This window comes from Streptomyces sp. NPDC046727 (assembly GCF_040645635.1).
Lineage (GTDB): Bacteria > Actinomycetota > Actinomycetes > Streptomycetales > Streptomycetaceae > Streptomyces.
The window spans coordinates 55,092-108,375 of sequence record NZ_JBEYYR010000032.1 but is presented as its reverse complement, the minus strand read 5'-3'; the positions used below and the strand labels follow the sequence as shown (position 1 = coordinate 108,375).

General features: G+C 70.7%; 62 protein-coding genes and 4 pseudogenes (1 of these 66 running past the window's edge). 27 read left to right on the top strand and 39 right to left on the bottom strand.

Features of this window, described 5'->3' with window-relative positions; genetic code table 11:
- Together ABZ937_RS31750 and ABZ937_RS31745 are read right to left on the bottom strand one after the other, a co-directional pair.
- Positions 1-248, bottom strand: a pseudogene (locus ABZ937_RS31750) (DUF899 family protein) (its annotated part extends 374 nt beyond the left edge of the window); the annotation flags it as partial.
- Positions 249-544: 296 nt separating this feature from the next.
- Positions 545-1,288, bottom strand: a complete 744-nt coding sequence (locus ABZ937_RS31745; RefSeq protein ID WP_361696796.1) for a TioE family transcriptional regulator — start codon at positions 1,286-1,288, stop codon at positions 545-547.
- A 59-nt stretch (positions 1,289-1,347) separates the two neighbouring features.
- On the opposite strand from ABZ937_RS31745, the gene ABZ937_RS31740 reads away from it, so the two are divergent.
- A complete protein-coding gene (locus ABZ937_RS31740) occupies positions 1,348-2,550 on the top strand; it encodes an erythromycin esterase family protein (RefSeq protein ID WP_361696795.1) in 1,203 nt (400 codons plus the stop codon).
- Between the two features lie 36 nt (positions 2,551-2,586).
- On the opposite strand, the gene ABZ937_RS31735 is transcribed toward ABZ937_RS31740, so the two are convergent.
- Genes ABZ937_RS31735 through ABZ937_RS31725 form a run of 3 tightly spaced genes read right to left on the bottom strand, consistent with a single transcriptional unit; the run spans position 2,587 to position 5,173 of the window.
- A complete protein-coding gene (locus ABZ937_RS31735; RefSeq protein WP_361696794.1) occupies positions 2,587-3,246 on the bottom strand; it encodes a methyltransferase domain-containing protein in 660 nt (219 codons plus the stop codon).
- A complete protein-coding gene (locus tag ABZ937_RS31730) occupies positions 3,243-3,746 on the bottom strand; it encodes a hypothetical protein (RefSeq protein WP_361696799.1) in 504 nt (167 codons plus the stop codon). Before ABZ937_RS31730 ends, ABZ937_RS31735 begins: the two co-directional genes overlap by 4 nt.
- Before the next feature lie 2 nt (positions 3,747-3,748).
- Complete coding sequence (locus ABZ937_RS31725) at positions 3,749-5,173, bottom strand: molybdopterin-dependent oxidoreductase (RefSeq protein ID WP_361696793.1); 1,425 nt, start codon at positions 5,171-5,173, stop codon at positions 3,749-3,751.
- Positions 5,174-5,385: 212 nt separating this feature from the next.
- On the opposite strand from ABZ937_RS31725, the gene ABZ937_RS31720 reads away from it, so the two are divergent.
- Positions 5,386-5,832 (top strand): GtrA family protein, encoded by a 447-nt coding sequence (locus ABZ937_RS31720; RefSeq protein ID WP_361696792.1) that lies wholly within the window; start codon positions 5,386-5,388, stop codon positions 5,830-5,832.
- 43 nt (positions 5,833-5,875) lie between these two features.
- Here the strand turns inward: ABZ937_RS31720 and ABZ937_RS31715 are convergent, their stop codons facing one another.
- Positions 5,876-6,613: a flavodoxin family protein gene (locus ABZ937_RS31715; protein WP_361696791.1), complete on the bottom strand. Its 738-nt coding sequence runs from the start codon at positions 6,611-6,613 to the stop codon at positions 5,876-5,878.
- A 218-nt stretch (positions 6,614-6,831) separates the two neighbouring features.
- Here ABZ937_RS31715 and ABZ937_RS31710 point away from each other — a divergent pair, with 218 nt between their 5' ends.
- Positions 6,832-7,998, top strand: a complete 1,167-nt coding sequence (locus ABZ937_RS31710) for an esterase-like activity of phytase family protein (RefSeq protein ID WP_361696790.1) — start codon at positions 6,832-6,834, stop codon at positions 7,996-7,998.
- A gap of 58 nt (positions 7,999-8,056) precedes the next feature.
- Here the strand turns inward: ABZ937_RS31710 and ABZ937_RS31705 are convergent, their stop codons facing one another.
- The 5 genes from ABZ937_RS31705 to ABZ937_RS31685 all read right to left on the bottom strand — a co-directional run bounded on the left by ABZ937_RS31705 (position 8,057) and on the right by ABZ937_RS31685 (position 11,728).
- On the bottom strand, positions 8,057-8,485 hold the full coding sequence (locus ABZ937_RS31705) for a VOC family protein (RefSeq protein WP_361696789.1): 429 nt from the start codon (positions 8,483-8,485) through the stop codon (positions 8,057-8,059).
- A gap of 192 nt (positions 8,486-8,677) precedes the next feature.
- On the bottom strand, positions 8,678-9,607 hold the full coding sequence (locus ABZ937_RS31700; protein WP_361696788.1) for a hypothetical protein: 930 nt from the start codon (positions 9,605-9,607) through the stop codon (positions 8,678-8,680).
- A complete protein-coding gene (locus ABZ937_RS31695; protein ID WP_361696787.1) occupies positions 9,604-10,353 on the bottom strand; it encodes a MerR family transcriptional regulator in 750 nt (249 codons plus the stop codon). The genes ABZ937_RS31700 and ABZ937_RS31695 overlap by 4 nt, the downstream gene beginning before the upstream one ends.
- A gap of 64 nt (positions 10,354-10,417) precedes the next feature.
- Positions 10,418-11,368: an RNA-binding protein gene (locus ABZ937_RS31690; protein WP_361696786.1), complete on the bottom strand. Its 951-nt coding sequence runs from the start codon at positions 11,366-11,368 to the stop codon at positions 10,418-10,420.
- Positions 11,369-11,584: 216 nt separating this feature from the next.
- Positions 11,585-11,728 carry a hypothetical protein gene (locus ABZ937_RS31685; RefSeq protein WP_361696785.1) on the bottom strand — a complete coding sequence of 48 codons (144 nt, stop codon included), beginning with the start codon at positions 11,726-11,728 and terminating at the stop codon, positions 11,585-11,587.
- A gap of 218 nt (positions 11,729-11,946) precedes the next feature.
- Between ABZ937_RS31685 and ABZ937_RS31680 the strand changes: the two genes are divergently transcribed.
- On the top strand, positions 11,947-12,720 hold the full coding sequence (locus ABZ937_RS31680) for a methyltransferase domain-containing protein (protein WP_361696784.1): 774 nt from the start codon (positions 11,947-11,949) through the stop codon (positions 12,718-12,720).
- Positions 12,721-12,914: 194 nt separating this feature from the next.
- Positions 12,915-13,451, top strand: a complete 537-nt coding sequence (locus ABZ937_RS31675) for a hypothetical protein (RefSeq protein ID WP_361696783.1) — start codon at positions 12,915-12,917, stop codon at positions 13,449-13,451.
- Positions 13,452-13,576: 125 nt separating this feature from the next.
- Here the strand turns inward: ABZ937_RS31675 and ABZ937_RS31670 are convergent, their stop codons facing one another.
- On the bottom strand, positions 13,577-13,777 hold the full coding sequence (locus ABZ937_RS31670) for a hypothetical protein (protein WP_361696782.1): 201 nt from the start codon (positions 13,775-13,777) through the stop codon (positions 13,577-13,579).
- A gap of 117 nt (positions 13,778-13,894) precedes the next feature.
- Positions 13,895-14,719: an isocitrate lyase/phosphoenolpyruvate mutase family protein gene (locus ABZ937_RS31665; RefSeq protein WP_361696781.1), complete on the bottom strand. Its 825-nt coding sequence runs from the start codon at positions 14,717-14,719 to the stop codon at positions 13,895-13,897.
- A gap of 182 nt (positions 14,720-14,901) precedes the next feature.
- On the opposite strand from ABZ937_RS31665, the gene ABZ937_RS31660 reads away from it, so the two are divergent.
- The 4 genes from ABZ937_RS31660 to ABZ937_RS31645 all read left to right on the top strand — a co-directional run bounded on the left by ABZ937_RS31660 (position 14,902) and on the right by ABZ937_RS31645 (position 17,312).
- Positions 14,902-15,297, top strand: coding sequence for a GNAT family N-acetyltransferase (locus ABZ937_RS31660; protein WP_361696780.1), 396 nt, complete (start codon positions 14,902-14,904; stop codon positions 15,295-15,297).
- A gap of 88 nt (positions 15,298-15,385) precedes the next feature.
- Positions 15,386-15,691: a hypothetical protein gene (locus tag ABZ937_RS31655; protein WP_361696779.1), complete on the top strand. Its 306-nt coding sequence runs from the start codon at positions 15,386-15,388 to the stop codon at positions 15,689-15,691.
- Between the two features lie 284 nt (positions 15,692-15,975).
- Positions 15,976-16,245, top strand: a complete 270-nt coding sequence (locus ABZ937_RS31650) for a hypothetical protein (RefSeq protein ID WP_361696778.1) — start codon at positions 15,976-15,978, stop codon at positions 16,243-16,245.
- Positions 16,246-16,391: 146 nt separating this feature from the next.
- Positions 16,392-17,312 carry a hypothetical protein gene (locus ABZ937_RS31645; RefSeq protein ID WP_361696777.1) on the top strand — a complete coding sequence of 307 codons (921 nt, stop codon included), beginning with the start codon at positions 16,392-16,394 and terminating at the stop codon, positions 17,310-17,312.
- A gap of 100 nt (positions 17,313-17,412) precedes the next feature.
- On the opposite strand, the gene ABZ937_RS31640 is transcribed toward ABZ937_RS31645, so the two are convergent.
- The 5 genes from ABZ937_RS31640 to ABZ937_RS31620 form a co-directional block, all read right to left on the bottom strand.
- On the bottom strand, positions 17,413-18,066 hold the full coding sequence (locus ABZ937_RS31640; protein ID WP_361696775.1) for a Fic family protein: 654 nt from the start codon (positions 18,064-18,066) through the stop codon (positions 17,413-17,415).
- Positions 18,053-18,847, bottom strand: coding sequence for a hypothetical protein (locus ABZ937_RS31635; protein ID WP_361696774.1), 795 nt, complete (start codon positions 18,845-18,847; stop codon positions 18,053-18,055). Before ABZ937_RS31635 ends, ABZ937_RS31640 begins: the two co-directional genes overlap by 14 nt.
- A 122-nt stretch (positions 18,848-18,969) precedes the next feature.
- Entirely contained in the window at positions 18,970-19,320 is a 351-nt protein-coding gene (locus ABZ937_RS31630) for a transcriptional regulator (RefSeq protein ID WP_361696773.1), read from the bottom strand.
- Positions 19,317-19,820: a hypothetical protein gene (locus ABZ937_RS31625; RefSeq protein ID WP_361696772.1), complete on the bottom strand. Its 504-nt coding sequence runs from the start codon at positions 19,818-19,820 to the stop codon at positions 19,317-19,319. Before ABZ937_RS31625 ends, ABZ937_RS31630 begins: the two co-directional genes overlap by 4 nt.
- Before the next feature lie 102 nt (positions 19,821-19,922).
- Positions 19,923-21,200: a M64 family metallopeptidase gene (locus ABZ937_RS31620; RefSeq protein WP_361696770.1), complete on the bottom strand. Its 1,278-nt coding sequence runs from the start codon at positions 21,198-21,200 to the stop codon at positions 19,923-19,925.
- Between the two features lie 469 nt (positions 21,201-21,669).
- Here ABZ937_RS31620 and ABZ937_RS31615 point away from each other — a divergent pair, with 469 nt between their 5' ends.
- A complete protein-coding gene (locus tag ABZ937_RS31615; RefSeq protein ID WP_361696768.1) occupies positions 21,670-21,888 on the top strand; it encodes a hypothetical protein in 219 nt (72 codons plus the stop codon).
- Between the two features lie 47 nt (positions 21,889-21,935).
- Here ABZ937_RS31615 and phoU read toward each other — a convergent pair whose 3' ends face one another.
- Positions 21,936-22,610 (bottom strand): phosphate signaling complex protein PhoU, encoded by a 675-nt coding sequence (gene phoU, locus ABZ937_RS31610; RefSeq protein ID WP_361696767.1) that lies wholly within the window; start codon positions 22,608-22,610, stop codon positions 21,936-21,938.
- Positions 22,611-22,788: 178 nt separating this feature from the next.
- Here phoU and ABZ937_RS31605 point away from each other — a divergent pair, with 178 nt between their 5' ends.
- Together ABZ937_RS31605 and ABZ937_RS31600 are read left to right on the top strand one after the other, a co-directional pair.
- Entirely contained in the window at positions 22,789-23,130 is a 342-nt protein-coding gene (locus ABZ937_RS31605) for a hypothetical protein (protein WP_361696766.1), read from the top strand.
- A 187-nt stretch (positions 23,131-23,317) separates the two neighbouring features.
- The gene (locus tag ABZ937_RS31600) at positions 23,318-24,115 is read left to right on the top strand and encodes an MBL fold metallo-hydrolase (protein ID WP_361696765.1); all 798 of its coding nucleotides are present in this window, start codon (positions 23,318-23,320) and stop codon (positions 24,113-24,115) included.
- An 80-nt stretch (positions 24,116-24,195) separates the two neighbouring features.
- Here ABZ937_RS31600 and ABZ937_RS31595 read toward each other — a convergent pair.
- Positions 24,196-24,462, bottom strand: a pseudogene (locus tag ABZ937_RS31595) (winged helix-turn-helix domain-containing protein); the annotation flags it as partial.
- 65 nt (positions 24,463-24,527) lie between these two features.
- Here ABZ937_RS31595 and ABZ937_RS31590 point away from each other — a divergent pair.
- Together ABZ937_RS31590 and ABZ937_RS31585 are read left to right on the top strand one after the other, a co-directional pair.
- Positions 24,528-25,157 (top strand): flavin reductase family protein, encoded by a 630-nt coding sequence (locus tag ABZ937_RS31590; RefSeq protein ID WP_361696764.1) that lies wholly within the window; start codon positions 24,528-24,530, stop codon positions 25,155-25,157.
- A gap of 117 nt (positions 25,158-25,274) precedes the next feature.
- On the top strand, positions 25,275-25,820 hold the full coding sequence (locus tag ABZ937_RS31585) for a hypothetical protein (RefSeq protein WP_361696763.1): 546 nt from the start codon (positions 25,275-25,277) through the stop codon (positions 25,818-25,820).
- Between the two features lie 86 nt (positions 25,821-25,906).
- Here ABZ937_RS31585 and ABZ937_RS31580 read toward each other — a convergent pair whose 3' ends face one another.
- Both ABZ937_RS31580 and ABZ937_RS31575 read right to left on the bottom strand, forming a co-directional pair.
- Positions 25,907-26,695 (bottom strand): hypothetical protein, encoded by a 789-nt coding sequence (locus ABZ937_RS31580; RefSeq protein WP_361696762.1) that lies wholly within the window; start codon positions 26,693-26,695, stop codon positions 25,907-25,909.
- A gap of 90 nt (positions 26,696-26,785) precedes the next feature.
- Positions 26,786-27,490, bottom strand: a complete 705-nt coding sequence (locus ABZ937_RS31575) for a TetR/AcrR family transcriptional regulator (protein WP_361696761.1) — start codon at positions 27,488-27,490, stop codon at positions 26,786-26,788.
- Positions 27,491-27,614: 124 nt separating this feature from the next.
- Here ABZ937_RS31575 and ABZ937_RS31570 point away from each other — a divergent pair, with 124 nt between their 5' ends.
- Positions 27,615-28,838 carry a saccharopine dehydrogenase C-terminal domain-containing protein gene (locus tag ABZ937_RS31570; protein WP_361696760.1) on the top strand — a complete coding sequence of 408 codons (1,224 nt, stop codon included), beginning with the start codon at positions 27,615-27,617 and terminating at the stop codon, positions 28,836-28,838.
- 63 nt (positions 28,839-28,901) lie between these two features.
- Here ABZ937_RS31570 and ABZ937_RS31565 read toward each other — a convergent pair whose 3' ends face one another.
- On the bottom strand, positions 28,902-29,402 hold the full coding sequence (locus tag ABZ937_RS31565) for a MarR family transcriptional regulator (RefSeq protein WP_361696759.1): 501 nt from the start codon (positions 29,400-29,402) through the stop codon (positions 28,902-28,904).
- An 84-nt stretch (positions 29,403-29,486) separates the two neighbouring features.
- Between ABZ937_RS31565 and ABZ937_RS31560 the strand changes: the two genes are divergently transcribed.
- The gene (locus ABZ937_RS31560; protein WP_361696758.1) at positions 29,487-30,341 is read left to right on the top strand and encodes an SDR family NAD(P)-dependent oxidoreductase; all 855 of its coding nucleotides are present in this window, start codon (positions 29,487-29,489) and stop codon (positions 30,339-30,341) included.
- Between the two features lie 47 nt (positions 30,342-30,388).
- On the opposite strand, the gene ABZ937_RS31555 is transcribed toward ABZ937_RS31560, so the two are convergent.
- The 3 genes from ABZ937_RS31555 to ABZ937_RS31545 form a co-directional block, all read right to left on the bottom strand.
- Complete coding sequence (locus tag ABZ937_RS31555) at positions 30,389-30,814, bottom strand: DUF3592 domain-containing protein (RefSeq protein ID WP_361696757.1); 426 nt, start codon at positions 30,812-30,814, stop codon at positions 30,389-30,391.
- A 68-nt stretch (positions 30,815-30,882) separates the two neighbouring features.
- Positions 30,883-31,752 (bottom strand): class II glutamine amidotransferase, encoded by an 870-nt coding sequence (locus ABZ937_RS31550; RefSeq protein WP_361696756.1) that lies wholly within the window; start codon positions 31,750-31,752, stop codon positions 30,883-30,885.
- A 96-nt stretch (positions 31,753-31,848) separates the two neighbouring features.
- The gene (locus ABZ937_RS31545; RefSeq protein ID WP_361696755.1) at positions 31,849-32,295 is read right to left on the bottom strand and encodes an ASCH domain-containing protein; all 447 of its coding nucleotides are present in this window, start codon (positions 32,293-32,295) and stop codon (positions 31,849-31,851) included.
- A gap of 196 nt (positions 32,296-32,491) precedes the next feature.
- On the opposite strand from ABZ937_RS31545, the gene ABZ937_RS31540 reads away from it, so the two are divergent.
- Together ABZ937_RS31540 and ABZ937_RS31535 are read left to right on the top strand one after the other, a co-directional pair.
- Positions 32,492-33,622 (top strand): NAD(P)/FAD-dependent oxidoreductase, encoded by a 1,131-nt coding sequence (locus ABZ937_RS31540; RefSeq protein ID WP_361696754.1) that lies wholly within the window; start codon positions 32,492-32,494, stop codon positions 33,620-33,622.
- Positions 33,623-34,198: 576 nt separating this feature from the next.
- On the top strand, positions 34,199-34,360 hold the full coding sequence (locus ABZ937_RS31535) for a hypothetical protein (RefSeq protein WP_361696753.1): 162 nt from the start codon (positions 34,199-34,201) through the stop codon (positions 34,358-34,360).
- 240 nt (positions 34,361-34,600) lie between these two features.
- On the opposite strand, the gene ABZ937_RS31530 is transcribed toward ABZ937_RS31535, so the two are convergent.
- Positions 34,601-35,590: a pirin family protein gene (locus ABZ937_RS31530; RefSeq protein WP_361696752.1), complete on the bottom strand. Its 990-nt coding sequence runs from the start codon at positions 35,588-35,590 to the stop codon at positions 34,601-34,603.
- A 176-nt stretch (positions 35,591-35,766) separates the two neighbouring features.
- On the opposite strand from ABZ937_RS31530, the pseudogene ABZ937_RS31525 reads away from it, so the two are divergent.
- A pseudogene (locus ABZ937_RS31525) lies at positions 35,767-35,961 on the top strand (ferritin-like domain-containing protein); the annotation flags it as partial.
- Positions 35,962-35,988: 27 nt separating this feature from the next.
- Here ABZ937_RS31525 and ABZ937_RS31520 read toward each other — a convergent pair.
- From ABZ937_RS31520 to ABZ937_RS31510, 3 genes are all read right to left on the bottom strand, one after another.
- Positions 35,989-36,246 (bottom strand): hypothetical protein, encoded by a 258-nt coding sequence (locus ABZ937_RS31520; protein WP_361696751.1) that lies wholly within the window; start codon positions 36,244-36,246, stop codon positions 35,989-35,991.
- 88 nt (positions 36,247-36,334) lie between these two features.
- Positions 36,335-36,592, bottom strand: a complete 258-nt coding sequence (locus ABZ937_RS31515; protein WP_361696750.1) for a hypothetical protein — start codon at positions 36,590-36,592, stop codon at positions 36,335-36,337.
- A complete protein-coding gene (locus ABZ937_RS31510) occupies positions 36,579-36,836 on the bottom strand; it encodes a DUF6400 family protein (protein ID WP_361696749.1) in 258 nt (85 codons plus the stop codon). Before ABZ937_RS31510 ends, ABZ937_RS31515 begins: the two co-directional genes overlap by 14 nt.
- 348 nt (positions 36,837-37,184) lie before the next feature.
- On the opposite strand from ABZ937_RS31510, the pseudogene ABZ937_RS31505 reads away from it, so the two are divergent.
- Positions 37,185-37,370 (top strand): annotated as a pseudogene (locus tag ABZ937_RS31505) (AraC family transcriptional regulator); the annotation flags it as partial.
- Between the two features lie 537 nt (positions 37,371-37,907).
- Here the strand turns inward: ABZ937_RS31505 and ABZ937_RS31500 are convergent.
- The 5 genes from ABZ937_RS31500 to ABZ937_RS31480 form a co-directional block, all read right to left on the bottom strand.
- Positions 37,908-38,777 carry an MBL fold metallo-hydrolase gene (locus ABZ937_RS31500; RefSeq protein ID WP_361696748.1) on the bottom strand — a complete coding sequence of 290 codons (870 nt, stop codon included), beginning with the start codon at positions 38,775-38,777 and terminating at the stop codon, positions 37,908-37,910.
- A 213-nt stretch (positions 38,778-38,990) separates the two neighbouring features.
- Positions 38,991-40,391, bottom strand: a complete 1,401-nt coding sequence (locus ABZ937_RS31495) for an MFS transporter (protein ID WP_361696747.1) — start codon at positions 40,389-40,391, stop codon at positions 38,991-38,993.
- Positions 40,392-40,540: 149 nt separating this feature from the next.
- Positions 40,541-41,263 (bottom strand): FAD binding domain-containing protein, encoded by a 723-nt coding sequence (locus ABZ937_RS31490; protein WP_361696746.1) that lies wholly within the window; start codon positions 41,261-41,263, stop codon positions 40,541-40,543.
- 136 nt (positions 41,264-41,399) lie between these two features.
- Entirely contained in the window at positions 41,400-42,218 is an 819-nt protein-coding gene (locus ABZ937_RS31485) for an SGNH/GDSL hydrolase family protein (RefSeq protein WP_361696745.1), read from the bottom strand.
- Positions 42,219-42,287: 69 nt separating this feature from the next.
- Complete coding sequence (locus ABZ937_RS31480) at positions 42,288-42,881, bottom strand: PadR family transcriptional regulator (RefSeq protein ID WP_361696744.1); 594 nt, start codon at positions 42,879-42,881, stop codon at positions 42,288-42,290.
- A 55-nt stretch (positions 42,882-42,936) separates the two neighbouring features.
- Here ABZ937_RS31480 and ABZ937_RS31475 point away from each other — a divergent pair, with 55 nt between their 5' ends.
- The gene (locus ABZ937_RS31475) at positions 42,937-43,329 is read left to right on the top strand and encodes a nuclear transport factor 2 family protein (RefSeq protein WP_361696743.1); all 393 of its coding nucleotides are present in this window, start codon (positions 42,937-42,939) and stop codon (positions 43,327-43,329) included.
- Between the two features lie 135 nt (positions 43,330-43,464).
- Here the strand turns inward: ABZ937_RS31475 and ABZ937_RS31470 are convergent, their stop codons facing one another.
- Positions 43,465-44,157 (bottom strand): type 1 glutamine amidotransferase domain-containing protein, encoded by a 693-nt coding sequence (locus tag ABZ937_RS31470; RefSeq protein ID WP_361696742.1) that lies wholly within the window; start codon positions 44,155-44,157, stop codon positions 43,465-43,467.
- A 199-nt stretch (positions 44,158-44,356) separates the two neighbouring features.
- Here ABZ937_RS31470 and ABZ937_RS31465 point away from each other — a divergent pair, with 199 nt between their 5' ends.
- Both ABZ937_RS31465 and ABZ937_RS31460 read left to right on the top strand, forming a co-directional pair.
- Entirely contained in the window at positions 44,357-45,958 is a 1,602-nt protein-coding gene (locus ABZ937_RS31465) for an alpha/beta hydrolase domain-containing protein (protein WP_361696741.1), read from the top strand.
- A 46-nt stretch (positions 45,959-46,004) separates the two neighbouring features.
- Positions 46,005-46,955: a LysR family transcriptional regulator gene (locus ABZ937_RS31460; protein WP_361696740.1), complete on the top strand. Its 951-nt coding sequence runs from the start codon at positions 46,005-46,007 to the stop codon at positions 46,953-46,955.
- Between the two features lie 48 nt (positions 46,956-47,003).
- On the opposite strand, the gene ABZ937_RS31455 is transcribed toward ABZ937_RS31460, so the two are convergent.
- Positions 47,004-47,792, bottom strand: coding sequence for a hypothetical protein (locus ABZ937_RS31455; protein WP_361696739.1), 789 nt, complete (start codon positions 47,790-47,792; stop codon positions 47,004-47,006).
- A gap of 63 nt (positions 47,793-47,855) precedes the next feature.
- Positions 47,856-49,049 carry a serine hydrolase domain-containing protein gene (locus ABZ937_RS31450; protein ID WP_361696738.1) on the bottom strand — a complete coding sequence of 398 codons (1,194 nt, stop codon included), beginning with the start codon at positions 49,047-49,049 and terminating at the stop codon, positions 47,856-47,858.
- A 201-nt stretch (positions 49,050-49,250) separates the two neighbouring features.
- Here ABZ937_RS31450 and ABZ937_RS31445 point away from each other — a divergent pair, with 201 nt between their 5' ends.
- The 3 genes from ABZ937_RS31445 (at position 49,251) to ABZ937_RS31435 (ending at position 51,552) form a co-directional block, all read left to right on the top strand.
- Positions 49,251-49,703, top strand: coding sequence for a Rid family hydrolase (locus ABZ937_RS31445; protein WP_361696737.1), 453 nt, complete (start codon positions 49,251-49,253; stop codon positions 49,701-49,703).
- A gap of 37 nt (positions 49,704-49,740) precedes the next feature.
- Positions 49,741-50,139 (top strand): ACT domain-containing protein, encoded by a 399-nt coding sequence (locus tag ABZ937_RS31440; protein ID WP_361696736.1) that lies wholly within the window; start codon positions 49,741-49,743, stop codon positions 50,137-50,139.
- 234 nt (positions 50,140-50,373) lie between these two features.
- Positions 50,374-51,552 carry a GDSL-type esterase/lipase family protein gene (locus ABZ937_RS31435; RefSeq protein WP_361696734.1) on the top strand — a complete coding sequence of 393 codons (1,179 nt, stop codon included), beginning with the start codon at positions 50,374-50,376 and terminating at the stop codon, positions 51,550-51,552.
- Positions 51,553-51,617: 65 nt separating this feature from the next.
- On the opposite strand, the gene ABZ937_RS31430 is transcribed toward ABZ937_RS31435, so the two are convergent.
- Positions 51,618-52,193 (bottom strand): helix-turn-helix domain-containing protein, encoded by a 576-nt coding sequence (locus ABZ937_RS31430; protein ID WP_361696733.1) that lies wholly within the window; start codon positions 52,191-52,193, stop codon positions 51,618-51,620.
- An 86-nt stretch (positions 52,194-52,279) separates the two neighbouring features.
- Here ABZ937_RS31430 and ABZ937_RS31425 point away from each other — a divergent pair, with 86 nt between their 5' ends.
- Complete coding sequence (locus ABZ937_RS31425) at positions 52,280-53,203, top strand: SDR family oxidoreductase (RefSeq protein WP_361696732.1); 924 nt, start codon at positions 52,280-52,282, stop codon at positions 53,201-53,203.
- Positions 53,204-53,284 lie beyond the last annotated feature (81 nt).

The window sequence follows — 53,284 nt, the reverse complement described above, 5'->3', positions numbered from 1 at the left end:
ACGTAGGAGGCCACCTCGTCCCAGCGGCCGGTGGTCAGGATGGCGAACGAGACGCCGCGGGCGTTGAGGTAGACGGCGTCCTTCAGGTGCCAGGCCGTGGTGGTGCAGCCCTCGCACTGCCCTTGGTGCGGCGCGCCGTCGTACCACATGTGCTTGTAGACCACGAGTTCGTCGCGGCCCTGGAACAGGTCCAGGAAGGGGACCGGGCCGCCGGGTCCGACGACCTCGACCGTCCCGTCGAACTCGACTGGCTCGCCTCCGCCGGCTGCTCCCGGTGAGGCCGTCGGGGACCTTGCCGGGGCCGAGGGCGCCCTTCTTGGCGTCGACGGTGTCCACGTCGAGGTGGATCGCGAGGCGTCGTGGCGACCACGGTCGCCGAGTTCTTCCCCCGCGACGTCCTCCACGTCCAGCAAGTCCTCACCGGTCTGCCCCTCGTCGGCGGCTGAGCACACCGCGCGGCTCGTCATGCCGGCCGGTGCCCGTTCCGGGCCCCGATGCGCCCGGTGCCGTGCGGCCCTTGAGGAATCCGGCTGCGGGCGACGTCTCATCCGCGCTCGCGGAGGTACGTCTCCAGCTCTGCGGCGCCGGTCAGCATCGCCCGCCCGCGGGCGGACAGGCGGCCGTGCCAGTCGCGCAGCGCGGCCTCCAGCGGCTCCAGCCCGCCGGCCGCCCGCACCTGGGCGATCAGCGGGGCGATCTGCTCCAGCAGGTAGCCGCCCCGCCTGAGTTGGTGGGCCAGCCGGGCGTCCCGGACGTCGGCCTCGTCGTAGCGGCGGTACCCGGTCCGCGGGTCACGGCGCGGGCGTACCAGCCCGGCGCGCTCCCATTTACGCAGCGTCGCGGGCCGGATCCCGAGCTTCCCTGCCAGCGGCCCGATGAACGTGCCTCCGGGGCCGGACACCGCGGCAGGCTCGGACTCCGCGCCGGGCGCCGGGGTGGGCTCCAGGTCGCGGAGGGCGCTCTCCACGGCCTGGAGGGTCCGCCGGTCGTCGAGGAGCTGGGCATGGCTCTCGTCGATGAGGCGGAACGCTTCATCGACCTCGCCCTGGTTCACGGCCCGCATGATCGACGTCGCCGTCCGGTGGCCGTGGCCGGGCACCAGGGCGAGAAACGCGCGCAGGGCCCCCGCGTGCAGCGAGGTGTAGGTGCGGTAGCCGTGGGGTGTGCGGTCGGCGGCCGGGAGGATGCCGGCCTCCTCGTAGTTCCTGACCGCCTGCGTGGACAGACCGTGCCCGCGCGCCAGGTCGATCGGCCTGAGCCGCCCGCTGCTTTGAAGGTTTCGCCCCATGCAAGCGACGATATCGCGGCAGAAGTTTCCATCGAAGGTTCAACGATAGCGTTGAAGGCATGGCTACCGACATCAAGGACACCGCCCATGCCGTCGACGCCGCCGCCGTCATGAGGCTGCTGCCGACCCGGCCCCGGCTGCTCGCCCTGGGCGAGCCCACCCACGGCGAGGACACCCTGCTCGACCTGCGCAACGAACTGTTCCGGCAGCTCGTGGAGCAGGAGGGCTACCGGACGATCGCGATCGAGAGCGACTGCATGACGGGCCTGGTCGTGGACGACTACGTCACCTCGGGCACGGGCACGCTCGACGAGGTCATGGCGCACGGAATCAGCCACGGACGGGGCGCCTCCGCTGCCAACCGCGACCTCGTGCGCTGGATGCGCGCCTACAACGACGGCCGGCCCGCGTCCGACCGGCTCCGCTTCGCCGGTTTCGACGGCCCGCTGGAGATCACCGGCGCCGCGAGCCCCCGGCAGGCCCTCACCGCACTCCACGGCTACCTCGCGGCCCGGATGGACGCGGACCTGCTCCCCTGCACCGGGGACACGCTCGACCACCTGCTCGGCGACGACGACCGGTGGACCGATCCCGCCGCGATGACGGACCCGGCCCGGTCCGTGGGGCGGTCGGCCGAGGCCGGTCAACTGCGGCTGCTCGCCGACGATCTGGTGGCGCTGCTCGACGAGCAGACTCCCCACCTGATCGCGACGTCCTCGCGGGACGACTGGGACCGGGCGCGCCTGTACGGGCGTACCGCGACCGGCCTGCTGCGCTACCACCACTGGATGGCCGACGCCTCACCGGCCCGTCTGACCCGGCTGGTGAGCGTGCGGGACCAAATGATGGCCCACAACCTCCTCGCCCTCGCAGAACGGGGCCCGGCACTGGTCCACGCCCACAACTCCCATCTCCAGCGGGAGAAGAGCTCGATGCGGATGGGCGGGAAGCCGCTGGAGTGGTGGGGCGCCGGTGCGCTGGTGAGCGTCCAGCTCGGTGAGGGGTACGCCTTCGTGGCCACGGCTCTCGGCACGATCCGGCACCAGGGGGTGGACACGCCGCCGCCGGACACCGTCGAAGGACTCCTGTACGCGCTCCCGGAGGACCGTTGCGTCATCGACGCGCCACGTCTGGCCACCGCCCTCGGCGACACGCGGCCCGCGCCCCGCGTGTCCCCCTGGTTCGGCTACGCCCCGTTCGACCCGGCCCACCTGGCGGACAGCGACGGCATCGTGTTCGTCAGGGACGTCCCGCAGAGCTAGTTGCCGCGTAAGGGCGGCATGGGCGCGATGTGATGTTCAAGCCCGGTGCGCCAAGGCGGAGAAGCACCGGTGCCCGCTCGTCCACTGGTCCGTGACGCTGAGGGACAGTTCCTCGGCGACCCCGCGGAGCGCTCGTCGTCCCAGTCGCGCCCAGGGGAAGGGTGGCCCGCTGTGGCCCTGGTGGTCCTCGAACCGGGCGGTGCAGAGTTCTTCGACATCGTGCGGGTCGACCTCGACGACGAGGCGCCCCGTCGGGACGATGAGCCCGCGACAGCGGTGCAGCAGGCCGCGCGGGTCCCCTCCGATGCCGATGTTGCCGTCGATGAGCAGAACCGTCTGCCAGCCCTTCTCGGCCGGCAGCCGGTCGAAGACGGATCGGCACAGTGCGAGCCCGCCCAGTGCGGTGGTCAGCGCGACCGCGCGCGGTGCGATGTCGACCCCGAGGGCGAAGACTCCCCGGCTCAGCAGCTCCCTGCACAACCGGCCCGGGCCGCAGCCGACATCGAGGACGGGGCCGACGCAGCGTTCCAGCACGGTCTCGTCGGCCGGCGTGGGCCGCTCGTGCCAGCGGTGCACCGGCATCCGGATGCGGCGCCCGTCGACCAGCCGCAGATACACCGGTCCGCTGCCGGGTCGCAGGGCCAGCGCATAGGGATCCTCGCCGGCGCCGTACCGTTCGTCCTCGTCCGTCGTCACGGTGTGGCGCCATGGCCTGGGGCGGGGCGGCTCGTGTCGCCGTGTCCGGGCCGCCGGGCGCGGCGCAGTCTGAGCGCGAAGGCTCCTGCGGAGGCGGCGAAGAGCACACCGGTGATCGCGAGCCATCGGCCGAGGTAGACGCCGTCGGACAGCCCGGTGTCCCCGCGGTAGGGGGCGACGAGACGGAGGACGAGGGGGAACCAGACCAGCAGGAGCAGCCCGGACAGGAAGGCGGGTACGCGGAGGTAGTTGATCCACACCACCGTCGGCCCGGCAGTGGCGCGATGCCGCAGCACCGAGAGGGCCGACAGGTCCGCCAGCGCGTACAGGGGCAGCAGGATCAGGTCGTGCAGGACGGCCGCGCCGACCAGCCAGATCGCCACCTGGAGCGGCTGGACGGCGAACAGCCGCACGCAGGCGTAGCCGGTCAGGGCGAACGAGGCGATCAGGACCAGAAGATGCAGGGGGCCGGAGCCGTACCAGCGGACGAATCGTGCCATGGTCACGCCCTGAAGGTGAGCCGGTGCACCCACTTGGTGTTGTTCACGCCGGGGTTGGCCGGGACGATGATGCGGGCCGGATAGCCGTGGTCGAGCGAGAGGTCCGCGCCGTTGACACGGAGCGCGAGCAGTGCCCGGGGGTCGCGGATCTGATTGCCCCGCAGCACCACCTTGGTGAACGGGCCCGGCGGCTGGACGGATTCGACCAGGACGCTTTCGGCGTCGGACATGCCCGCCAGGGCGGCGAGGCCGGCCAGCCGGAGGCCGCTCCAGCGCTGGTCCTCGGTGGACCATCCCTCCACGCAGGCGATCGGCAGCGCGGCGGCGTGCTGGGGCATCGCCAGGAGCTGCTCGCGGGTGAGTACCTGTGGCGCTCCGCGTCCGTGTACCTCCAGCCGCCAGTCGGGCCCGGTGAGCGCGGGGGTGACGCCGACGGCCGCCGCCGTCTTGTTGATCTGGAAACTGTTGGGGCCGCCGCCCGGATCCCGGTTGTGCGGTGCGAGCAGCGCGGTTCCGCGCAGCCGGCCGCCGATGCTCTGTCCGGCGGTCACGACGAGCAGGAGCAGTGATCCCGCCCCCACCATGCCCACCGCGCCGCGACGGGTCATCGTCGGCGGGTCGGGGGCAGCGGCCACCAGACCGTCCGGGTCGGGGGGCTCGGGCACGGTGTGGGCGAGGTCGGTCCGCAGTTCGGCACTCAGGCTGCGCGAGCGCAGGGCCCTGGTCAGCCGGCCGAGCCGGAGACAGACATGGACGACGAAGGCGGCGACGAACACCCAGGCGCCGTAGAAGTGCAGGCGGTAGAACGAGCCCGGGAAGACGTAGTAGAGCTGGATGTTGAAGAGGCCGGTGCCGAACTCGAAGACGGCCCCGCCGACCAGCATCAGCAACGACAGCCGCTCCAGCCCGTGGGCGACGGAGCGTACGGGCAGCCACGCGAACAGCTTCGGGATGACCGACCACAGCTTGGCCAGCAGCACGGGCACCAGCACCACGCCCAGCGTCACATGCACACCCTGGAGCAGCCGGTACAGCCAGGAGGGGTGTGTGGGCCAGTCGAAGAGGTAGAAGCCCAGTACGCCCTTGTCGGGGGTCTCGTCGTTGAGGGGGCTCAGCCCGGGGTTGTAGGAGGCGTAGGAGAGCAGTCCCGTGACGAACAACAGGGGAATGCCGACGAGGAGGACCAGTCCGAACACCGAGGTCAGCCACGGTCCGCGGATCGGGCTGCGCCAGAACCCGGGACGGAACGGCCCCGGAGGCGGCGGCACCTGACCCAGGCGCCGCGCCCGGTCCCGCGTACCTGCGGCGGCAGTCGCCAGGGCAGCCGCCGCACGCTCACGCCACGCCCGCGCCCTCTCCCTGTACGGTCTCCGATGCTTCGGCCCGTTGGAGGGAGCCGGCCCCGACGGCCGTCCGCCACGTTCCATCGGCCGTCTCCTCCAGTCGCCGAGCAGCCCCTTGCGCCGCGGCGGCCCTCTGCGGGGACCCGTGCCCGGCACACAGGACACTCATACGCTGACACAGGCCAGGCCGGCTGTCCGTGCCTGCGGTGCAAGTGGGTGCCGGTCGCCAGCCGAACGGTCGAACAGCTGCCCGCAGCGGTCCCCCGGGTCCCCATGCGCAGGCTCATGATGGGAGGGTGCGACGCCCCAGCGCACGGCACAGCGCCTCCGCCCGGTCCGGCCGCGCGACGCTGACCCGGCAGGCCGGCTGGTTCGCCGTGATCGGCGTCGCCTCCACCGCGGGGCAGGCCCTGCTGTACTGGGTGCTGCGCCACTGGTCGCCTCCCCTCATGGCCAATCTCGCCTCCCTCGGCTTCGTCACCGTCCTCAACACCGAGGCGAACCGGCGGCTGACCTTCCGCGGCGCTGCGGTCCGTGCCGTCCGGGCTCACCTGGCGGCAGGCGTCCTGTTCGTACTGGCGTATCTGGTGACCTCGGGGGCGGTCCTGCTCCTGCGTCACTACCGGCCCGATGCCTCGCCCGCGCGCGAGACCCTGGTGCTGGTACCGAGCTTCGCCCTGGTGACCGTGGTGCGCTTCACCCTGCTGCGGCTGGTCGTCTTCGCAGGCCGCCGCCCTCACTGAATTCCCGCACACGGACGCGCCGGCGATCCGGCAGGGGACGTCCCTAGCGGTGCTCGGGGTTCGCGTAGTCGCGGCGGCAGCCGGCGTCCCAGGCGGTGCGCTGGTTGCCGTAGGCGGGGATACCACCGAGGTCTTTCAGCGCCCGGGCCAGATGCAGCAGGTTCCAGGTCATGAAGGCGGTGTTGCGGTTGGTGAAGTCGTTCTCCGGGCCGCCCGAGCCGGGATCGAGGTACGAGGGGCCGGGGCCCGCCTCGCCGATCCATCCGGCGTCCGCCTGGGGCGGGATGGTGTAGCCCAGGTGCTGCAGGCTGTAGAGCACGTTCATGGCACAGTGCTTGACGCCGTCCTCGTTGCCGGTGATCAGACAGCCCCCGACGCGGCCGTAGTAGGCGTACTGGCCGGCGTCGTTGAGCAGGCTGGAGCAGGAGTAGAGACGCTCGATCACCTGCTTCATCACGGAGCTGTTGTCGCCCAGCCAGATGGGACCGGCCAGCACGAGGATGTCGGCCGCCAGGACCTGCCGGTACAGGTCCGGCCAGGCGTCCGTCTCCCAGCCGTGCTCGGTCATGTCGGGCCACACACCGGTGGCGATGTCGTGGTCCACGGCCCGTACGACATCGACGTGCACGCCCTGTGCGTCCATGATGGCGGTGCTGCGGTCGACCAGACCCTGGGTGTTGCTCGTCTCCGGGGAGCGTTTGAGGGTGCAGTTGATCACCAGGGCGCGCAGGTCGTCGTACCGGGCCGGCGGCGCGTCGGTAGCGGGCGACGAAGTAGTCACACGGTCCTCCAAGAACCCTGCCGCCGCACGAGACGCGGCGGCGCGTCAGCCTTCGGATCCAGCGTGCGTGCCGACCACGGTGGGCGCCACTCGCCATGATCCCTCAGAACCTGTGCTGCGAGCCTGCCTCGAACCAGCCCGGGTGGACTCCCGGCGACAGCAGCAATACACGGTTGGGTGACTGCGCCGCGAGGGCGAACAGGGCCAAGATCATCGGCATGAGTGCTTCCTTGATGCGCCGTGCGTGTGCCGCGGCCCTGCTCCTGACGTCGGCACTGGCCCCCGCGGTTGCCGCAGCTGCCCAACCTGGTGACTCCCACCGGCCGTTGGAGCGCGCGGCACACGCTCGTCTGCTCGGCGAAAAGATCGTTCCGTACAAGCTCGATTTCCAGGGCACCACAGTCGGCGGCTTCTCCGGTGTCGACCGCAACCCGTGCACGGGCGAGTACGTGTTCATCAGCGACGACCGCTCGTACCTGCAGCCCGCCCGCTTCTACACCGCCGAGCTGGACGTGGACGCCGGCGGCGTGCGCTCCGTCGACTTCACCGGCACCCACCCGTTCCGCCGGCCGGACGGCTCCGTCTACCCGTCGCCGTCGGCCGCGGACGGCAAGGCCGTCGATCCGGAGGAGATCCGGGTCGACCCGCGCAGCTGCCACTACTGGTGGGCGCAGGAGGGCGACCGGCCCAAGACGGCCGACGCACCGGTGATCCAGCCGTCCGTCCAGTTCGCCTCCCCCGCCGGCGACTACCTCGGTCAGCTGCGGCTGCCGCCGAACTACGAGATCACCATGCAGGAGCGCGGACCGCGCCGGAACCAGGCGATCGAGGCGATCACCTTCGGTTCCGGCGGCCGAGTGGTGACCAGCGCGATCGAGGGTCCGCTGCTCCAGGACGGCCCGGTACCCGACCTGCGGCACGGCGCGCTCGTCCGGGTCACGCAGCAGAACCGCGGCGGCCGAGTGCTCGGGCAGTTCGCGTACCCCATCGAGAAGATCTTCGCCGAGTCGGACCCGGACAGCCCGTGGGGCCCGGACACCGGAGTGCCGTCCCTCCTCGCCTTCCCCGACGACCCCGACCGCTACCTCGTACTCGAACGCACCTGGGTCGCCGGCGCGGGATACAAGATCCGCCTGTACGACGCCACCACGCGTGGCGCGACCGATGTGCAGTCGATGGACTCCCTGGCCGGACAGTCCGTCGTACCGATGCGCAAGCAGCTCGTCGCGGACTTCGACACCCTGGGCCTGTCGACCGTCGACAACACCGAAGGCATGACGTGGGGCCCTGTCCTGCCCTCTGGCGAGCGGTCACTGATCCTGGTCAGCGACGACAACTTCGACAAGGACGCGGTCACCCAGATCGTCGCCCTCGCCATCCGCTGAACGCGGGGTGGTACGAGCCTGACGCGGCAGCTCCCCACCTCGCCGGCTCGGAGGATGCTCAGTCGAGGCAGAACTCGTTGCCCTCGATGTCCTGCATCACGATGCACGAATCGTTGCCGTCGTACAGGAGTCGCACCCGTACCGCCCCGAGCGGTATCAGCCGTGCGCACTCGGCTTCGAGGGCGGCCAGGCGCTCTTCACCCACGAGCCCGGTGCCGACCCGCACGCAAAGATGCACCCGATTCTTGACGACCTTGCCTTCGGGAACGCGCTGAAAGAACAGTCGCGGGCCCACACCTGAGGGATCACTGCATGCGAACCATGAACCCTGGTCCTCGGGAGGCCGAGAGCGGTCGAAATCGTCCCACGTGGCGAACCCCGCCGGTGGTGGCGATACGACGTACCCCAACACCTCGCACCAAAAGCGAGCCACGCGCTCAGGTTCAGCGCAGTCAAAGGTGACTTGGAACTGCTTGATCGATGACATCGGCGCACCATAACAGGGACGTCGGTGCCTCCGATGGGTTGCCCGCCGTGCTTGTCGGCGGGCCGTCGGAAGATGAGTTGCCTGCGGGCCGCGACCTCGATCACCATCGCCCGCATGGATCTGTAACGGTCGCGGACGGGCGAATCCACCTGCCGCTGGCCCCGGACGCCAAGACTCATCGGGCCTTCGAACTCACCATTGACCGGCCCGATTCCGCCGGCCCCGTTCCCCGCCCCGCGTCAGGCTGACGCGGGGCGGACCCGGGACGGGCGAGGGTGTGGTTCGTGCTCGGGTGAGGGCGTCGTGGAGGGCCTTCGGGTCGTCCGCGTGCAGCCTGATCAGCCGTACGGGGCGGGGTGCGCCGAGCAGCCGAGGCGCGTCGACCGGCTGCGTCAGTTCGAGGGTGACGGAGGTCTGCGAGCCGACGTCCAGGTTCAGCTCGCCGTCCGCCTCCTCGTGGGTGAACAGCGTCTCGCGTCGGACGGCGGCGATCCGGTCGAGCGGCACGCGGACGTCGATGTGGGCTGCCCGCCGGACGCGCAGGACACCGTCGGCGAGCACGTGCGGCCGGGTGGCAGAGGCCGCGTGGAGACCGAGGACGAAGAGGACGGTGTAGGCGTCCAGGACCAGGAACACGGCGTGGACGACAGGCCAACTTGCGAGCAGGAACGACATGCCGACGGTCTCGACCACGCACACGAACGTGAAGCCGTACATCAGGGCGGCCTGGTCGCGGGCGTGCGGGAAGACCGCGTCGGCCCCGTGGACGCCGTGCGGGCGGCGGGCTGCCCACCGGACCAGGCTCGTCATGAGCCGTAGCTCGTGCCCGACGAGCCGCAGCACCGGCTCGGGCACCAGCTCCGCGAGCGCCTCCCGCCGGGAGAGCCCGCGCCGCCTCAGCCGCAGCCAGACGAACGCGTCGGCGCCGAGCAGCATCAGCATGAGCAGCTCGCCGCCGAGCAGGACGGGGCCGGGTATCCGCACTCCGCCGATCAGGCAGACGGCGAGCACGACCTCGGCGGGCAGCGCGGTGTACGCGACGGCGCGCAGTCCCCGCAGGGGCCGTCCCCGTGGCGGGGAGGCGGCCGGGAGCAGGGCCGCCCGGGTGTCCGGAGCCGTCATGTTGTTCCCTCCCGTCGTTCCGCCACGAGTTCCACCGCCCGACGGACCGCCGCCGACTGGGCCGGGGCCAGGTCCGCGAAGAAGACGTCGGCCAGGCCGCCGGCGCCCTCGGCGGGGAGCTGCGCCCCCAGCTCGTCCGGCAGAACGGCCGCCAGCGCCGCCGCGGCACGGGCCACCCGCGGGTCGTCCGGCTCCGCGTCGGCAAGGGCGTCCAGGAGGCCGTACACCGCCCCCGCGTGTTCCGCCATCCCGTGCAGCATCCCCAGCAGCCGGGACCGCTCCTCCTCGGGGATCACTGTGTCGAGGAGGGTCAGGATCTCGCGGTCCTTCACGGCCATCGGGGAGTCCGGCATCTGGCCGATGCCCGCCAGCAGGCCAGTCAGTTCCGGCGACACCGGCCCGTCGGCGGCGAGCCGCCCGGCTCGCGCCTCGGCCAGCAGCGCGGCGATGCGCGCCCGCCGCTCCCGGATGGCCACCTCCTGGCGCCCGAGGTCCTCGTCCAGCTCCTCAAGGACCTCCGCAAGCTCCCGCCCCTCGTCGTCCGCGAGGACGTCCCGTACCTCGTCGAGCCCGAGCCCGAGCTCGGTCAGCCGCCGGATCCGGGCGAGCAGGACGGCGTCCCGGAAGCTGTACTCGCGGTAGCCGTTGGCCCTGCGCAGGGGCTCGGGCAGCAGCCCGAGATGGTGGTAGTGCCGCACGGCCCGAGGGGTGACCCCGACGAGGGCGGCGATCTCGCCGATTCGCATGACTTCAGTAGAAACCTTGACGTCGCGGCAAGGTCAAAGGGCGGCCGGTACGGCGCGAACCGCGTCACCACCGGGCGCGCATCACGCCGTCGCTGTCGGGCAGCACGGCGCAGAGGAGCGGGCGGTGTTCGTCGAGACATACGGGCAGGGCGCGGGCCGCCCGCGCGCCGGCCACCAGGACGGCGAGCTCCCGGTAGTCGGTGTCGTCGACGATCGCGTGGCTGATCGTCCCGTCCTGCGTCTCCCAGACGAACTCCACGGATCCCTCCTCGGGCAGCGCGGCGAGGACCGCGGCGACGTCGGGGGTCAGGTCGGGCCAGACGCTCAGCAGAGCGCGCGGGCCGAGACCGGCGCGCACCGCGTCGAGGTTCTCCGGCGTGAGACGGTGCCAGCGTGCGGCGTTGCGGACATAGGTCTCCTCCAGGAGTGCCGTCTGCCGTGCGGCCAGCTCCCTGCGCACGCGCGCCCAGAAGTCCTCGTCGGCCGGCTCCGTCACTTCCGCTTCGTCGCACTCCGCCGCGTGGGGCGAGGCCGTCATCGGCTCCGGGAAGAGGCCGAGTTCGCGCGTACGGGCCACGGCGTCCGCGCAGGGCCGGTCGCTGCCCACATACACGTACTGGTCCCACCCGACGTGCACGGTGAACACGTCCCCCACCTCCAGCCGGCACCAGGCACCCTGGTCGCGGAGCATGGCCCGGACCAGCTCCAGGGCGACCGGAAGGCAGACCTCGGCACCGTCGTGGTATCCGGTGAGGTCGGGCGGGAAGAGCCCGCCGAGGCCGTGTCCCTCGACGGGTGGCTCTGCGCCGAAGTGGACGAAGCCGGTGACCGCGGGTTCGCGGATCTCCAGCCGGTCGATGCCCGAGGACTCCGCGAAGGCGGCGATCGCCGCCAGGTACGCCGCTTCGACCGGCCCGTGGTCGCTGGCCGTGTCCTCTGCGCCGGTGTAGTGGCCGCACTCGTCGCGGTCGGCGGGGTCGTACTTGGTGATTCGGTGGACGAAGGCCGGCGGCACGCTGCTCCTCGGGCGGGGCGGAAGGGCTGCCAGCGTAGTTTCCGATCTTCTCTGTGGCCTTGATCAGGACGCCGAAGCAGGCGGAGATTCCGATCCACAGCCAGTGTTCCGCGTCGTCACGCTCGCGCGCCTCGTTCACGGAAGCGGCTGAGCACGCTCTCTGGTGGGCCACGCTGAGGCACGACAGTTGGCCGTTCGCAGAGGCCGGATTCAGTGCTACAGCAGGCCGATGTTGGTGAGCGGAATGTTCCAGTCGTTGCTCTCGACGTCACCATGGCCGCCCCGCGCCGCGGCCGGTAGCGCGGACAGCATCAGCCCGGCGAGGGCAAGGGCCAAGGCGGCGAAGACACGACGCTTCACGATTCCTCCTCGACGGCGACAGCACGGACCACCCTCCGGCGAGCGGGCCACCGCACCCTGCCGGACACGCCACTCGGCCTGCGGATTCAGTCGACCGGCGGCGGCGATCACTCCCGTGCCGGAAGGCCGGCGGCGGCCTTCCGGGACTGAATGGCGTTGGCCCGGGTCGCCCGGCCCAGGACCTGTCCGGCGGATCATGTGACTACTAGGCTGCGGCGATGGAACGCGCAACCGAGGTACCCGGGAATCCCGCCCAGTTTGCAGAGCCGGCCCGGGTGAATGACTACGACAGCTTCGCCGTGGCCTACTCGGCGGAGACCGAGAACAACCTCGTGAACGCGTACTACGCGCGACCCGCGATGCTGGCCCTTGCCGGAGAGGTGGCCGGCCGTCGGATCCTGGACGCCGGCTGTGGCTCGGGCGCGCTGTCCGCTGCCCTGCGCGACCGAGGTGCCGTCGTCACCGGCATCGACGCCAGCGCGGAGATGCTGGCGTTGGCCAGGCGGCGGCTCGGTGACGACGTGGACCTGCACGCGCTCGACCTGAGAGACCGTCTGCCGTTCGCCGACGGTGCGTTCGACGACGTGGTCGCGTCGCTGGTCCTGCACTACCTGGAGGACTGGGGCCCGACGTTGGCCGAGTTGCGGCGAGTGCTCAGGCCTGGCGGCCGGCTCATCGCGTCGGTGGACCACCCTTTCGTGGCCTACACGTTCCAGGCTCCTCACGCTGACTACTTTGCGACCACCAGCTATACCTTCGAGTGGACGTTCAACGGGCAGTCCACCCCGATGAGGTTCTGGCGCAAGCCGTTGCACGCGGTGATCGATGCCTTCACCTCCGCCGGCTTCCGTCTTTCCCTCATCAGCGAACCGCAGCCCGACCCGGCCGCCCGTGAACTGTTCCCTGACGGCTTCCATGACCTTTCGACGAAACCCTGCTTCCTGTTCTTCGTCGTCGAGGTACCGCCGTCGGCCACCGGCTCGGACGACTAGCCAGTCGCGGATCACGAGCGGAGCCGAGTCGGTCGCTTGCCGGCCCGGGGGAATCGAACAGTCATTACCGGCATTGGCCATTTCGTCTCCCCGGAAGGCCCTTTCGCCGGAATTCGCCAGACTCCATCCTCCTCGGCGGTCTACTGTACGGACACGCCGCGCTACTCAGCGTGGTCACATGAGGAGGAAATACTGTGTCATCGCCCTGCGACCCCCAGCACGCTCCCGCCGGTGATGTGGGCGTAGCGCTCATGATGATCGACTCTCAACTCAAATCCGTCTACGACGGCAAGAGCAAGGCAGACCCCGGCCAGCAGGCGCTGATCAAACAACTCACCGCGTCCCTCGGCCCCAAGGGAGTCGACGACGTGCTGGACGGTGCGTGCACGCTCATCTTCATGTTCATGCAGTGGCTGCGGATGGCCTACGAGGACCACGACAAGGACGTCATCGCGCACGTGGTGCCCAACCTCGTGACCTCGATGCGCATGATGCCCAAGAGTGTCCGCCCTGAGGCCATTCCCACCATGGCCGGCATGGTTGTCGCCGCAGGCACCGGCCTGAGCCCCAGCCTGTGGCGCAAGCAGTACGGGTACTGGACGAAGGACGAGATGACTCCTCTGGAAGCCACCGCCTTCCTGCTCGCGGAGCACATCAACCGCCTCACCGACGACCCGGACTTCGCCACCCGCATGATCACCGAAGCGCTGTCCTCGTCGGACGAGGACTGACGCGCCACATCGTCCGCGAGTACTCCCACGGACCCCCAGGCCACCTCGCGCGAAACGATCTTCGCGGAACTCCGGTCAGACCCGACTTCAAGGATCCGGCCGCAGTTCCGTGGCGGCCTACGCCCTCACGCCTCGTGCTGATGCTTGTGCAGGGCTGTGCCGGCCCGGAAGCGGAGCCGTCCGCAGCGGTCCTTGTCTTCCTCGGTCGCGTCGTCGGCGCAACAGCAGTGCTGCGCCAGCCACCGCAGGTCCTCCGGGTCGAGCCACAGAGCGATACGGCCTTGTGCGGCCTCCGCTCGCGGATCCGTGGGCTGTGGCGACTTCATGGGTCCTGACCGTACGCCAGCCCTCGGCGTCGCATTGTGGCTGAGGTTCCGGGTGCGACGGAATGCGAACGAGGCCCCGGCTACGTAGGCGACAGCAACCTTTCGGTGCGTCGGGCCTCACGTTCGGCGTGAGTTGGGGAACAGACCGTTGAGCTCGGGGAAGGTCATGGCGTCGGCGAGCGGGCGGTAGTCGCCGGTGTCGTACAGCTGCTGTGCGGCGCGTCGGGTGGCCGCGTAGGCGGTCTGGGCGATGCCGGAGCCGAGGCTGACGCGCGCGACGCCGAGGGCGCCCAGCTCGGCGACGTCCGGCGCTCCGGGGCCGGCCATGATGTTCAGCGGTACGGAGATACCGGCCGCCAGTTCCGCGATGGTGTCGCGGTCGGTGACGCCGGGGACGAAGATGCCATCGGCGCCGGCGTCCGCGTACCTGCGTGCCCGCTCCAGGGTGTCTTTCAGCCGGGTGCTGGGCTCACCGAGGCGGAACAGGTAGGTGTCGATCCGGGCATTGAGGAAGAGCGGCACGCCCGCTCGCTCCGCCGCGCCCCGGGCCGCCGTCAGCCGTGCCCCGAGTTCGGCCGGAGGCCGGGTACCGTCCTCGATGTTGACGCCCACGGCACCTGCTTCCAGCACCCTCGTGACGGTCTCGGCGACAGTGGCCGCGTCCGGCCCGTACCCGCCCTCGATGTCGGCGGTGACCGGCACCTCAACCGCCGCGACGATGCGAGCGATCAGGTCCAGCACCCGGTCGGGAGAGACGGTCTCCCCGTCCGGGCAGCCCAGCGACCAGGCGACTCCGGCGCTGGTGGTGGCGAGGGCGGGCGCACCCGCGGCCTCGATGACACGGGCACTCGCGACGTCCCAGGCGTTGGCGAGCGCGAGGGGGCGTGCGGGGCTGTGGAGGGAGCGGAAGAGCACGGCCTTGTCCGTCTGCGCAGTGATCATGTGGTCAGCCAATCACTGCTCAAGCCTGCTGTCCGGCAGAAATCCGACACGCACGTCGCCCCAAGTGGTCGTCTCCACACGCCCCTGGCCGCTGCGGCCAGGCACATTCCTGCGGCGCGGCACAGCTACCCACGCTCGGCCCCGTCCTCCAGCCCGACCGCGATGGTCGCTAGGTTCGGACCATGACGATCAGGTATGAGTGGCGAGGCGATGTCGACAACTCGGCTCTCAACGAGCTGCATGCTGAAGGGTTCGATCACCCGGTCGAGCAGACGGATTGGCGCGCGAGACTTCGACGTCACAGCCTCGGCTGGGTCTGCGCCTTGGAAGGTGATCGGTTGGTCGGGTTCGTCAACGTCGCTTGGGACGGCGGAGTCCACGCCTTCATCCTGGACACGGTCGTTGCTCAGCGCAGTCGTTCGAATGGAGTGGGAGCCGCGCTGATCAAGGCGGCTGCTGAGGGATGTCGTGCCGCAGGGTGTGAGTGGCTGCATGTCGACTTCGACGAGCACTTGCGATCGTTCTACTTCGATGCCTGCGGTTTCAAAGAGACGGCGGCCGGGCTGATCGCCTTGTGACCTTGGGCCTTCCGGCCGTTGGCAACTGCAGGCCGCTGTCAGCACATAAGCGGGCCAGGAACCGCACCCGCTTCGCATACTGGCCGACATGGCCACCTATGACTCTCTCCGACGTCGGAGCGGGCACGGGCTCGTCGTCCTGGCGTGGGACCAGCACATCTTCCGTGAGCGTTTCTGGCTCGTCCGGGACTATCTCCCTGAGGCAGCCGCGTTCGACGACACCCGCGCCATACCGACCGACCACTTGGCCGACCTGCTCGGCGGGCCTAGCGGCCCATGTGAGGGTCAAGGCGAGCGCTGTCCACGAACAGAGCTGCATGGACTGAACCGGCGGCACCGCAGTCATGCGGTGCCGCCGATGCTTTGCAACCTGCCAATCAGGACATTTTCCTGATATCGCCGTTTGGTTTAGGGCGTGTCGATTGAGTCACCCCGACACTCGTCAGTACCGTGTGATATAGCCAAGCATCACCGCAGGTCAAGCAATCGACTGGCCTTCAACGGCCATTGATTGCCGGAGTTCGACACCGTCACCATCGACGTGCACAACACCAAGGCAAACGCCGATGGATACTTACTGTCAGGGCCGTGCCCTGCAGGGGCTAGCAATTCCGAAAGAGCGTGCCTGTTCTTTCGGACAAGCCCTCGGGTGCGCCCTCCAAGTAACCAAGGAGGACTATGTCCATCCAGGGTTTCGGTGAACTGTCTGTACTCGATGTCCACCCTCTCCAAACCGTTGCCTGCACGACTGACAGCTGCCGCAAAACCGTGATCGCCCTGGCAGGTGTACTGGCCTGCGTGGTCAACGGCGACACAATGACCCGTGTGCTGCATGAGGCCACCTGGTTGGTGGTGGCGATCGCCATCCTCATCCTCGTGCAGCCCGTCGCGGCCTACCTGTCCCGGAAGGCTGCCAGGCCTCTCGCCACTCGTGGCATCAACGCCTGACACCCACAGCGACGCACACACACGGGCAGATCAGTGCGGACTCAACGACCGGTCCCGGGCCGTATGGCTGTCAGTTACCGGGTCCTCGGCCCGGGACCGGCCGGCCATGCGCACTCGACCCGGCCGAGCTTGAGACCATGATCCGTATGACTCACACGAATGGCTCCGCGACTCGGGCCGGGGACATGGCGGAAGCCCTCTTCACTCGCTCCGGGGGCGTCGGCTCAGAGCCTGTATCCATCCTGACCTACCCTGCCGGGGCGGATCGTCTCACCCGCCGTGAGGCGCTGCGCCCCGTCTACGACGAGGTCGTGGCGCGTATCGGCGCGCCAACCCTGCTCGGTGGCGCCGTCAACGGGCCGAGTGTGCGCTGGTGCACCCCTGAACGGGTCCTGCTGCTGTCCGGTGACCACACCCAGGTCCAGCTGTCGGTGCATGACGCCGACGCGTTCGAACGTGACGAATGGCGGACCTTCGACCGAACCCACCCTGGGCGCAGCGGGCAGCCACACGGTTTCGACGCGCTGCCCTACATATGGCAGCTCGACCGCAAGGGTCCTGGGCTCGCCCCGTCGTGGACGTACAACGGAATGATCGTCGCCGGTAGCTGGGATCATGCGGTCACGGGCCTTGAGCTGATGCTCGCCGCATGGGTGGAGCAGTATCCCGTCCAGGCCCCAGGGGACTGGATCGGCTTCAACCTGTGGACGTCCCGCGACTGGGGCCGCGACATGATCGTGTCGTACTCACCGGGCGACCATGGGCGCGAGTTGGCCGTCGGCGTCCATGACCGGGGCACCGAACAGACCGAGGAGCGACAGGCGCAGATGCGTGAGCGCGGATGGCGCGTCCAGGAGGACTACCAGTGGTGGCGTACGGCGTTGCCGGAAACGGACCCTGACGCGCCACGGCTGATCGCCGAGCTCACCATCGCCGAGTGCCGCGCCCGCAAAGCCACCTGCCCGGACGAGCTGAAGGCACACGACATCAGCGCGGGCGACGACGGTGAGCTGTGGCTCACCGGCCTGGGCCTGCGAACGCACCCGTCCCGTGGCGAGCACTTCTGAACACCGCAGCCCGTACAGCCATCCAGCCAGCAGACCGCTACAGCTGGAGACGGCGAAGATCGGGGCCCTTCCGGCTCCGTCCCAGGCGGTTTCGTTCGGATCAGCAGGCCGGACTCGGACGGTGCTGCCAGCCCCCGCTGAGACTGCTGCGTCGGCGCCGGTTCAGTACGCCGATGAGAGTGGCCAGATCGGCGGCGCCTGCGGGGTCGTCCGCATAGCGGGTGGTCTGGAGGGGGCCCACCTCCGGAAGGACGATGTCCTGACGAGCCAGGACGTGGACCAGGGTCAGCAGGGCCGCACGGGCATTGCCGTCGGTGAAAGGGTGGAAGAACGCCACGTCGAGGTATGCACGGGCCGCGCGGGCCGCCAGCGGTACGCCCGGCTCGGTCGCCTCACGCAGGCAGGCGGCGAAGTCGGCCCGGGTGCGGACGGTCAGGCCGTATCGCTCGGTTCCGTTCTTCGCATAGGCATCGCCCGTGCGGAACGACGCCCGTGCCACCCCAAGGACCACTCGCTGCCAGCCGGCCAGCAGGGTGAAGTCCAGCGGGGCGCGGCGTGCGGCGTCGGCGCGGGCGAGGCTGTAGGCGGAGAGAAGGCGTTCGGCACGGATCGCGTCGCGATGGTGGACGGGCCCTGCGCACCAGTCCCGGAACCCGTCCCGCTCGGGCGGTTCCCTCCGCAAGGCGGGGGCTTGGCTCCAGTCGGTCTCGCGGCGTACGCGCAGCCAGGTCGTGAGGCTGTCAGTGGCGGTCATGGAACTCCTCCAGGGAGGCCCACTCGCGGTGGTCGCGGTAGGGGACAAGGCCGGTGAGGCCGACGGCGAGGTCTTCACCGACCGATTCGATCAGTGTCTGCCCGGGAGTCACCCAGCTCTCGAACCGACCGCCGATCGCGGCCTCCACCGCCTGACCTGCTTCGGTCTCCTCCATGCCGGTGGTGGTGAGGAACCAGCGCAGGACCAGCGCTGCCTGCCTCTGCCAACCGCCTTCCGCGCCTGAGTCCAGGGCGAATGTGACAAGCCGGACGCAGGCTCGCTCCAGATGCCAACTGCGGTCCTCGGGAGAGGCCTCCGGCGGCGGCGCGAGTTCCGCGAAGCGCTGAGCCAGCCTCTCCAGCCACTCCCGCCATTCCAGCAGGGCGGCGACAACGCGGTCTGCGGTCTCATCGGGAGTCGTCACCGAGGCGGCCCCGGAGACCCAGCTGCCGACGACCCCGCCGTGCCGATAGCACCAGTTCCATCCCTGAGCCCAGCTCCCGTAGCGCTCTCGGACGAGGGCGTCCACCTGCTGTTCACACCAACTCTCGCCCTGCCACCAGCCGTTCATGCCGGAGAGCACAGGTGGCACCCACTCGCGGACCAGCGCGCGCAGGTGGGCTTCTTCGTCCTCGTCCCAGGCGAAGGGGTGGCGGGCCGGGTCGACATCGTCCCAGTTCCTCAGAAATCCGGCGCGGGGTACACGGTTCGCCGGGAAAGGCAGGGTGTCTCGGTTGTATACCAGGGCCGGCCCGCTCTCCTTCTCGCTGCACAGGGCCATCAGTGTCTGTCCCGAGGACCGGGCCGGCCAATGAATTTCCGGACCCCGAGTGATCGGCTACGGCGTGCACTGGCCATGAGCGCAGGTCCGCGGGTGGCGTCCGTCCTCCCGCGGGACGGGCCTCATTGCTCTCGAACGCCGGGCCGGTGCACCTCCGCCTCCGCGCCCGCTGCCTGTGCCGCGTCGGCGATGGCCTGGAGTGCGGCGAGGTGGCGCTTGAGTGCCGTGCGGCCGGCCGGGGTCAGCGCCAGCCAGGTACGCGGGCGGCGGCCGACTGCTCCTTTGCGGATCTTGAGGTACCCGGCCTCCTCCAGGGCGGTCGCGATGCGGCTGACGCTCGCGTCGGACACCTGGCAGTACGCGCGGACCGCGGCGAACTCGGCTTCGGCGCAGCCGGCGAGGAAGGCCATCATGGTCAGTCGCGTCGGATGGTGGATGACCTGGTCCAGCGCCGGTGACTCCGCTGGGTTCATTCCGTGTGCCCCGATGTCCTCAGCGTCGCCCGCGCCTCGGCGCCCAGGGCGTTCTTGCGGGTTTCCCGCCACCACAGGGAACCTCCGCCGAGTACTCCCAGCGCGACAGCGCCCACGCTCTGCCCGAACGCGAGGTACGCGAGGGCTGCGCCCCCGTAGGCGACCACCGGGAGGAATTCGAGCAGCATGCGCTGCCCATGGGTGCCACGCGGCGGCCAGGATCGGACCCGCATGCGGAGTACCCGGACCGCGCACATGACCGGGAAGGCGGCCAGCGCCGCGATGGTGACGAGCAGCAGCGCGAACCTGCGGGCCGCACTGTCCGCCTCGTACAGGAGCGGCCCGGCGGCCAGGGCCATCCCGACTCCGTGCGTGATGCCCGCCGTCGGGGCCCACCACGCGGGCGTGGGAGGCGGTGTGTTGGCGGTCAGCCGGGCCCGCTCCGCGGCCTGCAGATCACCCCGGGCCCTGGCTGAGGCGTAGTACTCGCTGCTCGACATGGACTCCCCGTTTCTTCGTCCTTCAGCTTCACCTCATTCTTGCATCTACTTTTGTGAGACGAAAGTACTTCCGGCTACGCGTCGCTTCGATGGACAGCCGCTTCACCGGACGGACCAGGTCAGAGAGTTGGCTGCCCGGGCGCGTGCCGCCGGGTCCCGCAGGGCCGTCGTACCGTCGGTCACGGTCGCGGTGACGCGGTGGCCGTGGCCACGGACGCCCAGTGCGCGTGGGGTCACCGTCCGGGCCCCGGCCGCCCACGGGACTTCCCTGCCGTCGACGTACCAGGTGAGACGGAGGTCGGCGAGGCCGGTCAGCCGGGCGAGGCGGACCGTGAGCGGCCGGTCACGGCTGACCGGCCCGGCGGTGGGGACGCGGGAGGTCAGCGCGTCCGCGTCGGCGTAGAACCCGGCGATCATCGCCTCGCGTCCGACGACGTTGAACTCGGTCGACGCCAGGGTGCGCATGAGGGACGTGTCGGTCGGGCGGTGGATGCCGGTCTCGTAGTAGCCGCCGCCCTCGTACGTGCCGACGACCGAGCCGGTCGGGTCCTGGACGCCCAGCCAGCGGTGCCACTTCGCCGCGGCCGGGTCGCGCTGGAGGGTGAGGTTGGCCGCGGCGGGCTCCTCGGCATAGGGGTAGGCGCCGTAGCCCGCGTACTGGTACTCGTCGGCCAGCCCGCCTATGGAGTGGCCCAGTTCGTGGGCGCCTATGAGGTACGAGCGGTCGTTGTCGGAGGACATCGTCGCCACACCGTGGAAGGGTGAGCCCGGCGGCAGGTCGGGGGTGGAGTAGCCGGCCCCGCCGTACTTGGCGGAGTTGGCGACGACGAAGACGACATCGGCGTCCGGGGCCAGGCCGGCATACCGTGTGACCGCGTCGGTGTCCACGCACAGCAGGCGTTCGAGGCCGTCGCAGAAGAAGGCGGAGCCCAGCGCGGTGTCCTTCACGACGTCGGCCGTCGGGTCGCCGGAGACACCGGACTCCGCGGATACGGCACCGACCAGCCAGACGTTGAAGAGACCGCGGTAGCTCCGGTACGGCTCGACACCGAAGATCGCGTCCAGCTTCTCCTCGGCGTCGGCGGCGAACTCGTCCTGCTCGTCGGCGGTGTAGCCGTCGCCCATCACCACGAGGTCGAGCCGCCCGGACACCGGACCCGTGCGCTGGAGCGGACGCACGGCCGGGCGGGCGCCCTCCGGGGCCGTGTCCGTCGGGGCCGGCGCGCGGTGCGCGATCCGTCCCATCGGCGCGTCCGCCGGGACGGTCACCCGGCGGGGCTCGGCCCCCGGACCGGGGAAGTACTCGACGTGCCTGGCCTGTTGCGGCGGGGTCGCGGCCTCGGCCGTCCCCGGGTTCGCCCCGCCGGCCAGCACCGCCACGGCGACGAAGGCGGCTCCGGCAGCGCTGGCCCAACGGCTGCGCGATCTTGCGCGGTGTGACACGGCGACCTCGCTCAAGTATCTGGTTAAGTGGACTTAACAGCCCGCTTAACATAGGGGCGAGGCCGTCAACGAGCAAGAGCCATAGGGCTGTTGACGCACACAGCGGTGGCCGGGCGCCCCTGGGGTGTGCGTGGACGGCCGGACCTGGGAATCGCGTCGCCGCGGCTCGTCCCCCGTCGTCACGGCGCGCACGTCTCACAGCTCACCCGTTCTTCGGGCGGGCCGTACGTGAAGCTGCATGTCTGGGGCCCGACGTCGAACCGTCGCCCGCGCAGGTCGGCTGAACCTGCCGTGGAGTAGTCGGACGTGCGCACGGCCTGGCCCCGGGTGAGGCTGGTGTCATGCTCGCACCCGTGATCGTTCACCCACCATCGCCGGCAGACGGCCTCCGGTTAAGGGTTGGGCCATGGCTGAACATCGCGTGATCGTGTTTCCGCCGTCCGAGGGCGGTGGCCGGCGTGTTCAGGTCAACGGTGAGACTCTCGGGACGGCGTTCAGCCTGCACGACCTGGCGGTGTTCCTGGAACGGGCCGGTCTGGACTGCGCGGACGAGCTGGACGTTGCCGAGTCGCCGGTGATCGAGTGGCATGGGGGTGGACCGGAGGTGTGGCGGGGGACGCTGTGACAGAGACGCTGGCCCGGTGGCTCGGCAGCCGGCCCCACGCGACGGGGTCAGGTGTTCACGGGTGGGTCGGTGAGCAGGTCGTCCGCATACTCGCCGGTGACGAGGTAGACGACACGCTGGGCCACTGCCACGGCATGGTCGGCGAACCGTTCGTAGTAGCGGCCGACGAGAGTGGCGTCCACGGCCGTCTGGACGCCGTGGTGCCACCGGTCGTCCATGAGGTGCTGGAAGATCGCGCGGTGCAGTTCGTCCATGCGGTCGTCGTCCTGCTCCAGCCGGCGTGCCGCGTCCACGTCGTGGGTGATGAGCACCTCGGCGGCCTGCGCCATCAGGCGCTGCGCGAGCTGCCCCATCTCCAGGATCGTGCGGCGCAGATCGGGTGGAACCGCTCGCTCGGGATGCCGCAGCCGGGCCAGCTTCGCCACATGCTGCGCGAGGTCTCCCGACCGCTCCAGGTCGGCGCTCATCCGGAGTGAGGTGACCACGATCCGCAGGTCCGTTGCGACCGGCTGCTGCCGTGCCAGCAGCGCGATCGCCCGGTTCTCCAGGTGACGCTGCAGTTCGTCGACGCTGTCGTCTTTCGAGATCACATCCTCGGCAAGCTGTAGATCGGCATCGAGGAGGGCCGCGGTGGCTCGGCCCATGGCCGAGCCGACCAGGTTCGCCATTTCCACGAGGCCGTCTGTGATCGACTCCAGCTCTTCGTGGTAGTGCTCTCGCATCGCGCGCCTCCGTGAACAGTCGCTCGTTCCCCAGCTTCCACCGACTGTCGGATTTCCACACTCTGTACATGGCCCGAGCCCGCCGACAGCCGGGACCGCCTGAGCACCACCCTGGCGCCGGAGGCGGCCGCCGCCGTCCGCTCGGCCTCGCAGGCCATCGACCGGCTGCGTTCGCACGGTGCGGGCGGGACTGGTCGACACCCTGGAGCGCGACGGCCTGGCCCGGCGGGTCCAGAACCAGCGCGACCGCAGGTCGGTGCGCGTCCGGATCGCCCCGGCCGGACGGGAGCGGCTGGATGCCTTCCGGCAACCGACGCGGCGTGCCATGTCCGCCGTCTTCCGGACCGGCTTCCTGATCCGACCTCCGGAGCACCCCACGCCCACGGGCTCACCCGTCCGCGAGACCGTCAAGGTGTACTCCGAGCTGTACGGCGCCCCCCGGCTGCCTGTCGAGTTCGCACGAGGCCGCCCGGCAGGCCCGGTTCCGCGACGCGGGCGGGTGCCGCCACCGCCTCCGTGAACAACTCCACCGCCCAGGCCGGTGCGGCGAGTTGGAGCCCGGCCCAGGGCACCGCGACGCCCACGACGCGGTCGCGGGTACGCCGGCCCCCTCGGCCGATCTCCTCACGCCACCGACCTTACCGATCGACCGTCTGCTAAATTGGCGAACGCTCGTACGGTAAGTGACCGATGGAGGGGATGTTCGTATGCGTATCCGCTGGCTGGGCTGGGCCGGAGTCGAACTCGAAGCGCAGGGTGAGAGCCTGGTCATCGACCTGCTCGGGCGGCCCGAAGGCGTCCTGGAGGGGACGCCGCTCTCGGGAGTGCCGCTGCCGAAGGTCGTGCCGCCGCGAGCGGAAGGCCATGTGCTCGCCGGACTGTGCACCCACCTCCACCGCGACCACACCGACGCCGGCGCCTTGGCCCGCGCGCTGCGCCCCGGTGGAACGGTGCTGCACCCCGAGTCCTTCGGCGGCGACGACCACGAGAACCTCTGGACGCTCAGGGCCGAGGCCGAACTCGCCGCCCACGACCTGCCCCGGCGGCCCATGCGTCTGTGGGAGACCACGACCATCGGCCCCTTCACCATCGCCGCCGTCCCCGCCGTCGACACCCTCGGCGACCCCCAGGTCTCCTGGGCCGTCGAAGCCGATGGCACCCGTGTGATCCATCTGGGCGACACCATGTACCACGGCTACTGGTGGCGGGCCGCCCACCGCTACGGCCCCTTCGACGCCGTCCTCACACCCATCAACGGACCGACCGTCTGCTTCCCGCACTGCCAGCCGCCCAGCCCCTACCCGGCCGCGCTGGACGCCCGGCACGCCGCCGTCGCCGCCCGCCTCCTGCAGGCGAGGACCGCGATACCGATGCACTACGACGGCTTCCACGCCGACGGCTTCTACACCACGCAGCCCGACGAGCTCGCGCGCTTCCTCGAAGCGGCCGACGGCGAGCCCTACGAGGTCCTCACCCCGGGTCTGGGTGAGGAGCTGACCCTCTGAACCGTCGCAGCAGGCGGCCGGGTCGGTCCGGTGGCGGGGCTACTGCCGGAGCCCCGTGCGCCGGCCGGCCGGGAAGGCCTCATCATCTCGGCGATGTCGGGGTCGGCGAGCCGGACGTAACGGTTCCGGCCCTTGCGTTCCTCGGCCCGTAGGCCGCCGGCCACCAACCGGTGCAGGTGGCTCGTCGCGGTCGACGGGGCGACGCCGGCCAGACGGGCCAGGTCCGTCGCCGTCCAGGCCCGCCCGTCCAGGAGCGCGAGGCAGAACGCCGCGCGCGTGCGGTCGGCCAGGCGGCCCGCCAGGGCGGCGAGATCCGGCTCTTCGGCGTGCACGTCGGGGCTGGTCATCGCGCCATTGTCGGCGGCCGTCACTTCGACGCCCGTCGAAGCGTCGCGCCCCTAGCGTGCTTCCCATGACGACTGACACGCATCAAGTGATCCGGCCGAGCATTCTCTACTTCGGAACACCGGTGGTCCTGCTCACCACGGAGAACGAGGACGGGACGTTCAACCTCGCTCCGATCTCCTCCGCCTGGGCACTGGGACGGCACATCGTCCTGGGCCTGGGCAGCGAGAGCCAGACCGTGCGCAATCTGGCCGAGCGACCGGATGTGGTGATCAGCCTTGCCTCGCCCGAGCTGTGGGAGCAGGTGGAGAGCCTGGCACCGCTCACCGGCGCCGATCCCGTGCCCCAGGGCAAGCGGGCGGTGTACCGGTACGAGCGCGACAAGTTCTCCGCCGCCGGGCTGACCCCGCAGCCCTCTGACCTGGTACGCCCGCCTCGGGTTGCCGAGTGCCTCCTCCAGCTGGAGGCGAGGTCCGTCGCGATGACCCCGGGCGGGGAGGGCAGCTTCCGCTCCGTCGAGTGCGAGGTCGTCCGGGTCCATGCCGACGAGCGCATCGTCGTACCCGGCACACACCACATCGACCCCGGTGTGTGGAGCCCGCTCATCTACAACTTCCGCCACTACCACGGGCTCGCTCCGGAGCTCGGCCACGGCTTCCGTTCGGAGACGGCCAGGGCCGCGGCACGCGTAGGGTGACTCACTCGGCCGGCTGTGTTCCGCAGGCGGCGGCGCTCAGGCGGTGAGGCCCCGATGGCCGGCTCCTCGGAGGTGTCTGGGCGGGCGGGTTCGGCTTCGCTGGGTGAAGCTGAGAGCGTGAGCATCACTAGCGAGCGCCCGGTAAGTGCGCAGCAGATCTACGCAGCGCTGGCTGCTCTGTCGGCTGAGCCGGCGGCACATCCGGAGAAGCGGCCCGAGGGGCCGCAGGAAGAAGACCGCCTGCAACTGCTGGGGAGTCTGCTGGCGAAAACGGAGCTGGAGATCACCGCCGCGACCCGTCTGAGCGAGGAGGACGAGGTCGAGGACGTTCTTGAGACGTTGCTCGGCTGGGGGGAACAGCTGGGAGCGGATCCCGGCGTCGCGATCAACGTCCTGACGAACAGGTTGCAGCGCACCGCGCTGCAGGTCTCCGAACCCGAGGCGGAAGAGCTGCCCCCCGGGCGGGAGGCCGCCTTCGCCGCCGTCATGACAGCGGTGTACGCGCTCAGCGCCCAGTTCCATGCGGAGCGCGGCGATACCGAGGGAACCCGACACGCTCTGAGCGGGGCGGAAGAAGCCCTCATCGACATCCTGCAAGGCATGCATGACCTGCGCGTCGCCATCGGTGACGCGCCCGCGTCGGAGGACGAAGAGGACAGCTGACCCGCTCGGCTCGCCACCCGCAGAAGTGCCTTCGCAACCGCCGCCGTCCCCGGTCCGGCCTGGACGGGGACGGCGGCGGGACGGGGTCAGCCCTTGAGCTTCTCCAGGTCCACGATCTCGTCGGCCGCCGGGGGCGTGACGGTGACGGGCTCGTTGAACGCCGAGAAGTCGAAGGAGCCGGGCTCCTTGCCGCCCTCGACGGTCATCCTGAGCGCGTAGGGCTCTCCCTCGGCGGACACGAGGAGGGTCATCGTCTCGGCGCCGTCCTTCCCGGTGAGCGTCACGGCGGGCTTGCCGTTGACCTCGGTGTCCGCGCCCCTGGTGAGACGGCTGTCCTTCTCGTCCTTCTCGAACATGCCGTCGATGTCACAGAAGGGGAACTTGTCGTCCTCCTTCGCCTGCTCCGCCGGCACCTTGAACCAGCGGCCCTTCAGCAGCTCGACGAGGGCCTTCGTATCCTCGGACGAGGAGCCGTCCTCGCTGCCCATCTGCTGCCAGAACTTCTCGTCGCCCTTCATGTAGGTGGCGCCGCCGACCTCACGGAAACCGGCGGACGCGCCCCCGGAAGTGAAGGTCCCCTGGCAGCTGCCCTTCTTGGCGACGGCGAAGTCGAAGGTCACCTGCTCGCCGTCGGAGCGCATGTTGCCCTTGCCCTTGAACGACTTCAGCTCCGTCATGGCCACCCGGGCCTTCTCGGAGATCTGGGCCGCGGTGAGACCCTCGAACGGCTTCGCCGACTTCGTGGGCGACGGGCTGGCGGTGGCGGAGTTGCCCGCGCCCTTGGAGTCGTCCTTCTTGTCACCCCCGCACGCGGTGAGCGTCATCACCGCCGTCGCGCAGAGGGCTGCCGTAGCCAGAAGAGTGCGATTGTTCACCTTTGTTACCCCTTAAACATTCCTCGTCGCTGATCCGACTCGGCGGGGGCGCAAAGGGATGCGACGATCGGCGGGTGATCTGGCTCACACCTACCCTCCGTCGGTCAGCTGTGCGGCGGCGTTGTCCAGCAGGGTGTCCAGGACGACCGGGTAGGCGCTGTGGGGCATGCGGGCGGCCAGCAGGCGGGCGGTCGCGGCGATGTGGGGGTACGACTCCGCGGGGAGCCGGGCGTACGTGGAGGTCCACATCTCCTCGTCCGTCGCGCGGGCCTCTTCCGCCAGGGCGAGTGCTCCGGCGTCGAGGGCGGCGAAGGCGAGGCTCAGGTCGATGAAGGCGTGGTAGAGGCGGACCGCGGTGACGTCGGAGAAGCCGGCGGTGCGCAGGATGCCGAGGATCGTCTCGTCGACCGCGATCTCGCGGGGCCGGCCGGTGACCCGGCTCGCGGTCAGGGCAGCGGCCTGGGGGTGGGCGAGGTACGACGCGTGGATGGCGAGGCCGAGGGCGCGCAGGTCGGCCCGCCACTCGCCGGTGGCGGACCAGCTGTCCAGCGCGCGCCCCATCAGCTCCTCGCCGATGGCGCGGGTGAGGTCGTCCATGCCGGCGAAGTAGCGGTAGAGGGTGCTGGGGTCGGCGCCGAGGGCGGTGCCCAGCCGGCGCGCGGTGAGGCCGGTGGTGCCGTGCTCCCGCAGCACCCGTAGCGCGGTGTGCACGATGAGCCTCTCGGACAGCACGGTGCCCTGCTGTGTCGGCCGGCGCCTGCGACGCGCCGATTCCGGCACCACTTGCTTGGCCATGCGGACCACTCCACCTCATCGCTACGACCGCGACCCTTATGCCAACGCTGTTGACCCTACAGGGGCCCATCCCGTTGCATCAGGGCATCTCGTTGGCCGTACTTGAGGAGAAAGGTGTGTGGACATGCGCGTACTGCTGGTGGGCGCGGGCGGGGTGGGAACCGCCATCACCCGGATCGCGGCCCGTCGCGGCTTTGTGACCCGCATGGTCGTGGCCGACTACGACCTGACCAGGGCCGAGGCCGCCGTCGCCGCACTGAAGGAGCACGCCGACCGGTTCAGCGCGCGGCGCCTGGACGCTTCCGACGAGGACGGCGTACGCCGGCTGCTCGCCGAGGAGCGCTGCGACGTCCTGCTGAACGCCACCGACCCGCGGTTCGTGATGCCCCTGTTCCGCGCGGCACTCGCGGCGGGTGTGCACTACCTGGACATGGCGATGTCCCTGTCCGCCCCGCACCCCGAGCGCCCGTACGAGGAGTGCGGGGTCAAGCTCGGCGACGGCCAGTTCGAGCTGGCGGACCGGTGGGCGGACTCCGGCCGGCTGGCCCTGGTCGGCATGGGGGTGGAACCCGGTCTGTCCGACGTCTTCGCCCGGTACGCCGCGGACGAACTCTTCGACGAGATCGAGGAGATCGGTGTCCGCGACGGTGCGAACCTGACCGTGGAGGGCTACGGCTTCGCCCCGTCCTTCAGCATCTGGACCACCATCGAGGAGTGCCTGAACCCTCCTGTGGTCTACGAGAAGGAGCGCGGCTGGTTCACCACCGCGCCGTTCAGTGAGCCGGAGGTCTTCGACTTCCCCGAGGGCATCGGCCCGGTGGAGTGCGTGAACGTGGAGCACGAGGAGGTGCTGCTGATCCCGCGCTGGGTGGACGCTCGCCGGGTGACGTTCAAGTACGGCCTGGGCGACGACTTCATGGACAAGCTGAGGGCCCTGCACGAACTGGGCCTGGACGCCACCGCGAAGGTCACCGTCCCCGGCGAGGACGGGCCCGTGCGGGTGTCCCCGCGCGACGTGGTCGCCGCCTGCCTGCCCGACCCGGCCACCCTCGGCGAGCGGATGACCGGCAAGACCTGTGCGGGCACCTGGGTGAAGGGCACGAAGGACGGCGCTCCGCGCGAGGTGTACCTCTACCACGTGGTCGACAACCAGTGGTCGATGCGCGAGTACGGCTCCCAGGCCGTGGTCTGGCAGACGGCCCTCAACCCGGTCGTCGCCCTGGAGCTCCTCGCCACGGGCGTCTGGTCCGGCAAGGGTGTCCTCGGCCCCGAGGCGCTTCCGCCCCGCCCCTTCCTCGACCTGCTCGCCGAGTACGGCTCGCCGTGGGGCCTGCGCGAACAGGGCTGACACCGGCGGAGCAGCCGCCCGCTGATGTCCTCATGGCGGGCGGCCGGTGTCACGGTCGTCGGCTCACCGGCGTGGCCGGGTGGACCCGGTCGCCGGTTCCCGGCCCAGCTTCTCCTTCTCCGCCTTGAGCTTGCGCCACACCGTGCCGAGGGCCTCGATGTCGTGCTCGTCGAGCAGGTCGGTGAAGACCGGCGCCAGGACCTCACGACGGGTGGCGTCGGCCTGCTCGAAGACGCGACGGCCCTCGGCGGTGAGCGAGACCTCGACCGACCGCGCGTCGCGCTCCGAGGGCGTACGCGCCACCAGCCCGCGGGCCTGGAGGGCGTCCACGACCCGGGAGACCTGGCTGCGGCTGAGCATGGTGCTGTTGCCGAGGACGGAGGCGGGCACGGGTTCGGGGCTGGACACCAGCCACAGCATCACCTCGAACCAGGAGACGGGCAGATCGTGCGCCTTGACGAGGGCTCGGTCCACGCGCTCGGTCATCACCGTGCCGGCCCAGACCAGCCCGTAGAAGGCGTAGTCCGCGGCGGGCATCTCGGCCTGGGGCAGCTTCTTCGGCATGGATCAAGTATAGGCGTGTTGCGTGCGCACACACATAAAGCTATGTTGTGTGTGCACGCACACAAACTACGGAAGGGCTCCCCCATGTCCGCTGACTCTGCCGCCCCCCGCACCGTCCTGATCACCGGAACCTCCTCCGGTATCGGTCTCGCCGCCGCCGTCGCCGCCGCCCGGGCGGGCTGGCGTACGGTCGCCACCCTCCGCGACACCACCCGCGCCGACGCGCTGCGCAAGGCCGCCGCCGCAGCGGGCGTCGAACTCGACATCCGCCGGCTCGACGTGACCGACGAGGCATCCGTCGCCGCTGCCGTCGACGGCGTGATCGCCGACTACGGCCGCCTGGACGCCGTCGTCAACAACGCGGGAGCCGGCCACCTGGGCACCCTGGAGAACGACTCCATGGACGACATCCGCAACGTGATGGAGGTCAACTTCTTCGGCGTGCTGAACGTCTCCAAGGCAGCGCTGCCGCACCTGCGCGCCACCGGAGGCCGCCTGATCACCGTCACCAGTGTCGGCGGCGTCATCGGCCAGCCGTTCAACGAGGCCTACTGCGCGGCCAAGTTCGCCGTCGAGGGATACATGGAGAGCCTCGCCCCCGTCGCTGGGACGCTGGGCGTGAGCGTGTCCGTCGTGGAGCCCGGCGCCGTGGCCACCGAGTTCGTGAACAACATCGGCGTCGACCTCGACGCCCCGCTCGACGCCGGACCGTACACCGGCGCCCTGCGCCACTACATCGACCGCACCGTCGAGCAGTTCCTGGACGGCACCGCCCAGACCCCGGCCGGGGCGGCGGAGGCGGTCATGGAAGCTCTCCACGCCGACCGGCCCGCCTTCCGGATCCAGACCACCGACTGGGCCCGCACCTTCGTCGGCACCAAGCTGGCCGACACCGACGGCTCCGCGGTCCAGGGCCTCACCAGCGCCTGGGTCGCCTGACCGACCGCACTGCCCTCAGTCCCGGCACCGCATCTCCTCCGGGCGCCTCAGAGGGTGAGCAGACGGATGAGCAGCACCGTCACCGTGCCGACCGTGAACAGCGACCCCAGCACCACGCACAACAGGTCGACCGCCTTCATGTCCCAGCCCTCGATCACGAACCGGTGCGGGGCCTTCGGATCGTAGCGGACCACGACCTGCGCCCCCACGCCGAACCTGGGTCCCACCGTTGCGCGGCCGAACCTGGAGGAGTACTCGCACGTGCTTCCGTCCCCGGCCGTCCAGGCCGCGACCGGGTGGTAGAACGTGGCGCCCTCGTCGCTCCGCATGGCCTCGTGGCGGACGATCCGGGCCTTGGCATCGACACCGGTGCGGCGAAGCGCGCTGGCACGGCGGAGCCCGTGCACACCGAAGCCGAGGAAGACCACGCCGATCGTCAAGGGGATGAGAGAGAAAAGCCATGCACGTTCCATGTGCCATGCGACGCGTGCGCCGGGGGTGTCGGTTGCACGCCGAACGGCCGCTTCCTGTGACCGCGGGGCTATGCGGCCTTCTGGGAGGCGGCGGCCTCGGGGCGCAGGTCGTCGAGTGTGAGCCGGTGCGATGGCGGACCGGGCAGGACCACTCGGCGGTCGGTGTGCAGGTCGGGGCCGACGTGGACGAGTTCGCCGGGCTCCATCAGACGCCAGTGCGGGTTGTCGTCCATGCGTTCGCTGGCGACGATGACCGCGGGCTGGGCGGCCAGGTTGGCGGAGTGGATGCGCATACGGCCGTGGCTGCCGCTGTGGTCCAGATGGCGGCTGCCGTGCTGGCCGCCCGCCGGGCGCTCAAGGACGTACAGCTCATGGGTCTCCGGGTAACGCAAGGCCCACAGTTGATCGGGGGTGACAAGGATCAGGTTGAGGGCGTAGACAGGCAGGTTCCGGGCGACCCAGGCAGCGGCGTGCTCGATTCCGGCGGTGACGTCGCCGTCGTGCTCGCGGGTCTCCTGGGTGATCAGGGCGAAGAACCGCTCGGAGTCGGTGTCGCCCTTGACCAGTGTCCGGTCAGCACCCAGGCGGTCATCGAGCTGGTCCAGGCCCTCGATGACTCCGTTGTGCGCGAAGAGCCGTCCGTCCTGCTGGAAGGGGTGGGTGTTGCGGACATCCAGGCTGCCCGTGGAGGCGAAGCGGAGATGGGCCAGGAAGGTGACGGACTGCGCCTGGCGGGCGTCCTGAGCGAAAGCGCGGTCCTGGTAGGCCGCGATGGGGGCCTTGTCGATGTGTGGGGTGCCGTCGCCGGTGAAGTAGCCGAGGCCGGTGCCGTCCGGGTCGCGACGGCTCTGCCGGCTGAGGCTGTCGGGCGCGTCGAGGAGCCAGAAGGTGGCATGGGTGCGGCTCGGGGCACTGCTGAGGCCGAACAGGCGACACACGGGCAACCTCCTCGCTCGCCGGACAAACCGATTCTCGCAGGCGGCAGAGGGCATCGCCCACTTCAGCCGGCCTCGGCAGGGGGCACTGGCGGGGTGTCAGCTGTTAATGGTCGCGAAGGGCATGGGCTCGTCAAGGGCGACCACTCGGAAGCGTTCGGCAACGACGAGAGTGTCATCGTCGATGACCGGAGTGCGGCCCAGAAACTCGCTCACACCATCGCTCCGGAAGAACTCTTCATGGGCTGCCCGCCACTGCGCGACGTCGGCGTAACCGCGTCCCTCGGCTCGTGCGAAGTCGTCGTCGATCTCCTTCACAGGTACGACGCGCACGTCGACGAGCTCGATCGTGACGGCCGGACGGCCTTCGGAGTCAAGCACGGAGAATCGCTGACCGGCCATCGGTACCGCCTCTCCGGCGTGCTCGTAGATCTCCAGGAGACCGGTGAGCGCGGTCTTCCGGCCGCTCAGTATCGCCGCCACACCACGGTCACGTTCCGGACCGGGAAAGGCGAGTTCAAGGGTCGGAAGGTCGTCGTGTCCCATCGAGTGAGCCTACGAAGCCCGGTCACGTCGAGCAAGGGCGACCACCCCGCTCACGGCACCGGCACTGCTTCCGGGTGTCGGTCGTCTGTCGGGGGCCGTCGGTCCGATGTCGGCGGCTCGTCGGTGGGGGCTGGGACCTTTCTTGGAGAAGGCCGGCCGGAGCTCACCGGGCGGCCCCGATCATCCAGGAGCGACCATGCACACCCCTGTCACGATCATCGGCGCGGGACTCGGCGGACTCACGCTGGCCCGCGTCCTGCACCTCCATGGAATACCGGTCACGGTCTACGAGGCCGAGTCCTCCCCGGGGGCGCGGACGCAGGGCGGGATGCTCGACATCCACGACTACAACGGGCAGCTCGCCCTCAAGGCGGCCGGCCTGATGGACGAGTTCCGCGCCATCGTGCTGGAGGGACGCCAGGCGATGCGCGTCCTCGACCGGGACGGGACCGTCCTTCTCGACAAAGCCGACGACGGCACGGGCGGACGCCCCGAGGTGCAGCGCGGCGAGCTGCGGCAGATCCTGCTCGACTCGCTCCCGGCCGACACCGTCCGGTGGGGGCACAAGGTCAGCGTCGCCCGGGCCCTCGGCGAGGGGCGCCACGAGGTGACGTTCGCCGACGGCAGCACCGTCGTCACCGGGCTGCTGGTCGGCGCGGACGGGGCGTGGTCGCGGGTCCGGCCGCTGCTGTCCCCCGCGACACCCGCGTACTGCGGTACGTCGTGCGTCGAGACCTACCTGTTCGACGCCGACACCCGGCATCCCGCCACCGCGAAAGCCGTCGGCGGCGGGTCGATGATCGCGCCCGCGCCGGCCCAGGAGATCTTCGCTCACCGGGAAAGCGGCGACACCCTGCATGCCTACGTGATGCTGTCCCGGCCGCAGGACTGGTTCGCCGCCATCGATTTCACCGATGCCGACGCGGCCACCGCACGGATCGCCCAGGAATTCGACGGCTGGGCACCGGAACTCACCGCGCTGATCACCGACGGCGACACCGCGCCGGTCCTGCGCCCCATCTACGCTCTGCCGACCGGGCACCGGTGGGACCGGGTGCCGGGGGTGACCCTGCTCGGCGACGCCGCCCATCTGTCGGCCCCGAACGGCGAAGGCGCCAACCTGGCCATGCTCGACGGCGCCGAACTCGGCAAGGCCCTCGCCGCGCACCCCGACGACATCGAGGCCGCGCTCACCGAGTACGAGCAGGCCATGTTCCCGCGCAGCGCCGAGGGCGCCGCTGTCGACGGTGTGGAGTTGCCCGCGATCGACTCCGACGACAACACGGCTCAGGGCCTGATCGACATGTTCACCGAGAAGGACCGATGAGCCACTCAAGCCACGACCCGGCGCGGGTTGGACGCCCGCCCGGCCGACCGACCCGTGGCGTGGCCACCGTACGGCACCACCCTCATCTCGCGGTAGGACAGGGCGGGTTGAAGTCGGCCGCCGGGAAGTACCGTGTCCATTCGGCTCTGGTGATCCGCGGGTACGCGCTGTCGCAGACGCGGGCGGCGACGGCGTGCCACCGGGATTCCCATGCGCGGCGGTCACCCTGGCATGCCTCGACGTACGCGAGCGTGACACTCAGGCTCGGAAGCGTGCGCCAGGCTGCGGCGTCCGACAGTGTCGTGGACGCATAGTGCGCCCTTTGGGCCAGTACCCGACAGGGCGGCCGTCCTGCCGTCTCGCGCAGCTTCCGCAGGTCGGCCGCGAACCGTGTCAGCGGACCGGTGTCCGGGTCAAGCGGGCGTTCGGCGCGTGGCATGGCCTCCCTTTCCGTAGTCGCAACGCGGCGTCGATGTCCGGTCGTTGATGTCCGGCGTCCGCGTCCCGGCGCCGGACAACCCTCGGCGGCCAGGCATGGGCCAGCGCAATCGCGCACTGGCTACGAGGAGGAGAAGCATGAGAGCTGCGCAACGACTGGTGCCGCTGCTGGCGGCCATCGGGCTCGCGGTCGGCAGTGCCTTGACGGGGCCTCCGGCATACGCCGCGGCACCGCTGCTCAAGTCCAATCTGGTGAGCTGGAGTTGCAACGGAGCGCGGAGCCAGAGCTGGGACTTCTGAACGGTGGCCCGGCCCGGCACGTGAGGTGCGGGGCCGGGCCACGGTCACCTGGTACTCGCGCAGATCGTGCACTACGGCCCGAACCAACCCCCCGCCTCCACGACTTCACCCGGACAGAAGGAATGTCCCCCAGGCATAGGACTCGTGCGCCATGGACGAGGCCGGATCGGAACGGCTCGCAGTCACTCGGACGAGGCAACAGGCCTCCTGGACCAGCTGGGAGGCCAGGCCCTGGCCGGGTCAGTGACGCGGCGGATTCCGGCGCGGAGTGAGGGTGGCATGGGGGAGGGCGGGCGCGGGAAGACGGTCCCCCGGATACCCTTCGACGGCGCCGAAGCGGTCGGCAGCGTTGTGCCAGTCCTCGCGGGCCTTGGCAATGTCCTCGTGGCTGCGGCCGATGAAATTCCACCACATGACGATCTCTTCGTCGAAGGGGGTTCCGCCGAGGAGGACCGCCCGTGCGGTGTCGTCGGACTCGTTGGTCAGGGTGAGCGCGCCGGGGCCCGGGTGGACGTAGCCCAGCTCGGCGGGGCGCAGGAGGACGTCCGCCAGGCGGACAGCGCCCTGGTCGACGAGGAGGCCGTGCTCGAAGCCGGGGTCCACGATGAGCGTGACGGCCGCGCGCGGCCGGAGCACGATCTCGGCGCCCAGCAGCGGCGTGAAGGTCGGCACCGGGGAGGTGGACCCGGCGAGGGAGCCCAGGAAGACGCTGATCTCGGCGCCGTCGGTCCGTACGGGCTCGGGAGCGTAGTGCTGGAAGTCGCGTGCGGTGCCGCGGTGCTCCTCCGGCAGCGCCACCCACAGCTGGACGCCGTGCAGGATCGTGGTCCGCGGGGTGGAGACCTCCGAGTGACTGATGCCGTAGCCGCCGGTCATGAGGTTCAGCTCGCCGGGCCGTACGAAGGCGTGGCTGCCCAGGCTGTCGCGGTGTTCGATCTCCCCGCTGAAGAGCCAGCTCACCGTCTGCAGGCCGGTGTGGGGATGCGGGGCCACGTCCATGCCGCCGGTCGTGCTGACGTCGTCGGGGCCGTAGTGATCGGCGAAGCACCAGGCACCGATCAGGGTGCGGGCGCGCTGCGGCAGCGTCCGCCGCACCGTCATCGCGCGTGGCCCGCCGAGGGGTACGTCGCGGGGGGTCAGGACGTCGACCCGGGGCGCCCCGGCAGCCGGCTCGCCGTCCGCCTCCGTGCCGCATCGCACTTCGACGGGGTCGGTCTCGACATTGCTCATCGTGAATCACCTCTCAGCCCACACGGGCAGCTCGGTCCGCACCGACATCGTCAATTGTTCCACATTCAACCATCATGCGGCCGGGCAGGCTCACGGGCCATCGTGATGCGTCCACGGACAGAAAAACGCGTGCGCTGACGGACGCCTACGCATGCGCTCCCGGGCAACCCGGCACCCGGCACGTCACCGAGATCACCTCGATCCCGCGTCCGCCGGACGGGGTGGAGGAGGTCCTGGCGATGCTCTCGCGGCTCCTCGAAGCCCCCGAGACCATCCTGACCGAGGCCCATGACGCCGCCGCCCGCACCGCCGAGCTGGGCGACGATGGCACCAATGACCTGCTGGTCTCGCAGATCATCCGCACCGGCGAACACGCCAGCCGGGAGTCGCCGATGACCTCACCTCTGCGGGTGGCGCGCACCACGGCCGCGGTCGGCGCCGTTCATGCCCTTGGCGGCGGGCCAGATCGAGTCCATCCGGCGCGCGACTCGACGCCCGTAGAACAGGCTCAGCACCACGAAGACCACCACGGCACCCGTCCAGGACCCCGACTCGACGAGCACGAAGGCTGCGAAGAAGGCGTCGGCGGCGAGGCCGGCGCCCACGGCCCGGCTCACCGTCCCCCGCCGCCACAGCCGGCCCGGAACGAGCATCACCCGTTCACGGTGACCATCGCCCGACCCGGTCGCAACGACCGCACCGGCACGTCGACCCGGGCACACGCACACGGACCGGGGTGCCTGGTCACTGTCCTCGTAGGTCGCCGGGCGTGCGTGTCCACCGGGTGCGGGTGGCGCCGAAGCCCGTCTCGTGGTCCCAGATGTGGGTGCACGAAGGGCACTGCAGGTGGAGGAGGCTGCCGGTGTTCGACAGCAGGTAGCGCCAGTGGTCCGTGCACCTGCGCCGGTCCTCGCACCTGGGGCATCCCAGGTGGTCCCGACAGTTCGGGCAGGTCACCCAGGCCCGGCGTCCGATGTCCGCCTGGGGATCAAGCGGAAGCACGGCCGTCCCCGCGCTGCGGGAGGACACCGGCCGCGACGAGGGTGTCGTACAGCCGCTGCTGCTCCTCGTCGAGGCCCGAGTACAGCAGGTCGTACGCCGCCTCCTCGTCACGCATCACCTTGACGGGATCCCAGTCGGCGCCGAGTGACTCCATCACATGGGCCCGCCGGGTCATTTCATGGCCGGTGAGGTCGACGGCGAAGTCGACCGGCTCGTCAGGAAGTGCGGCATTTGAGGCGGACATACCACCGAACCTAGGTTCGCCTTCCCCGCTTCGACAAGAGCACGTGGGAGACATCACAGCAGGCCAGTGGTGCCCGGCCGCGCATTCCCGATCTCACGGATGCACGGTGTGTCCGGAACAGCGCACTTCCCGAAGGGCGGAGATCATGTCGCCGTATTCATCCACGCCGGAACCAGGGCTCGTGGACATGGGGGTGTCCGACGAGGTCGACTGCGGCACGATCCGCACAGCGATGCTGGGCCCGATGCAGGCCGCGAGGCATACGTGCGGCCGGGGCAGCTCTCCCCGCTCGACTCCGGGTCGGCGCTCGGCGGATTGCTGACACCGTTCCTGTCCCGGCTCGTGGAGGCCGCCGTGGCCCACCGCTGGGGGTTCACCAGCGCCTCCCACTTCAGCCGGGTGTTCCGGGCGGCTTACGGGGTCTCCCCCGCCGAGCGGCGATCCATCGCTGGCGCGACCACCTGTACCGGCTGGCCAGGACGGTGCCCGTGTTCATCCCGGAGATCCAGGCCGTGCCATGAAGCCGAGCGGTGAAATCCCGGTGCGGGACGGCGAGCGCCCTCGTTAGGGTTGCGCGCGTGGAATACGTGCGTTCGGCGGGGCCGACGGGTTTCAGGTAGCCCGCCAGGAGAGACCTGGCGGTTGCCGCGAACGGAGTCCCGTGACCCGCACCGCCCACCACATGCGCCCGTCCCACGCTCGGAGTGCCCAAGGCCGCTCTTCAGGCAGGCCCTGGCATTCCGTCGTGCTCCACGACCTCAGATACAGCACCCGCAGCCTCCTCGAAGCAGCGCAGGAGTCCAGAAGGCCCCGGCCTCGCGCGATCCGCCGCACGGTGGACGTCTACTCGTTCCCTCGACACCAGCGGGACCGGTCCGTCGCCCGCTGGTCCGCCGAGGAGGAGCGCCGAACGCGCCAGCGGCTCCGAGCCCGGACAGGGGCCCTCCTGCGGCTGGTGAATTCGCCCACCGGCCGGCTCGCACTCGATGCCGCGGACGCGGTGGACATACCGCCGGCACGCCACCGGCGCGGCTCGCTCTGGCTCGCCTAGCGGGTCCGGAAGGCGTCACGTCACCAGCGGACGGCCGTGATGTCGATCGGCCGGGGGTGCAGCAGCTGCGTGCGCTCCGTCAGGCCGCGCAGTCGCCGGGCCATCTCGTCGGGCGGCAGGTACCGCCGGTCTCCGTGGCCCGGCAGGACCCACTCGAACCGCAGCCTGCCCGCCGTCCGGGCCAGGGAGCGGGCCAGTTCCTCGATGGAGTACCAGGTCACGCTCTCGGCGACCTCCAGATCACCGGTCGTACGCGACCAGTAGAAGCTGTCACCGCTGAAGCAGTAGCGGTCGTCGGCGAGGTAGAGGACGCTGCCCCGGGTGTGCCCGGGGAGCGGGTGGACGGTGACGCCCTCGGCGATCTCCAGCGGTTCGAGTCCGCGGATCACCTGGTCCGCGTCCGGCGCGGCGTCCAGGTCGCCCTCGTGGATCCACAGCCGGGCACCGAAGTGGTCGGCGTAGCGGCGGCCGTGTGCGGCGTGGTCGCGATGGGTGAGCAGGACGTCGGTGACAGGGCCCGACGCCGTGTACCGCTCGGCCAGTTCGCGGCTGAAGCGGGGCGTGTCGATCATCATGGCGCTGCCGGACGGCCGTAGCAGCAGGTAGGAGTTGGCGCCCGCGTTGTGTGTCGAGTTGTGCCCGCAGATCAGCACCCCGTCGTCGAGGGCCATCGGGAACGGGTCCAGCGTCTGGTCCGCGCGCCCGGTCACCGGCCGGATCGAGCGGGTCGGGCAGGCGAAGACGGCGGCGTGTAAGCGCTGGTTCTCCGCCTCGTCGGCCGGCGGGCGCAGGATCCGCGACTTCCCGTCGACCTCGCCGATCAGCTCGGGCGCGAACTGCCGGGCCACATCGCAGTTCGTGCAGCGGTCGTCCACGTACCATCCGTCCACGGCTGGGCTCCTTCCACGGGGAAGCGGCCTCGGCGGAGGCCGCCCTTCCAGGGGTATCCCGTCGGCTGTCGAATCGGTAGGCCGTGCCGACCTTGTGTTTCCGGTTCCGTGGCGCTCTCGGCACGCTTCCCAGCCGGGGACAAAAAGGGCGGATCCCATGATAGAGGATCTTGCGTTGCCCTGGTCATCTCCTGGCGGGTTCCTCCGGCGCGCTCAGCGTGTCCGCGCCGCCGCGGCCGTACCGGGTGCCTCGTTCTGAACCCGTGGCTTCGGCCGGGCGGCGTAGGCCACGAGGAGTACGACGGCTCCGCAGGCGGCGACCAGGATCCAGCCGGGGCGGGAGGCGTGGGCGAGTCCCGTCGGGCCGGTGCCCGCGACCAGGCCGCCGGCGAGGGCGATGCCGAGGGCGGCGCCGACCTGGCGTGCGGTGGAGGTGATCGCGCCCGCCACGCCGGCCCGGGCGGGCGGCAGTCCGCTGACCGCGGTGTTGGTGATCGGCGCGTTGGCGAAGCCGAACCCGACGCCGATCAGCAGGTAGGCGAACAGGAGCAGGAGGAGGCTCGTGTCCCGGTCGAGCCCGGCCAGGCACAGCCCGCCCGCGGTGAGGAAGCCGCCGGCCAGGCTCAGCGGCAGCCTTGGGCCGGTACGGCCGACCAAACGGCCGGACCAGGGGGCGCAGACGGTCGCTCCGACCGCCATGGGGAGGGTCGCCGTCCCGGCGGCCAGCGGGCTGTACCCCCGGGTGTGCTGAAGGTAGAGGGTGTTGAGCAGCAGCGCCGCGTTCAGGGCGACGAACACGGCCACGGCCCCCAGGACCGCACCGCTGAACACCGGGCCACGGAAGAGCCGGGGGTCCATCAGCGGCTCGTCCTGCCGGAACTCCACCCACACGAATCCCGCCGTCGCCACGGCGGCCACGGCGTAGGCGGCGAGCGCCGCCGGCGACGTCCAGCCGATGCGGGGCCCTTCGATGAGGACGCCGACCCAGACCCCGATCGTCACGGTCAGCAGGATCTGCCCCGGTACGTCGAGCCGTCGCGCCTGCTGTGCCCGGGACTCGGGCACGAACACCGCGCTGAGCACGAGGGCGGCGACGACGACCGGAGCGTTGATCCAGAACAGCGACCGCCAGCCGAGGCCCGCGACGAGGGCTCCGCCGGTGACCGGGCCCGCGGCCATGCTGAGCCCGAACACCGAGGCCCAGATGCCGATCGCCTGCGCCCGTTCCCGTGGATCGGGCATCGCGTTCACCACGATCGCGAGGGCCACGGGGCTGAGCATGGAGGCACCGATGCCCTGCACCGCGCGGGCCGCGACCAGTGCGCCCACCGTCGGGGCCAGGGCGCAGGCCAGCGAGGCCATGCCGAAGACGGTCAGCCCCCACTGGAACACCCGTCGGCGCCCGAACCGGTCCGCCAGCGCGCCGGAGGAGATCAGCAGTCCGGCCAGGACGACGGTGTACGCGTCCACGGTCCACTCCAGGCTGCGTGTCCCCACGCCCAAGCCCTGCCCGATGGCGGGCAGGCCGACGTTGACGACCGTGGTGTCCAGGCCGACCAGGAACATGCTCAGGCAGCAGACGGCCAGCACGGTCCAGCGTCTGCGTCTGCTCAACAGCGGGGGCTGGGCAGGGGAAATCGTCGTCACGGTCGTCGTCCGCCTCTCCGGTACACGGGTCGTACCCGGCCAGGCTCAGGCAGGACGATGCCCATCGACCAGCTTCTTTGCCGACATCGCAAACGACCGGAGGCTCGGCTGTCCGCTCAGTTCGCGCCGCGGCCCTCCAGGAGGCCGACGACCTGCGGGCGGATGGATTCCCAGGCGGTGGCGGGCAGTTCGCCGAGGGCCGTGCCGCGCAGTGCGACGAGGGTCTCTTCGGCGTCGGCGCCGCAGGGGGTGGTGCCGCTGAGCACGTCGTAGCCGTCCCGTACGGCGACGCGCAGCCGGTCGGGCCCCTCGTCCCCGGCGTGCAGTGCGGAGGCCACGACGAGGGGTGGCTCCCCGCCGGCCTCGCCGGGCAGCTTGCGGTACGCCGAGGCGATCGGCGTGCGCCAGCGCAGGCTGAGCAGAAGGGGACGCTTGGCGACCACCTCGGCGAGGTCGGTCTCGTGGAGGCCGTCGGGTTCCAGGACCGTGGCCCGGGCGTCCAGGACGAGTGCGGCGGGCAGCAGGCAGCGCAGCGTACTGCCGACGAGGTTGCCGCCGACCGTCGCCGTCCGTCGTACGGCACCGGTGCCGACGGTGGCGGCGGCCAGCCGTAGGACGTCCGGGACCCGTTCGTCTATTCGGTGCAGGACGACGGCGCCGCCCAGGGTCTCCCGTCCCATCGCGTTGGCCTCCGGCACCTCACGGAGGGACATGGCGAGTTCGGGGAATCCGTCCCGTTGCCAGGTGGCCCAGACGAGCGTCGCGCCGCCTATGGGTACGGCCCCCTCGGTCAGACATTCCTGGGCTTCCGTCACGGACGTGGGCAGACGCAACAGCACGGCGGCCGACCTGCCTTTCTGGTACTCGGACCCTGGGCGGAGGGCACCCGGCCGCCCGCCCCGCGACAGCGCAGTCTTCTCGTACGGAAGGGGGCGCGTGCAGGGCTCACACGTGCATGGAACGCGCGCTCACCCGTCAGGTGCCGCCCTGAGCGTGCTCGGCGGCGAGGGGGGTGAGAGGGGTGAGGCGCGGGCGTTTGGCGGTACGGCCCTCGCCCGAGGAGCGGCCGCGCAGGCGCCTGCCGATCCAGGGCCCCAGGAAGTCGGCGGCCCAGCGCAGTTCGCCGACACCGGCGCGCCAGCCGACGGGGGCCGGGGCCGGCGGGATGGGCAGCGGGTGCGTCCAGGAGTCGTCGCTGTCCGGCAGGGCGAGGGCGTGGGCGACGGCGGCGGCGATGCGCTGGTGACCGAGGGGGCTGGCGTGCAGGCGGTCCGGGCTCCACAGGCGGAGGTCGGTGACCACGGCGTGGTGGCTGGTCTCCGCGACCACGACGCCGTGCCGGCGTGCGGCCTCGCGGATGCGGTGATTGAGGGCGGTGACCCGGTGACGGACGGGCCGGGCCAGCGGGGTGATGCGGGCGACATCGGGGAAGGTGAGTGTGGCGACGCGGGCCCCCTGGGCGGTGAGCGCGGCGAACATCGCCTCCAGGTGAGCGCCGACCTCGTCGGCGTCGAAGCGGGGCCGCAGCAGGTCGTTGACCCCTGCCACCACCGTCGCCAGGTCCGGCCGCAGGGCGAGGGCCGGGGCGAGTTGTTCGGCGTGGACCTGGCCGGCGAGGCGGCCACGGACGGCGAGATTGGCGTACGTCAGGTCGGGGTTGTGCCGGGCCAGGTGCGCGGCGAGGCGGTCGGCCCAGCCGCGCAGCCCCGTCGTGTCGTCGCCGTCACCGACGCCCTCGGTCTGACTGTCGCCGAGAGCGACGAACCGCGAGAAGTGATCCGCTGTGCCGGGCATGGGCGGGGCCTCCGTTCGGTGAGTGGGGCGGAGAGGTCGTGGTGCGCGGGGAGGTCGTGAGACGGGGCTTCACGCCTCTGAGGTGACCGGCTTGTGTCCCCCGGCCGTCATCGCGCGTCGTTCGAGTCTGCGGAGCGCGATCTCGCCCCACCGGAGGTTCTCCCGTTCGAAGGCCATACCGCGCAGCAGCGTCAGGTACGGCCCGACCCGTTCGGCCTCCGCGAAGAACTCGTCCTCCGTACGCCCCTTCAGGAGGCGCTCCCGCAGCCGTTCGTAACGCGCGAGCTTGGCCGCGGCCCACTCACCACGTTCCGTGATCGCCGCTCGGACGGCCTCGATGTCGCCGACGTCCGCGCACTGCACCTTGACCATCAGCTCGTCGCGGATGGCCGTCGGCCTGCCCGGCGGTTCGGCGACGTAGGCGCGCACCGCCGCCATCCCGGCTTCGGTGAGCGAGAAGAGCCGCTTGTTCGGCCGGCGCTCCTGCTCGACGACCCGGGCGACGATGAGCCCCTCGCCCTCCATGCGTTCGAGCTCCCGGTAGAGCTGCTGCGGGGTGGCCATCCAGAAGTTCGCGACGGAGGCGTCGAACTCCTTGGCGAGGTCGTAGCCGGACGCTTCTCCTTCGAGGAGCGCGGCCATCACCGCGTTACGCAATGCCATGCGGTCACGATAGTGTCCAACGCACCTACTCAACAAATTGACTAGAGGTGATCTCGTGCACCCCTTCCGCAAGGCCGTCGAGACCGGAGACCACGCCGCCCTGGAGGCGCTGCTGGCCGAGGACGTCGTGTTCACCAGCCCGGTCGCCTTCAAGCCGTACCCGGGCAAGGCGATCACCGCCGCGATCCTGCGCGGCGTCTCCCGTGTCTTCGAGGACTTCACGTACGTCCGCGAGATCGCGAACCCCGACGGCCGCGACCACGCCTTCGTCTTCACCGCCACCGTCGACGGCAAGCAGATCCAGGGCTGCGACTTCCTCCACTTCGACGAGGCGGGGAAGATCGACGACTTCCTGGTCATGGTCCGACCGCTGTCCGCCGCGAAGGCACTCTCCGAGGCCATGGGCGCCCAGTTCGACCGGATCGCCCGAGAAGCAGCTGGGCAGTGACCGAGATCCAGGTGGTCGCCGCCGGAACGCGTCGTCCTTGTCGCGGACGTACTGGTGGACCGCTGACCGGGACACGCCCATAGTGGTGGTGTAGGCGGCGTCGCCGGCCTCGTCGCCCCGGTCAGCATCCACTGCTCAGCCCAGCTTCTTCAGCAGCTCGGCGGCGAGCGGGGCGGAGGAGGCGGGGTTCTGGCCGGTGACGAGGTTGCGGTCGACGACCACGTTCGGCGCCCACGGCTCGCCGGCCCGGACGTCGACTCCGGCCTCTTCGAGGCGCGTCTGGAGCAGCCACTTCGCCTTGTCGGCGAAGCCTGCCTGCGTCTCCTCGGCGTTGGTGAACGCGGCCACCCGGTAGCCGGCGAAGGCGTTGGCGCCGTCCCGTTCGGCGGCGAGCAGCGCTGCCGGGGCATGGCAGACCACACCGAGCGGCTTGCCGGAGGCGAGGGTGTCAATGAGGAGCTTGCCGGAGGTGGCGTCGACGGCGAGGTCTTCCATGGGGCCGTGGCCGCCGGGGTAGAAGACGGCGTCGTAGTCGTCCAGGCTGACGTCCTCCAGGCGGATCGGGTTCTTGATCTCGGCGATGGAGGCGAGGGTCGCGGCGATCTTGTCGGCGCCCTGCTGACCGCCGTTGACCTCGGGAGCGAGGCTGCCCTTGTCGACGGTGGGGACGACGCCGCCCGGTGTGGCGACGACGACCTCGTGGCCGGCGGCCTTGAATGCCTCGTACGGGGCGACGGCCTCCTCGGCCCAGAAGCCGGTGGGGTGCTGGGTGCCGTCGGCCAGCGTCCAGTAGTCGACGCCGGTCATCACAAAGAGGATCTTCGACATGGTGTGTCTTTCGGGGAGGGTGACTGCTCCTGCTCACTGACGCTCTCGAACGTAGGCTCCCGAGGCATTTGTTTCCAATGAAGACGCCTATGCCTGACATTGGGACTTCTATACCTTCCTGGCCTACCGCGGCTCCAGGGCCGCCGCCACGCTCCCGGTCGGGCCGCCATGATGCCCGCCCGCGCAGGAGGGACGAACCATGAAATCGCTGAAATCGCTGGATCCCGGACGGACCTCACAGTGCCTGCTCCGGTCGGGCCCTGGCCCACTGGTCGCACTCACCGCCGCCACGGCCCTGGTCGGCAGCCTCCTCGCCGCAGGCCCCGCGGCCGCCACCGCGCCGCGGGACACCCCGGCCGCCGATTCTCTCGCCGTTCCGCACCTGACCGGCCCCCTGCCGGACACCCCCCGCTCCCATGCCTTCGGCGGCGCGGCGCACACGCGGCGGCCCGAGGGCCTGGGGAAGGTGGGCTACGTGGAGGAGGAGTACCTGGTCAGCGGGACAGCGAATGTCTACAGCTGGCCCGGGCCCGGACCGGCGCAGGTGCGGACGGCCGGGGTGCCGTACACGACCCGCATCCTGGTGCGCCGACCGGTGACGTCCTCGCACTTCAGCGGCACGGTCGTGACAGAGATGCTCAACCCGTCCAATCTGTTCGACCTGAACATCGGCTGGGCGTTGATGCACCGTCAACTCATCGCGAGCGGCGACGTATGGGTGGGCATCACCGCCAAGCCGACCGCCGTGCAGGCGCTGCAGAAGTTCGACCCCGAGCGGTACGGCTCGCTGAACTTCGCCAACCCGCTGCCGCTGGACGACCCGCGCAACTGTGCCACCGTCCCCGGTGATTCCTCTCGCACCACCGAGAACGGCCTGGCCTGGGACATCTACAGCCAGGTCGGCCATCTGCTGCGGACCGACAGCCCCGCCAACCCGGCCCGTTACCGCGACGGCCGCCACGCCGACCACCTCTACGGCTTCGGCTACTCGCAGACCGGCGGCTACCTGTACAACTACATCAACGGCATCCATCCCCTGGACGTCCGGCGACGCGGTGGCAAGCCGGTGTACGACGGCTACCTGGTCGCCGTCGCGGGTGGCGACTTCGCCGGCGCGGTCCCGATGAACCAGTGCGACCCGGTGCCCGCCAAGGGCGATCCACGCAAGCAGTTCGAGAACGTCGGGGTACCGATCGTCCACATCATGTCCCAGTCGGACTACCTCGCCGGTATCGACGCCCGACGTCCCGACGGCGACGCTCCCGCCGACCGCTACCGGCACTACGAGATGGCCGGCGCCGGCCACGCCACACCGGACGAGCTGTACTACGCCGCCGCCCCCGCCGACATCGAGAAGGCAGGGCGCGGTGTGCCGCCCATGAACTGCAACGAGGGCCCACGCAGCCGCTTCCCGAGCCATGTGTTCTTCGACGCCGCCCTCGGCAATCTCGACGCCTGGGTCCGGCACGGCACCCCGCCGCCGCACGCCGACCCCATCGCGGTGCACGACGGCCGACCGGTGCTCGACGAGCACGGCAACGTTCGCGGCGGGCTGCGCTCCCCGTATCTGGACGTACCCTCCAGCACCTGGAACGGCACTTCCACCGGCCCCTCCTTCTGCCGGATAGCCGGCCATGAAGTCCCCTTCGACGCAGAGAAGTTGACTCAGCTGTACGCGACGCACCGGGCGTACGTCCGTGCGGTGGCCAAGGACACGCGAGACCTCGTCGCCGGCCGCTACCTCACCCCGGCCGACGGACACGACATCGTGCGTGAAGCACAGCGCGCCGCGATTCCCTGACACCGGCAGAGAATGCCTGCCATAGGAAAACACGTAGGCTGTCTACGTGAGCGATAGCAACTCTCATGGCAAGGATCCGGCGCCGCAGCCGGCCGGCAGCCCGCACCCGCTCGATCTGAACCTGCTGCGCACGTTCCTCGCCGTGTACCGGTCCGGCTCGTTCACCGGTGCCGCCCAGCTGCTGGGTCTGTCGCAGCCCACGGTGACGACGCAGATGCGCACGCTGGAGCGGCAGACGCGACGGGAACTGTTCGAGCGGCTTCCGCGTGGGGTCGCGCCGACGGCCGTGGCCGACGAACTCGCGGCGCGGGTCGCGCCGGGGCTCGACATGCTCGCCGCGGTCGCCGGCCCGGACGCGGCGGCGGGCCGGACGGCCGAACCGGTGCACCTCGCGGGTCCCGCCGAGTTTCTGTGCACCGGCGTGCTGCCGGCACTGGCGCCGCTCGTGGCCGAGGGAGTGCGGCTGCGGGTGGCGGTGGGGCTGACCGACGCACTGCTCGACGAGCTGCGGGCCGGCCGCCACGACCTGGTGATCGCCACGACCCGCCCACGGGGCCGTACGCTGTCGGCGGTCCCGCTGGCGGACGAGGAGTTCGTCCTCGTGGCGGCACCCTCGTGGGCCGAGCGCCTGAAGGAGCCGCTCGCCGTCGAGGGACCGTCGGTGCTCCACTCGGTTCCCCTGGTGACCTACGCGGAGGACCTGCCCATCGCCCGCCGCTACTGGCGTCATGTCTTCGGCCGCCGGCTCTCCTGCCCCGCCGCCGTCACCGTGCCGGACCTGCGTGGCGTGAAGGCCGCGGTCATGGCCGGCGCGGGCTTCTCCGTGCTGCCGCGCTACCTGTGCGCCGACGAACTGGCTTCCGGCGACCTCCTGCTCCTGCACGAAGCCGACGACCCCCCGATCAACACCGGATACCTCGTCCAGCGCCCCGGCGTCCCCGACAACCCGGACGTGGTCCGCGTCCGCGACCACTTGCTGCACACCGTCCGCGGCTAGCCGAGGTCGAACATGCCCTCTGTGGTGGAGGCAGGTGGCGCCCGCCGGTCAGTGCAGGTCCGCCTGAAAGGGGTGCCGGTGGTCGGCGGGGCACGTGAAGATCCTCAGCTCGCCGTAGCGGCCGACGACCACACCGGTCTCCGTGTCGCTCGCCACGGTGAACAGCAAGGTCATCTCCGTTCCGCACGCACCGCACCGGAACACGGAGGGGTATGCCAGGTGCCAGGTCGGCCAGCCGCCCAGCTTCCAGCCCGGGACGCGCGTGATGCCGTCGCCACCGTCGCCGGTCTCACGGACCAGGTCGGCCAGCCGGGGGCGGAGTTCCGGCGGCAGTTCGTCCCGGTAGGGAAAGTCCGTCGCGTGCTCAGCGGTGACGGAGCACGCCTGGGGCAGGTAGCCGTCCTCGTCGTACCGCGACGGGGACGGTGGCGTCGTCAGCGGACTCACCACGTCGGCGGCTCGGCGCCAGCGGATCTCCAGCACCGGGCTGACATCGGCCTGCTGCGCCGGAGGGTCCCAGTGTTCGTTCGGGCACCACAGGATCTGCAGGAGGTCGGCGTCGGCGGGCCACCACGGACCGGGCACATCGCGCCGGTGGACCTGGGCGACCGGCACCATGGCGGTGGCCGGCACTCCGTCAGGGCTGTCCACGTCGGGCAAGGAGCACTCAGGCCACGCCTCGTCGCTCGGCCACAGCAGCGGGCCACCGATCGAACTGCTCCCCGCGTCCGGCTCGCCGCGCCCGGGGTGCAGGACGACCGCGTCGCGCGCGTACGGTGCCAGTTCGGGGAGCGCGGCGAGTATCGCTTCGGTCGACGGTCTGGAGCTGCGCGTCATCGTGCCCTCTGGTCGGCTGGTCGGCTGGCCGTCGGCAGGGTACAGGCCCGGTGTGACAACGGATCATGAACGCTGTGGGTGCGGGGACGTGAGAGCGGTGACGACACGGGTGATCATGTCCTCCTGGGCGTTCAACGGTGTCGGGGTGTACGACAGGACGAAGCTGGTGGTCAGGTCGCGGGTGGCGAACATGCGCGTGCGGTATCCGTACGACTCTCCGGACTTCCCCCAGAACGTCGTGCCGTTCACCGTGGCCGTCTGCAGGCCCATGCCGTACCGCGCCGGGCTGCCGTCCAGCATGCGCACGGTGGGCGGCGGCAGGGTGACCATCTTCTCCAGCGCTCGCGGCGGCAGCACTGCGCCGCTGAACAGGGCGTGCTGGAAGCGGAAGAGGTCGTCGGCGGTGGCGACCAGTTCGCCCTCGCCCCAGGAGGCGGACTGGTCGTAGACCGTGGCGTCGCGCAGGGTGCCGTCCGTCATGCGCAGGTAGCCATGGATGTGCGGGCCGTGGATACGCGGATCGTCGCCGGGGAGGAAGGTCCGGGTCAGTCCGAGGGGGCGCAGGATCCGGGAGGCGATCACGTCGCCGTAGCGGCGTCCGGTCGACTGCTCCGTCAGCAGGGCGAGGAGCACGTAGTTGATGCCGCGGTACTCCTGCTTGGTGCCGGGCTCGAACTTGAGGGGGGCGTGCGTCACCGTGCCGACCAGTTGCTCAGGCGTCCAGTGGTCGAAGCGGTGGCGCAGGACGGTTTCCGGGGTGCTGAGGTCCGGCAGGCCCTGGGCATCGGGCAGACCGCTGGTGTGGTTGAGCAGGTGGGCGATCCTGACCCGGCGGAATCCGGCGGGCAGCCCGAGGCCCGGGAGCGCGTGGGTGACGGGGGCGTCGAGATCCACCCGGCCTTCCGCCCAGAGCTGGAGGACGGCGGTCGCCACGAGGGCCTTCGTCACGCTGCCCGCCCGGAACCGGTCGTCCCTCCGCACGGGCCGCCTGTCGGCGCTGTCCGTCGCGCCCGCCGTGCCGTACCACCGGCTGCCCTGCCACTCCACCAGGAGCTGGGCGGCGGTCGCCTCCGGATGGGCGAGGTCGCTGATCGCGGCGCGTAAGGCGGTGAAGTCGGCCGGTGCAGGCGGCGTGGATGCCCGCGCTGTGGCGCCGCCGGTGGCGAGTGTCAGGGCTCCCGCCGCACAGGCGCCCGTGAAGGCTCGTCGGGAAGGGAACGTCGTGGTCGTACCGGCCGTCTCATTCGTGTGCGTCATGTCCACCATGCTCCCGCCGCCGTCGTGTGACCGACATCCGGGTTGTCCCTGACCGGGCCCTTGTGTGAACCCTGAGGAAGGGTGGAATGACCCGTATCGCCCGGGCGTTGGGGAGTCGAGAGACGACTGTTGCCCGCGGATACGCACGTGCCGTACCCCGTCTGCCGGGGCGGCGGTGCCCGAAGGAAGGAAGCACGTTCCATGGCGCGCGACGAGCGCACGATCACCAACCCGCCCGCCGTTCACGACCCGACGCCCTTCGGCTACAGCCACGCCGTCTCGGCACCGGGCCAACTCGTCTTCATCGCGGGCCAGTACGCGTCCGACGCCGCCGGCGCACCGGTGCCCGGGGACTTCGCCGCACAGGTGGACCTGGCCTTCGACCGTCTGCGGCTCGTCCTGGAAGCGGAGGGGCTCGGCTGGGAACACGTCGTCCGGCTCGGCACCTTCATCGTCGACCACGACGCCGAGAAGCTGGAGGTGCTCGGCAAGGCTCTGCACGCGCGCTTCGGGGACCGGCTGCCGGCCCAGACGCTGAGCGGCCTGGCGTCGCTCGCGCTGCCCGGCATGCTGTTCGAGGTCGACGCGGTCGCCGTCCGGCCCGCCCCGCTGCCGGAGCCGGCGGCCACGGATGCTCGGACGGAGGAATCCTGAGCGGCCGTCCGGCCGGACGGCCCTTAGTGTGGGGCATGTGACGGGCGAAACTGATCTGCGCACCCTGCTCAGCGGCATGCGACCGGAGCTGAATCCGGGCCGCTACGTCTTCACCATGGCCGAGGGCGGCGTACCTTCCGGGGTCTCCCCCGTGGTCACGGTCGCCGAGCAGGAAGGCCTCACCCTTGTGGTGTCGCAGGCGGACGCCGACGCGGCGGGGATGGCGTACGACTATGTGGCCGGGTGGATCACTCTGCGCGTCCACTCCGCGCTGGACGCGGTCGGGCTGACCGCCGCGGTCGCCCGCGCGCTCGCCGACGCGGGCCTGAGCTGCAATGTCGTAGCAGGCTTCCACCACGACCACCTTTTCGTGCCCTACGAGCACGCCGAGCAGGCGCTGGAGGTCCTGCGACGACTCTCCGGCACCGCCGGCTGAGCCGCGGCGGACCGGGCACCGCCCTCAGCTGTCCGGTGTCCCGGACGGCGCCAGGACCGCGACTGCCAGCCGGTCGCGGAACCAGCGGTGCCCCGGATCGGGCGAGTTGCGCGGGTGCCGGGCGTCGACGTCCCACCCAGTCCTGTCGCGGCACGCCAGTTGCCTAAAGCCTTTAGGAAAAGTCATAGTGTCTTTCGGTGAACATCCGACAACCTTGATCAACAGGCTGAGGCAATGACCGCTGAGCACGACACGATCACCACACCTGTCACCGCGGACATCCTGCGCGGCTTCGTCGACGTGGAAGCGACCGCGCAGGGCCTGCTGCCGCATCGGCTGCCCGCCCGGGCGCGCCGGCAGATCCCTGACGACCAACTGGCCGTGGCCGAGGCCCAGCCCTCCGGCGTACGGCTGGCCTTCCGCACCCGGGCCACCAGGATCGAACTGGACACGCTGCCCACCAAGCGCGTCTACCGGGGATTCCCGGCCCCGGCGGACGGCGTGTACGACCTGCTGATCGACGGCCGTCTCGCGGCCCAGGCCACGGTGGCCGGAGGCAACGTGCACACGATCACCGACATGGTCACCCAGTCCTCCGAGCTGTCGGAGGGCCCTGCCGGCACCGCCCGGTTCGCCGACCTGCCGGCGGGTGACAAGGACATCGAGATCTGGCTCCCGCACACGGAGATCACCGAGCTGATCGCCCTGCGCACCGACGCCCCCGTCGAGCGGGCACCGGACAGCGGGCGCAGGGTGTGGGTGCACCACGGCAGTTCCATCAGCCACGGCTCGAACGCCACGCATCCGACCGCCATCTGGCCGGCTCTGGCAGCCGCGTTGGGCGAAGTGGAGCTGGTCAACATGGGGTTCGGCGGCAGCGCGCTGCTCGACCCGTTCACCGCACGCGCCATACGGGACACCCCCGCGGACCTGATCAGCGTCAAGGTCGGCATCAATGTCGTCAACGCCGATGCCATGCGCCTGCGCGCCTTCATCCCCGCGGTCCACGGCTTCCTCGACACCATCCGCGAGGGCCGTCCGACCACACCCTTGCTGGTCGTCTCCCCCATCCTGTGCCCGGTCCAGGAGGACACGCCCGGCCCTCTCGCCCCCGACTTCGCCGGCGGCACCTTGCGGTTCAGGGCGACGGGCGATCCGGCCGAACGCGCCGCGGGACGCCTGACGCTCAACGTCATCCGCGACGAACTCGCCCGGATCGTCGCACAGCGGGCGGCCGACGACCCGAACCTGCACTATCTCGACGGCCGTGACCTGTACGGCGAGAGGGACTACGCCGAGTTCCCGCTGCCCGACGAGGTCCACCCTGATCCGGCAGGTCACCGCCGCATCGGCGAGAACTTCGGGCGGCTCGCGTTCGGCGAGGGCGGCCCTTTCGCGACCAGGACCCGCTGACCTAGATCAGTACCTACGACCTGGATCAGTACCTACGACCTGGATCAGTACCTACGGCCGCGAACCTAGCGGCCCGCGGCCACCGCCCTGAACTCCGTCAGCGCCTCCCGCACCAGCTGCGCCATGTCCCGCCCCTCGGCGTTCTCCGCCGCGTCGATCCAGCGCTCGAAGCCCACCTTGAACACGGCCACCCCGGCCTCGGCGGCCAGGCTCGCGGCCGGCTCCGTGACGCCGCGCCGGCGGAGGGTGTCGGCGAGGGCGGCCGACAGGGAGGCGAGCTTGATCAGCTCGCGCTCCTGGAGTTCCGCGTTCGCCGTGATCACGGCCTGGCGCCTGCGCGCGAAGTCGCGTCGGTCGGCGAAGAACTCGGAGACCGCGTCGAGCCCGAGCGCCACCGCGTCGATCGGCGCCGCGCCCTCCGGAGCGTCGGCGACCGCCCGCACGATCAGTTTCTCCAGGTCGCCGGAGCCGGAGAACAGCACCTCACGCTTGTCGGCGTAGTGCCGGAAGAAGGTCCGCTCGGTCAGCCCGGCCCGCTTGGCGATCTCCGCCACGGTCGTCTGCTCGTACCCGCGCTCGCTGTAGAGCTCCAACGCCGCTTCCGCCAGGCGCCCCGGCGTGTTCGGCTCCCATCTGCCCATGCGCAGATCCTACGTGATGGCAGTGACTGACATGGAGTGCTACTGTCGATGACAGTCACTGACATCGAGAGTCTGGGGTTCCTCCCATGCGTATCTTCGTGACCGGGGCGTCCGGCTGGATCGGCTCCGCCCTCGTACCGGACCTGATCGAGGCGGGGCATCAGGTCGTCGGGCTCGCCCGTTCCGACGCCTCGGCCGCCGCGCTCACTTCGGCAGGGGCCGATGTCGTCCGGGGCACCGTCGACGACCTCGACGTCCTGCGGGCCGCGGCCGACGCCTCGGACGGGGTGATCCACCTCGCCTTCAAGCACGACCTGGCGTTCAGCGGCGGCTTCCAGGAGGCCGCCGAGGCCGACCGTCGTGCCGTCGACGCCTTCGGCGACGTTCTCGCCGGGACCGACCGGCCCTTCGTGCTGGCCTCCGGGCTGGCCGGCTTCGCGCCCGGGCAGCTCGCGACCGAGCGGGACATGCCCGTGACCGAGGGCTCGCCCGTCGTGATCCGGGCGGCCACCGCCGCGGCTGTGCTCGCCTTCGCCTCGCGCGGTGTGCGCTCGTCCGTGGTGCGGCTCTCCCCGACCTGCCACGGCGACGGAGACAAAGGTTTCATGGCGACGCTGGTCGCCATCGCCCGCGCCAAGGGCGTCTCCGGGTACATCGGCGACGGTGCCAACCGGTGGCCTGCCGTGCACCGTCTCGACGCGGCACGGCTGTTCCGGCTGGCCGCCGAGAAGGCGCCCGCCGGGTCGGTGCTGCACGGTGTGGCGGAGGAGGGTGTCACGATCCGGGACATCGCGGAAGTGATCGGGCGTCATCTCGATGTGCCGGTCACGTCCGTGGCGCCCGAGGCCGCCGCCGAGCACTTCACCTGGCTGAGCGGCTTCCTCGGCCTCGATGTCGCGGCGTCGAGCACGCTCACCCGCGAACTGCTGGACTGGGAGCCGGTCCAGCCCGGCCTCCTCGCGGATCTCGACAAGGGGCACTACTTCCACAGCCCCGCCACCACCGGCTGACCGGCACCGGCCGGACCGGGCATGGAAAAGTCCTGGCGGGGGGCGCGGGCCGGGGGGGGGGGGGGGGGACCCCCGCAGGGG

Bases quoted from the DNA above. Each gene is read 5' to 3' on its own strand.
- ABZ937_RS31745 (WP_361696796.1), bottom strand. From the start codon at position 1,288: ATGGGGCGAAACCTTCAAAGCAGCGGGCGGCTCAGGCCGATCGACCTG.
- ABZ937_RS31740 (WP_361696795.1), top strand. From the start codon at position 1,348: ATGGCTACCGACATCAAGGACACCGCCCATGCCGTCGACGCCGCCGCC.
- ABZ937_RS31730 (WP_361696799.1), bottom strand. From the start codon at position 3,746: ATGGCACGATTCGTCCGCTGGTACGGCTCCGGCCCCCTGCATCTTCTG.
- ABZ937_RS31725 (WP_361696793.1), bottom strand. From the start codon at position 5,173: ATGGAACGTGGCGGACGGCCGTCGGGGCCGGCTCCCTCCAACGGGCCG.
- ABZ937_RS31710 (WP_361696790.1), top strand. From the start codon at position 6,832: ATGAGTGCTTCCTTGATGCGCCGTGCGTGTGCCGCGGCCCTGCTCCTG.
- ABZ937_RS31705 (WP_361696789.1), bottom strand. From the start codon at position 8,485: ATGTCATCGATCAAGCAGTTCCAAGTCACCTTTGACTGCGCTGAACCT.
- ABZ937_RS31700 (WP_361696788.1), bottom strand. From the start codon at position 9,607: ATGACGGCTCCGGACACCCGGGCGGCCCTGCTCCCGGCCGCCTCCCCG.
- ABZ937_RS31695 (WP_361696787.1), bottom strand. From the start codon at position 10,353: ATGCGAATCGGCGAGATCGCCGCCCTCGTCGGGGTCACCCCTCGGGCC.
- ABZ937_RS31680 (WP_361696784.1), top strand. From the start codon at position 11,947: ATGGAACGCGCAACCGAGGTACCCGGGAATCCCGCCCAGTTTGCAGAG.
- ABZ937_RS31670 (WP_361696782.1), bottom strand. From the start codon at position 13,777: ATGAAGTCGCCACAGCCCACGGATCCGCGAGCGGAGGCCGCACAAGGC.
- ABZ937_RS31665 (WP_361696781.1), bottom strand. From the start codon at position 14,719: ATGATCACTGCGCAGACGGACAAGGCCGTGCTCTTCCGCTCCCTCCAC.
- ABZ937_RS31660 (WP_361696780.1), top strand. From the start codon at position 14,902: ATGACGATCAGGTATGAGTGGCGAGGCGATGTCGACAACTCGGCTCTC.
- ABZ937_RS31655 (WP_361696779.1), top strand. From the start codon at position 15,386: ATGGCCACCTATGACTCTCTCCGACGTCGGAGCGGGCACGGGCTCGTC.
- ABZ937_RS31650 (WP_361696778.1), top strand. From the start codon at position 15,976: ATGTCCATCCAGGGTTTCGGTGAACTGTCTGTACTCGATGTCCACCCT.
- ABZ937_RS31645 (WP_361696777.1), top strand. From the start codon at position 16,392: ATGACTCACACGAATGGCTCCGCGACTCGGGCCGGGGACATGGCGGAA.
- ABZ937_RS31640 (WP_361696775.1), bottom strand. From the start codon at position 18,066: ATGACCGCCACTGACAGCCTCACGACCTGGCTGCGCGTACGCCGCGAG.
- ABZ937_RS31635 (WP_361696774.1), bottom strand. From the start codon at position 18,847: ATGGCCCTGTGCAGCGAGAAGGAGAGCGGGCCGGCCCTGGTATACAAC.
- ABZ937_RS31630 (WP_361696773.1), bottom strand. From the start codon at position 19,320: ATGAACCCAGCGGAGTCACCGGCGCTGGACCAGGTCATCCACCATCCG.
- ABZ937_RS31625 (WP_361696772.1), bottom strand. From the start codon at position 19,820: ATGTCGAGCAGCGAGTACTACGCCTCAGCCAGGGCCCGGGGTGATCTG.
- ABZ937_RS31615 (WP_361696768.1), top strand. From the start codon at position 21,670: ATGGCTGAACATCGCGTGATCGTGTTTCCGCCGTCCGAGGGCGGTGGC.
- phoU (WP_361696767.1), bottom strand. From the start codon at position 22,610: ATGCGAGAGCACTACCACGAAGAGCTGGAGTCGATCACAGACGGCCTC.
- ABZ937_RS31600 (WP_361696765.1), top strand. From the start codon at position 23,318: ATGCGTATCCGCTGGCTGGGCTGGGCCGGAGTCGAACTCGAAGCGCAG.
- ABZ937_RS31590 (WP_361696764.1), top strand. From the start codon at position 24,528: ATGACGACTGACACGCATCAAGTGATCCGGCCGAGCATTCTCTACTTC.
- ABZ937_RS31575 (WP_361696761.1), bottom strand. From the start codon at position 27,490: ATGGCCAAGCAAGTGGTGCCGGAATCGGCGCGTCGCAGGCGCCGGCCG.
- ABZ937_RS31570 (WP_361696760.1), top strand. From the start codon at position 27,615: ATGCGCGTACTGCTGGTGGGCGCGGGCGGGGTGGGAACCGCCATCACC.
- ABZ937_RS31565 (WP_361696759.1), bottom strand. From the start codon at position 29,402: ATGCCGAAGAAGCTGCCCCAGGCCGAGATGCCCGCCGCGGACTACGCC.
- ABZ937_RS31560 (WP_361696758.1), top strand. From the start codon at position 29,487: ATGTCCGCTGACTCTGCCGCCCCCCGCACCGTCCTGATCACCGGAACC.
- ABZ937_RS31555 (WP_361696757.1), bottom strand. From the start codon at position 30,814: ATGGAACGTGCATGGCTTTTCTCTCTCATCCCCTTGACGATCGGCGTG.
- ABZ937_RS31545 (WP_361696755.1), bottom strand. From the start codon at position 32,295: ATGGGACACGACGACCTTCCGACCCTTGAACTCGCCTTTCCCGGTCCG.
- ABZ937_RS31540 (WP_361696754.1), top strand. From the start codon at position 32,492: ATGCACACCCCTGTCACGATCATCGGCGCGGGACTCGGCGGACTCACG.
- ABZ937_RS31535 (WP_361696753.1), top strand. From the start codon at position 34,199: ATGAGAGCTGCGCAACGACTGGTGCCGCTGCTGGCGGCCATCGGGCTC.
- ABZ937_RS31530 (WP_361696752.1), bottom strand. From the start codon at position 35,590: ATGAGCAATGTCGAGACCGACCCCGTCGAAGTGCGATGCGGCACGGAG.
- ABZ937_RS31510 (WP_361696749.1), bottom strand. From the start codon at position 36,836: ATGTCCGCCTCAAATGCCGCACTTCCTGACGAGCCGGTCGACTTCGCC.
- ABZ937_RS31485 (WP_361696745.1), bottom strand. From the start codon at position 42,218: ATGCCCGGCACAGCGGATCACTTCTCGCGGTTCGTCGCTCTCGGCGAC.
- ABZ937_RS31480 (WP_361696744.1), bottom strand. From the start codon at position 42,881: ATGGCATTGCGTAACGCGGTGATGGCCGCGCTCCTCGAAGGAGAAGCG.
- ABZ937_RS31470 (WP_361696742.1), bottom strand. From the start codon at position 44,157: ATGTCGAAGATCCTCTTTGTGATGACCGGCGTCGACTACTGGACGCTG.
- ABZ937_RS31465 (WP_361696741.1), top strand. From the start codon at position 44,357: ATGAAATCGCTGAAATCGCTGGATCCCGGACGGACCTCACAGTGCCTG.
- ABZ937_RS31455 (WP_361696739.1), bottom strand. From the start codon at position 47,792: ATGACGCGCAGCTCCAGACCGTCGACCGAAGCGATACTCGCCGCGCTC.
- ABZ937_RS31450 (WP_361696738.1), bottom strand. From the start codon at position 49,049: ATGACGCACACGAATGAGACGGCCGGTACGACCACGACGTTCCCTTCC.
- ABZ937_RS31445 (WP_361696737.1), top strand. From the start codon at position 49,251: ATGGCGCGCGACGAGCGCACGATCACCAACCCGCCCGCCGTTCACGAC.
- ABZ937_RS31435 (WP_361696734.1), top strand. From the start codon at position 50,374: ATGACCGCTGAGCACGACACGATCACCACACCTGTCACCGCGGACATC.
- ABZ937_RS31430 (WP_361696733.1), bottom strand. From the start codon at position 52,193: ATGGGCAGATGGGAGCCGAACACGCCGGGGCGCCTGGCGGAAGCGGCG.
- ABZ937_RS31425 (WP_361696732.1), top strand. From the start codon at position 52,280: ATGCGTATCTTCGTGACCGGGGCGTCCGGCTGGATCGGCTCCGCCCTC.